This is a genomic window from Pseudocitrobacter sp. 73 (assembly GCF_008369545.1).
In the GTDB taxonomy this organism is placed as follows: Bacteria; Pseudomonadota; Gammaproteobacteria; order Enterobacterales; family Enterobacteriaceae; genus Pseudocitrobacter; species Pseudocitrobacter vendiensis.
On the sequence record NZ_VTZO01000010.1, the window covers coordinates 1 to 57,517 of the forward strand.

Annotated in this window: 53 protein-coding genes, 1 tRNA gene, 1 rRNA gene and 3 pseudogenes; 28 read left to right on the top strand and 30 right to left on the bottom strand. The window is 49.1% G+C overall.

What is annotated here, in order from left to right:
* The first annotated feature begins 82 nt into the window (after nt 1-82).
* From rrf to F0Q32_RS11755, 6 genes are all read left to right on the top strand, one after another.
* Nucleotides 83-198, top strand: a 5S ribosomal RNA gene (gene rrf, locus F0Q32_RS11725).
* Nucleotides 199-1,026: 828 nt separating this feature from the next.
* Nucleotides 1,027-1,995 (top strand): IS5-like element IS903B family transposase, encoded by a 969-nt coding sequence (locus F0Q32_RS11735; protein WP_080339786.1) that lies wholly within the window; start codon nt 1,027-1,029, stop codon nt 1,993-1,995.
* A gap of 187 nt (nt 1,996-2,182) precedes the next feature.
* On the top strand, nt 2,183-2,251 hold the full coding sequence (locus F0Q32_RS26795) for a hypothetical protein (protein ID WP_353653208.1): 69 nt from the start codon (nt 2,183-2,185) through the stop codon (nt 2,249-2,251).
* Entirely contained in the window at nt 2,238-3,167 is a 930-nt protein-coding gene (locus tag F0Q32_RS11745; RefSeq protein ID WP_045896958.1) for a DNA-processing protein DprA, read from the top strand. Before F0Q32_RS26795 ends, F0Q32_RS11745 begins: the two co-directional genes overlap by 14 nt.
* On the top strand, nt 3,164-7,840 hold the full coding sequence (locus F0Q32_RS11750) for a RecQ family ATP-dependent DNA helicase (protein ID WP_096152372.1): 4,677 nt from the start codon (nt 3,164-3,166) through the stop codon (nt 7,838-7,840). The genes F0Q32_RS11745 and F0Q32_RS11750 overlap by 4 nt, the downstream gene beginning before the upstream one ends.
* Nucleotides 7,837-8,325 (top strand): hypothetical protein, encoded by a 489-nt coding sequence (locus tag F0Q32_RS11755; RefSeq protein ID WP_032469931.1) that lies wholly within the window; start codon nt 7,837-7,839, stop codon nt 8,323-8,325. Before F0Q32_RS11750 ends, F0Q32_RS11755 begins: the two co-directional genes overlap by 4 nt.
* A gap of 244 nt (nt 8,326-8,569) precedes the next feature.
* Here the strand turns inward: F0Q32_RS11755 and F0Q32_RS11760 are convergent.
* A pseudogene (locus tag F0Q32_RS11760) lies at nt 8,570-9,690 on the bottom strand (IS3-like element ISKpn34 family transposase).
* Nucleotides 9,691-9,760: 70 nt separating this feature from the next.
* A pseudogene (locus F0Q32_RS11770) lies at nt 9,761-9,904 on the bottom strand (transposase); the annotation flags it as partial.
* A gap of 182 nt (nt 9,905-10,086) precedes the next feature.
* Here F0Q32_RS11770 and F0Q32_RS11775 point away from each other — a divergent pair.
* The gene (locus F0Q32_RS11775; protein ID WP_045269760.1) at nt 10,087-10,455 is read left to right on the top strand and encodes a hypothetical protein; all 369 of its coding nucleotides are present in this window, start codon (nt 10,087-10,089) and stop codon (nt 10,453-10,455) included.
* A 27-nt stretch (nt 10,456-10,482) separates the two neighbouring features.
* On the top strand, nt 10,483-10,767 hold the full coding sequence (locus F0Q32_RS11780; RefSeq protein ID WP_126514695.1) for a hypothetical protein: 285 nt from the start codon (nt 10,483-10,485) through the stop codon (nt 10,765-10,767).
* A 473-nt stretch (nt 10,768-11,240) separates the two neighbouring features.
* Here the strand turns inward: F0Q32_RS11780 and F0Q32_RS11785 are convergent, their stop codons facing one another.
* A complete protein-coding gene (locus tag F0Q32_RS11785; RefSeq protein WP_045269761.1) occupies nt 11,241-11,837 on the bottom strand; it encodes a hypothetical protein in 597 nt (198 codons plus the stop codon).
* Nucleotides 11,838-12,211: 374 nt separating this feature from the next.
* A pseudogene (locus F0Q32_RS26800) lies at nt 12,212-12,313 on the bottom strand (IS1 family transposase); the annotation flags it as partial.
* Nucleotides 12,314-12,479: 166 nt separating this feature from the next.
* Between F0Q32_RS26800 and F0Q32_RS11795 the strand changes: the two are divergent.
* Nucleotides 12,480-13,177, top strand: a protein-coding gene (locus tag F0Q32_RS11795; RefSeq protein WP_223866332.1) for an IS1 family transposase whose coding sequence is annotated in 2 segments (ribosomal slippage) — nt 12,480-12,729 and nt 12,729-13,177 — 699 coding nt in all. Because the reading frame shifts where the segments join, the coding sequence is not laid out codon by codon here.
* Nucleotides 13,178-13,220: 43 nt separating this feature from the next.
* On the opposite strand, the gene F0Q32_RS11800 is transcribed toward F0Q32_RS11795, so the two are convergent.
* The 14 genes from F0Q32_RS11800 to F0Q32_RS11865 all read right to left on the bottom strand — a co-directional run bounded on the left by F0Q32_RS11800 (nt 13,221) and on the right by F0Q32_RS11865 (nt 26,513).
* Nucleotides 13,221-13,559 carry a hypothetical protein gene (locus F0Q32_RS11800; protein ID WP_063844751.1) on the bottom strand — a complete coding sequence of 113 codons (339 nt, stop codon included), beginning with the start codon at nt 13,557-13,559 and terminating at the stop codon, nt 13,221-13,223.
* Between the two features lie 221 nt (nt 13,560-13,780).
* The gene (locus tag F0Q32_RS11805) at nt 13,781-16,897 is read right to left on the bottom strand and encodes an HsdR family type I site-specific deoxyribonuclease (RefSeq protein ID WP_149463220.1); all 3,117 of its coding nucleotides are present in this window, start codon (nt 16,895-16,897) and stop codon (nt 13,781-13,783) included.
* Nucleotides 16,898-17,013: 116 nt separating this feature from the next.
* Nucleotides 17,014-18,282: a restriction endonuclease subunit S gene (locus F0Q32_RS11810; protein ID WP_149463221.1), complete on the bottom strand. Its 1,269-nt coding sequence runs from the start codon at nt 18,280-18,282 to the stop codon at nt 17,014-17,016.
* Nucleotides 18,279-19,835 carry a type I restriction-modification system subunit M gene (locus F0Q32_RS11815; RefSeq protein ID WP_042111447.1) on the bottom strand — a complete coding sequence of 519 codons (1,557 nt, stop codon included), beginning with the start codon at nt 19,833-19,835 and terminating at the stop codon, nt 18,279-18,281. The genes F0Q32_RS11810 and F0Q32_RS11815 overlap by 4 nt, the downstream gene beginning before the upstream one ends.
* Before the next feature lie 203 nt (nt 19,836-20,038).
* Nucleotides 20,039-21,907 carry a DUF262 domain-containing protein gene (locus F0Q32_RS11820; protein ID WP_255475279.1) on the bottom strand — a complete coding sequence of 623 codons (1,869 nt, stop codon included), beginning with the start codon at nt 21,905-21,907 and terminating at the stop codon, nt 20,039-20,041.
* Nucleotides 21,908-21,977: 70 nt separating this feature from the next.
* Nucleotides 21,978-22,289 (bottom strand): hypothetical protein, encoded by a 312-nt coding sequence (locus F0Q32_RS11825; protein ID WP_023337782.1) that lies wholly within the window; start codon nt 22,287-22,289, stop codon nt 21,978-21,980.
* 58 nt (nt 22,290-22,347) lie between these two features.
* Nucleotides 22,348-23,061: a YafY family protein gene (locus F0Q32_RS11830; protein ID WP_023205801.1), complete on the bottom strand. Its 714-nt coding sequence runs from the start codon at nt 23,059-23,061 to the stop codon at nt 22,348-22,350.
* Between the two features lie 102 nt (nt 23,062-23,163).
* Complete coding sequence (locus F0Q32_RS11835; protein WP_000257250.1) at nt 23,164-23,913, bottom strand: DUF3944 domain-containing protein; 750 nt, start codon at nt 23,911-23,913, stop codon at nt 23,164-23,166.
* 144 nt (nt 23,914-24,057) lie between these two features.
* Nucleotides 24,058-24,441 carry a hypothetical protein gene (locus tag F0Q32_RS11840; RefSeq protein ID WP_058657722.1) on the bottom strand — a complete coding sequence of 128 codons (384 nt, stop codon included), beginning with the start codon at nt 24,439-24,441 and terminating at the stop codon, nt 24,058-24,060.
* Between the two features lie 77 nt (nt 24,442-24,518).
* The gene (locus tag F0Q32_RS11845; RefSeq protein ID WP_149463222.1) at nt 24,519-24,758 is read right to left on the bottom strand and encodes a DeoR family transcriptional regulator; all 240 of its coding nucleotides are present in this window, start codon (nt 24,756-24,758) and stop codon (nt 24,519-24,521) included.
* Nucleotides 24,737-25,201: a lecithin retinol acyltransferase family protein gene (locus tag F0Q32_RS11850; protein WP_023337779.1), complete on the bottom strand. Its 465-nt coding sequence runs from the start codon at nt 25,199-25,201 to the stop codon at nt 24,737-24,739. The genes F0Q32_RS11845 and F0Q32_RS11850 overlap by 22 nt, the downstream gene beginning before the upstream one ends.
* A gap of 58 nt (nt 25,202-25,259) precedes the next feature.
* Nucleotides 25,260-25,688: a DUF2787 family protein gene (locus F0Q32_RS11855; protein WP_026080582.1), complete on the bottom strand. Its 429-nt coding sequence runs from the start codon at nt 25,686-25,688 to the stop codon at nt 25,260-25,262.
* 47 nt (nt 25,689-25,735) lie between these two features.
* Nucleotides 25,736-26,167 (bottom strand): hypothetical protein, encoded by a 432-nt coding sequence (locus F0Q32_RS11860; protein WP_149463223.1) that lies wholly within the window; start codon nt 26,165-26,167, stop codon nt 25,736-25,738.
* Nucleotides 26,160-26,513, bottom strand: coding sequence for a hypothetical protein (locus tag F0Q32_RS11865; protein ID WP_033488138.1), 354 nt, complete (start codon nt 26,511-26,513; stop codon nt 26,160-26,162). The genes F0Q32_RS11860 and F0Q32_RS11865 overlap by 8 nt, the downstream gene beginning before the upstream one ends.
* 567 nt (nt 26,514-27,080) lie before the next feature.
* On the opposite strand from F0Q32_RS11865, the gene F0Q32_RS26530 reads away from it, so the two are divergent.
* The 4 genes from F0Q32_RS26530 (at nt 27,081) to F0Q32_RS11880 (ending at nt 30,746) form a co-directional block, all read left to right on the top strand.
* Nucleotides 27,081-27,380 (top strand): hypothetical protein, encoded by a 300-nt coding sequence (locus F0Q32_RS26530; RefSeq protein ID WP_223230162.1) that lies wholly within the window; start codon nt 27,081-27,083, stop codon nt 27,378-27,380.
* A 143-nt stretch (nt 27,381-27,523) separates the two neighbouring features.
* Nucleotides 27,524-28,342 carry a site-specific integrase gene (locus tag F0Q32_RS26535; protein ID WP_255475285.1) on the top strand — a complete coding sequence of 273 codons (819 nt, stop codon included), beginning with the start codon at nt 27,524-27,526 and terminating at the stop codon, nt 28,340-28,342.
* Between the two features lie 84 nt (nt 28,343-28,426).
* Nucleotides 28,427-30,340, top strand: a complete 1,914-nt coding sequence (locus F0Q32_RS11875) for a DUF927 domain-containing protein (protein WP_029403624.1) — start codon at nt 28,427-28,429, stop codon at nt 30,338-30,340.
* Between the two features lie 49 nt (nt 30,341-30,389).
* A complete protein-coding gene (locus F0Q32_RS11880) occupies nt 30,390-30,746 on the top strand; it encodes an Arm DNA-binding domain-containing protein (protein WP_033488140.1) in 357 nt (118 codons plus the stop codon).
* Nucleotides 30,747-30,799: 53 nt separating this feature from the next.
* On the opposite strand, the gene F0Q32_RS11885 is transcribed toward F0Q32_RS11880, so the two are convergent.
* On the bottom strand, nt 30,800-31,987 hold the full coding sequence (locus tag F0Q32_RS11885) for a site-specific integrase (protein WP_149463225.1): 1,188 nt from the start codon (nt 31,985-31,987) through the stop codon (nt 30,800-30,802).
* 541 nt (nt 31,988-32,528) lie between these two features.
* Between F0Q32_RS11885 and F0Q32_RS11895 the strand changes: the two genes are divergently transcribed.
* Complete coding sequence (locus F0Q32_RS11895) at nt 32,529-33,947, top strand: hypothetical protein (protein ID WP_039260992.1); 1,419 nt, start codon at nt 32,529-32,531, stop codon at nt 33,945-33,947.
* A 112-nt stretch (nt 33,948-34,059) separates the two neighbouring features.
* Complete coding sequence (locus tag F0Q32_RS26150) at nt 34,060-34,218, top strand: hypothetical protein (RefSeq protein ID WP_163447338.1); 159 nt, start codon at nt 34,060-34,062, stop codon at nt 34,216-34,218.
* A gap of 324 nt (nt 34,219-34,542) precedes the next feature.
* Here F0Q32_RS26150 and F0Q32_RS11900 read toward each other — a convergent pair.
* Nucleotides 34,543-34,618 (bottom strand) — tRNA-Phe (locus F0Q32_RS11900).
* 104 nt (nt 34,619-34,722) lie between these two features.
* Nucleotides 34,723-35,433 (bottom strand): DUF554 domain-containing protein, encoded by a 711-nt coding sequence (locus F0Q32_RS11905; protein WP_149463226.1) that lies wholly within the window; start codon nt 35,431-35,433, stop codon nt 34,723-34,725.
* A 259-nt stretch (nt 35,434-35,692) separates the two neighbouring features.
* Between F0Q32_RS11905 and F0Q32_RS11910 the strand changes: the two genes are divergently transcribed.
* Nucleotides 35,693-37,828, top strand: coding sequence for an ornithine decarboxylase (locus F0Q32_RS11910; protein ID WP_149463227.1), 2,136 nt, complete (start codon nt 35,693-35,695; stop codon nt 37,826-37,828).
* 124 nt (nt 37,829-37,952) lie between these two features.
* Here F0Q32_RS11910 and F0Q32_RS11915 read toward each other — a convergent pair whose 3' ends face one another.
* Both F0Q32_RS11915 and F0Q32_RS11920 read right to left on the bottom strand, forming a co-directional pair.
* The gene (locus tag F0Q32_RS11915; protein ID WP_149463228.1) at nt 37,953-38,645 is read right to left on the bottom strand and encodes a response regulator; all 693 of its coding nucleotides are present in this window, start codon (nt 38,643-38,645) and stop codon (nt 37,953-37,955) included.
* 2 nt (nt 38,646-38,647) lie between these two features.
* Nucleotides 38,648-40,267 (bottom strand): sensor histidine kinase, encoded by a 1,620-nt coding sequence (locus tag F0Q32_RS11920; protein ID WP_149463229.1) that lies wholly within the window; start codon nt 40,265-40,267, stop codon nt 38,648-38,650.
* Between the two features lie 322 nt (nt 40,268-40,589).
* Here F0Q32_RS11920 and F0Q32_RS11925 point away from each other — a divergent pair, with 322 nt between their 5' ends.
* From F0Q32_RS11925 to citG, 8 genes are read left to right on the top strand one after another with little or no spacing between them, the layout of a single operon-like run.
* Nucleotides 40,590-41,951, top strand: a complete 1,362-nt coding sequence (locus F0Q32_RS11925) for a 2-hydroxycarboxylate transporter family protein (protein WP_149463230.1) — start codon at nt 40,590-40,592, stop codon at nt 41,949-41,951.
* 23 nt (nt 41,952-41,974) lie between these two features.
* Nucleotides 41,975-42,838, top strand: a complete 864-nt coding sequence (locus F0Q32_RS11930; RefSeq protein ID WP_015963045.1) for a fumarylacetoacetate hydrolase family protein — start codon at nt 41,975-41,977, stop codon at nt 42,836-42,838.
* A 15-nt stretch (nt 42,839-42,853) separates the two neighbouring features.
* Nucleotides 42,854-43,876, top strand: a complete 1,023-nt coding sequence (citC, locus tag F0Q32_RS11935) for a [citrate (pro-3S)-lyase] ligase (protein WP_149463231.1) — start codon at nt 42,854-42,856, stop codon at nt 43,874-43,876.
* Between the two features lie 18 nt (nt 43,877-43,894).
* Nucleotides 43,895-44,185 carry a citrate lyase acyl carrier protein gene (gene citD / locus F0Q32_RS11940; RefSeq protein ID WP_149463232.1) on the top strand — a complete coding sequence of 97 codons (291 nt, stop codon included), beginning with the start codon at nt 43,895-43,897 and terminating at the stop codon, nt 44,183-44,185.
* Nucleotides 44,185-45,060, top strand: coding sequence for a citrate (pro-3S)-lyase subunit beta (gene citE, locus F0Q32_RS11945; protein ID WP_149463233.1), 876 nt, complete (start codon nt 44,185-44,187; stop codon nt 45,058-45,060). Before citD ends, citE begins: the two co-directional genes overlap by 1 nt.
* A 10-nt stretch (nt 45,061-45,070) precedes the next feature.
* A complete protein-coding gene (gene citF / locus F0Q32_RS11950) occupies nt 45,071-46,594 on the top strand; it encodes a citrate lyase subunit alpha (protein ID WP_149463234.1) in 1,524 nt (507 codons plus the stop codon).
* Entirely contained in the window at nt 46,594-47,133 is a 540-nt protein-coding gene (gene citX / locus F0Q32_RS11955; RefSeq protein ID WP_149463235.1) for a citrate lyase holo-[acyl-carrier protein] synthase, read from the top strand. Before citF ends, citX begins: the two co-directional genes overlap by 1 nt.
* Entirely contained in the window at nt 47,111-47,959 is an 849-nt protein-coding gene (gene citG, locus F0Q32_RS11960) for a triphosphoribosyl-dephospho-CoA synthase CitG (protein WP_149463236.1), read from the top strand. Before citX ends, citG begins: the two co-directional genes overlap by 23 nt.
* Before the next feature lie 13 nt (nt 47,960-47,972).
* On the opposite strand, the gene mltC is transcribed toward citG, so the two are convergent.
* From mltC to mutY, 3 genes are read right to left on the bottom strand one after another with little or no spacing between them, the layout of a single operon-like run.
* The gene (gene mltC / locus F0Q32_RS11965) at nt 47,973-49,052 is read right to left on the bottom strand and encodes a membrane-bound lytic murein transglycosylase MltC (protein WP_149463451.1); all 1,080 of its coding nucleotides are present in this window, start codon (nt 49,050-49,052) and stop codon (nt 47,973-47,975) included.
* A gap of 46 nt (nt 49,053-49,098) precedes the next feature.
* Nucleotides 49,099-49,374: an oxidative damage protection protein gene (locus tag F0Q32_RS11970; protein WP_015963053.1), complete on the bottom strand. Its 276-nt coding sequence runs from the start codon at nt 49,372-49,374 to the stop codon at nt 49,099-49,101.
* A gap of 26 nt (nt 49,375-49,400) precedes the next feature.
* Entirely contained in the window at nt 49,401-50,459 is a 1,059-nt protein-coding gene (mutY, locus tag F0Q32_RS11975) for an A/G-specific adenine glycosylase (RefSeq protein WP_149463237.1), read from the bottom strand.
* 150 nt (nt 50,460-50,609) lie between these two features.
* On the opposite strand from mutY, the gene trmB reads away from it, so the two are divergent.
* From trmB to F0Q32_RS11990, 3 genes are read left to right on the top strand one after another with little or no spacing between them, the layout of a single operon-like run.
* Nucleotides 50,610-51,329 carry a tRNA (guanosine(46)-N7)-methyltransferase TrmB gene (trmB, locus tag F0Q32_RS11980; protein WP_015963055.1) on the top strand — a complete coding sequence of 240 codons (720 nt, stop codon included), beginning with the start codon at nt 50,610-50,612 and terminating at the stop codon, nt 51,327-51,329.
* Nucleotides 51,329-51,655, top strand: coding sequence for a YggL family protein (locus F0Q32_RS11985; RefSeq protein ID WP_015963056.1), 327 nt, complete (start codon nt 51,329-51,331; stop codon nt 51,653-51,655). The genes trmB and F0Q32_RS11985 overlap by 1 nt, the downstream gene beginning before the upstream one ends.
* Nucleotides 51,656-51,706: 51 nt before the next feature.
* Nucleotides 51,707-52,426 (top strand): DUF2884 domain-containing protein, encoded by a 720-nt coding sequence (locus F0Q32_RS11990; protein ID WP_149463238.1) that lies wholly within the window; start codon nt 51,707-51,709, stop codon nt 52,424-52,426.
* Nucleotides 52,427-52,862: 436 nt separating this feature from the next.
* On the opposite strand, the gene F0Q32_RS11995 is transcribed toward F0Q32_RS11990, so the two are convergent.
* On the bottom strand, nt 52,863-53,249 hold the full coding sequence (locus F0Q32_RS11995) for an endonuclease domain-containing protein (RefSeq protein ID WP_149463239.1): 387 nt from the start codon (nt 53,247-53,249) through the stop codon (nt 52,863-52,865).
* A gap of 150 nt (nt 53,250-53,399) precedes the next feature.
* Between F0Q32_RS11995 and F0Q32_RS12000 the strand changes: the two genes are divergently transcribed.
* On the top strand, nt 53,400-54,404 hold the full coding sequence (locus F0Q32_RS12000) for a DUF1202 family protein (RefSeq protein WP_149463240.1): 1,005 nt from the start codon (nt 53,400-53,402) through the stop codon (nt 54,402-54,404).
* Between the two features lie 78 nt (nt 54,405-54,482).
* On the opposite strand, the gene F0Q32_RS12005 is transcribed toward F0Q32_RS12000, so the two are convergent.
* The 3 genes from F0Q32_RS12005 to F0Q32_RS12015 are packed head-to-tail and all read right to left on the bottom strand — an operon-like array spanning nt 54,483 to nt 57,322.
* On the bottom strand, nt 54,483-55,784 hold the full coding sequence (locus F0Q32_RS12005; protein WP_149463241.1) for a TRAP transporter large permease: 1,302 nt from the start codon (nt 55,782-55,784) through the stop codon (nt 54,483-54,485).
* Nucleotides 55,784-56,287, bottom strand: coding sequence for a TRAP transporter small permease (locus F0Q32_RS12010; protein WP_149463242.1), 504 nt, complete (start codon nt 56,285-56,287; stop codon nt 55,784-55,786). The genes F0Q32_RS12005 and F0Q32_RS12010 overlap by 1 nt, the downstream gene beginning before the upstream one ends.
* A 48-nt stretch (nt 56,288-56,335) precedes the next feature.
* Nucleotides 56,336-57,322: a TRAP transporter substrate-binding protein gene (locus F0Q32_RS12015; protein WP_149463243.1), complete on the bottom strand. Its 987-nt coding sequence runs from the start codon at nt 57,320-57,322 to the stop codon at nt 56,336-56,338.
* Nucleotides 57,323-57,517 lie beyond the last annotated feature (195 nt).

The window sequence follows — 57,517 nt, forward strand, 5'->3', positions numbered from 1 at the left end:
TTTTGGCGAAGAGACATCGACAAGTAAGCTTGATAACAGATTAAATTAACCGGCGATAAGCGGGTTAATACAACAGAATTTGCCTGGCGGCACTAGCGCGGTGGTCCCACCTGACCCCATGCCGAACTCAGAAGTGAAACGCCGTAGCGCCGATGGTAGTGTGGGGCCTCCCCATGCGAGAGTAGGGAACTGCCAGGCATCAAATAAAGCGAAAGGCCCAGTCGAAAGACTGGGCCTTTTGTTTTATCTGTTGCTTGTCGGTGAGCGCTCTCCTGAGCAGGACAAATCCGCCGGGAGCGGATTTGAACGTTGCGAAGCAACGGCCCGAAGGGTGGCGGGCAGGACGCCCGCCATAAACTGCCAGGCATCAAATAAGCAGAAGGCCATCCGGAAGGATGGCCTTTTTGCGCTGGTGCGAAAAAACCTGCCGGATGGCGGCTGCGCCTTATCCGGCCTGCGGGTACGGAGCACACTCTGTAGGCCCGGTAAGCGCAGCGCCACCGGGCAACACAGCGCGCACAACCTCTCCCTGACGACATCTTAACGATACCTGCCCAGAACAATACCCGGCAGATTAAAACGCTTCACGTTGATTACAGCGATGATTTAAAAGCGTAAGGGATGAGAACAGGAAGAGTGGAGTACAAACCCCAGAAAAGCAAAAACCCAGCCATAGGCTGGGTTCTTTAAATAGTGGTGCCCGGACTCGGAATCGAACCAAGGACACGGGGATTTTCAATCCCTTCAAAAAAGACCGAATGCTCTATCAGCACTAACAGTTTTTTACTGGTTTGCCTTGAGAAAAATGTTTAAGTTTTCTGCAATATGATGTAAGCAATGCTTAAATACGGTGTTTCGAAACTACCATAATCCTACCATTAAATTGCCTTGGTTTAAGATGGCCCATCTTCGTATCCCAGTTCTAACAACTATATTGCATTAGGTGAGAGTACTTCATAATGAGCAAGCTAAAGCAATTAGCTCTTCAGAGATAGGCTTTGTTGAATAAATCGAACTTTTGCTGAGTTGAAGGATCAGATCACGCATCTTCCCGACAACGCAGACCGTTCCGTGGCAAAGCAAAAGTTCAAAATCACCAACTGGCCCACCTACAATAAAGCCCTCATCAACCGTGGCTCCATAACTTTCTGGCTGGATGATGAAGCTATTCAGGCCTGGTATGAGTCAGCAACACCTTCTTCACGAGGCAGACCTCAGCGCTATTCTGACCTTGCCATCACGACTGTGCTGGTCATTAAACGCGTATTCAGGCTGACCCTGCGCGCTGCGCAGGGCTTTATTGATTCCATTTTTTCTCTGATGAACGTTCCGCTACGCTGCCCGGATTACAGCTGTGTCAGCAGGCGGGCAAAGTCGGTTAACGTCAGTTTCAAAACGTTCACCCGGGGTGAAATCGCGCATCTGGTGATTGATTCCACCGGGCTGAAGGTCTTTGGTGAAGGCGAGTGGAAAGTCAAAAAGCATGGCCAGGAACGCCGTCGTATATGGCGAAAGTTGCATCTGGCAGTTGACAGCAACACACATGAAATCATCTGTGCAGACCTGTCGCTGAACAATGTGACGGACTCAGAAGCCTTCCCGGGTCGTATCCGGCAGACTCACAGAAAAATCAGGGCAGCATCGGCAGACGGCGCTTACGACACCCGGCTCTGTCACGATGAACTGCGGCGTAAGAAAATCAGCGCGCTTATCCCTCCCCGAAAAGGTGCGGGTTACTGGCCCGGTGAATATGCAGACCGTAACCGTGCAGTGGCTAATCAGCGAATGACCGGGAGTAATGCGCGGTGGAAATGGACAACAGATTACAACCGTCGCTCGATAGCGGAAACGGCGATGTACCGGGTAAAACAGCTGTTCGGGGGTTCACTGACGCTGCGTGACTACGATGGTCAGGTTGCGGAGGCTATGGCCCTGGTACGAGCGCTGAACAAAATGACGAAAGCAGGTATGCCTGAAAGCGTGCGTATTGCCTGAAAACACAACCCGCTACGGGGGAGACTTACCCGAAATCTGATTTATTCAACAAAGCCATCAGGAACTTGTTCGCACCTTCCTTAGTTGACCACAACACTTGCCGTGGGGTATATCTACTTATAGAGATTGACTTTATTGTGTTTTCGGTCGAATACAAGTAAATTTGTGGTTAATGGACTAGAATTTGTTGTGTTTTTGGAGTGGATGTGAACATAGTAGATGCTCTTGTTGTCAAGAGGCTAATGAACGTTGGTGATGAAACTGTTCTGTCCATCTTAAAGTTTTCAGCGTATAGCGGAGTGGCAACACTCGAAGAACTGGCACACCACTCCTCCAATCTAAAAATATCAAACGGTAAATCTCGAGCAACTCTCGAAAGCTTCTTAGATACTGCGAACTTCCAAGCTCTCAGGGTCGAAGTACAAGCTGAGATTGATTCGTTCAAAAATAAAGGTGTTGAGATTGTTCTCTTCGGTACGAAAACCTATCCAATTGCGTTATACGGTCTCCCGAAACCTCCTCCTTTTCTATACTGCAAAGGCAATCTGAACCTCTTAGATAATAGGCTTTCATTAGCGGTTGTAGGCACTCGTGAAAACACCCCCAAGGGGGAAACCATAACGATTAAAACTATTCAAAAGTTTGCGACTTATGGCTTCACGATAGTCAGTGGACTTGCACTGGGTATCGATACAATTGCTCATCGCGCGGCATTAGACGCCAAAACACCAACGATTTCTGTTCTTGTCGATGTGGAGTCTATTTCTCCCGCAAGTAATCGGGAACTCGCTAAGGAAATATTGGACGAGGGCGGACTTCTAGTTGCAGAGAATGCACCAGGAACCAAAGCAATACCTGCGTTCTTTGCTAAGCGAGACAGGATACAAGCAGGTTTATCTACTGCCGTCTTTGCTATTGAAACTTCGATAGATGGTGGGACGATGCACGCAGTCAAATCTGCTATCTCTATGATGCGTCCTGTCTTCGTTCCTGACGCACATAAAGCTAAGTATCCAGATCTTACTATCAAGGCAATTTCAGGAACTCAACAGCTAGTTAACGAAGGGAGGGCGATACCCTACACGAGCGAATCTTATGAAGATATTCGTCTTCAATTAGAAGATATCGCGAGTTCATTTAGGTCGTTGAAAGCAAAAGGTGGCCTGCTGTGATAAAGGTCATCGTCCTCGATCTTGATGACACGCTTATTGATACATCAAGCCTCGAACCACTTCGGTCAGCTGGCCGATGGAGAGACATACCCAGGTACTTTAATGGTTGTGTCATCTATCAGGACGTTGTCGGCCTTGTTACAACGGCTCGGTCGGTTGGAATCAAGGTTGCTATCTTCTCGAATGCGCCTTCGAACTACGTTCAGGGGCTACTCAAACACTTCAGTATCACTGTTGATTATGTAGTAGCCTACCATGATGTAACGCAGCATAAGCCGAGCCCTGAGGGCGTTACTCGTATTCTCGAGTACTTCGGTGTTAGCGCCGACGAGTCAATTTATTTAGGAGATAGTAACCTAGATCGAGACGCTGCTTCCAATGCAGGAGTTGAGTTTTTCTCAGTAGATTGGGGTTCTGCCTCGGAGATCGATTCGTCACATAAGGGAATAAGCGGTCTCACCGAGCTTATTGGAAAAAACTCGACGCGGAGCTCCGCAAGAACTGGACGTTCTGAGTTAATACAATCTGGGAATAAACTTCATCTGGGATTCTATTTAGATGGTATCAAACAGGAAGTTTGGTCTTTCAAAGATAACAAGAATACTTCTGTTCGCCGCTGGGTTAACAAGACTGTTGAGCTAGCTCCTTCATTCCCAGCCATAGATATAGTTGTTCGAGCGTTAGGTCACGCTGAGCTTAGGGTTGAAGATGGCGATAAAGCATTAGATACCTTGGGCAAATCGCTGGCTGTTGCTTTAGGGGCTTCTTACCAACCTAAGATATTAGAGAAAGATCACGTATTAGATAAATCGACTAATTGCACTGCAGCACAAAGACTCCACCAGGTCAGAGGTGCCTATAAAGCCGATTTTGATTCAATAGAAGCTAATTCAAATCCGACATTTCTGATCGTTGACGACGTATTAACTTCGGGGGCTACAACTGATGAGATAACACGCTGTCTATCTCAAGCTTTTCCGAATTCAAGTATTTACATTTTTACGTTGGTTAAAACTCTCTATAGATTGGAGCTAGGCACTGACAGCCAAGAACAACAACACAATAACCAACTGTTTTCAGATTTGTACAACCCAATCATCGACTCGCTGGCGGACGAAAGTGAACTATCTAGACATGTCAGGTCGAAGTCTAGTAGCAGGCTTGTAAGCAAGAAGTTTTCTGCTAACTACGCGAGAACCAACCATAACTTCATTTTCCACAATCTTCTCCAGTATTCTATCTCGTCTGAAACGGCGTCTGGACAGCTATTTGCAGCAATTCAAGTTCTTAAGAATATGCTTCAGAGAGGGAAGCCAACAATAGCCTCGCGGAAACTGAGGAAGGCATTTGGCATTGAACTGGAGAAGAGCGGTCTTAATACATCAGCTCAGGCTCTTGTGTCAGATAAGCCAGTTTTTTGGAATAGATTGATTCGAGGCAACAAGCATTCTGGGTACTACCCAGCGAAAAGGTTTTTTGATGAGCTGATTCCAAAGTATTTCGGTGAGTACATTTTTGTAAAACAACTAATGCTCCCTGAAGTTCAGATTTACGATATGACTCAGGTCTACGTTGAACAATTCCAGAACCAACAGGTAGATTTTTACATTCCTCAAGTTGGTTTAATTATTGAGATAGATGGTCAACAGCACCAAAATTCTCAGCATTTAGATGAGATGAGGGATGCGTTTACTGAAACCTTGGGTCTGAAGACAGTTCGTTTCACTGTTCAAGAAGTGGCATCTGAGAATCAGTCATTTATCAGTAAGATAAATTCGATTATTTCTCAAATTCAGATCGTTGATAGTCTAGAGCGAAATGGTGTCCTAACGCCTCCTAATGGTATTTCTTTATTGAATTACCAAGAGGCTTATGAAAATGGAGTCGATGTTACTGACTCGCGATTGAGGCTGACCTCGGCGTTGCGTTTCCAGATACTGTTATTAGAGCTTCTTGAACGAGGTCAGATCAGACTAGGGGAGTTGAAAAAACTATTCATAGTCAATCGTGATGGAACTGATTTTGCTGAAGCGGCACTGGACGACCTGAACGATTTGTTATCGAATATCTTTCGTCTCATCGGCATTGAAGAAAAGCGAATTGAGGTTGCGCTGATCGAATCAGATGAGCTTCCGAGCGAACGGTCTGGTGAAAATATATTCATCGACTTCAGCTTACTGGAGCGTTATGACGATTCCTTTCAAGTTAACCAAGACGTCATATATTCACGTACGGATTACTTCGATTTCTATCGAAACTTCGAAGATTCTGATGCTGTTTCAATAGAAACCAGTCAATTGATTGACTATGACTTTTTCGAGCTTTCATGTAGTAACCCCATTACCTACAAGCTAGATCTTAGCCCAGGCAGCGAGCAGCGAGAGTCGCTGAGATACTTCCTCAGCAACCTGTTTCTACCATACCTAGAGGATGTAGATTTCAGGGAAGGGCAGGTTGGTATCATAGGATCTGCACTTTCGAAAAACGGCACAATAGGATTGCTGCCTACAGGTTCGGGTAAGTCGATTTGTTACCAGCTGTCTGCGGTCCTGCAACCAGCCGTTAGCTTTGTCGTGTGCCCGATAAAAAGTTTGATGTATGACCAGAAAGCAGATTTGGATAGCATCGGCTTCACTCGAAGCAATTTTATTACAAGTGATTTGAAGGCAGGAGAGAAGGCCAAAGTTCAGAGAGATTTCGGACGTGGTAAGTACTTCTTCGTTTTCATATCGCCTGAGCGATTCCAAACCCATGCGTTTAGAAAAGAGATGTTGGCTATCGGACTAGATCTCTCATTTGCCTACGCGGTGATCGATGAAGCTCACTGTTTGTCTGAGTGGGGACATGATTTCAGGACTTCTTATCTGAACCTGGCAAATACAATCGAACGGTTTGCTCCTAGTGCAAGTTATATAGGCCTAACGGCAACAGCATCAGTTAACGTCTTAAAAGATATTCAAACAGAGTTTGATATCCCCGATGATTTTGTCCGTACCCCAATGGACTTCACTCGCGAGGAACTCTCATTCCACGTTATCGACGATAAAGGCCTTAAAGGTGATGCAGTCGTCAAGCTTGTTTCTGAAATGGAGGGTAAATGGAATTCCGATCGGGAAGACGGCAATAAGGCGGGGATCATATTCACACCTACCGTCAACGGAGCTAAGGGTTGTCATAGCTTAGCGGGCCGAATTTCAACACTCTTGAAGATGGATGTTAGATATTTTTCGGGGTCGGCTCCGAAAATGGGTGGATTGCAGGGAGAGGCTTTCGATAGGTATAAGCGCCAAGTTCAAGACGAATTTAAAGAAAATAAATACCGCCTACTTACTGCCACTAAGGCATTCGGAATGGGCGTGAATAAGGGGAATATTGCCTATACGATTCACTTCGGAATACCTGGGTCGATGGAGGCCTTGTATCAGGAAGCAGGCAGGGCCGGGCGAGATAAAAAACTATTCAAGGAAGTACCCGCAGATTGCTATGTGCTTCTCACAAAAGAGCCCAATTCAGCTATTCTCGACAAGATTTGGGACGCTAGCACGAACGTCAAAGATCTGAAGGAGTACGTGAAGTCATTGAGTCGCGATAGCGACCTGAACACAAATCTATTCCTGATGACAAACGGCTTGGACACAATCAATGATGAGTTCAAGTTGATGGCAAATGTATACGAATTCTTTAAGTACAATCAGGAACACAACACGGTGATCATTACTGCCAGGCAGTTTGGTACGGAAAAGTTTAAATTGGAAAAGGCTATCTACCGTCTTTCTCAATTAGGTATTGTCTCTGACTGGGTAATCGAAGACTTTTTTAATGGAACGCTCTATGTCGAGTTCCAGTGCCTATCGGAAGAAGGCCTGGAAAAGAAAATTGAGCATACCGTCAGAAAGTATGATCCTGAGTTTAAGCTCGCTGATGTGTTCAGTAGTGATAACCAGTACTACAAAATTCTCTGCGACAAGCTGAGAAAAGGGTCTATCGATAAATCGCAATTTATCTTTCTTGTTCTTTTACTTTGGTCCTATGACCATTTTGTCTACAACCGCCGCCAGTCACAGAAGAACGTTTATGAACACTGTAGTTTATTTGCTGAAGGCAGGATGGATGGCAAAGAATTTAAGGAGAAGTTGGAGGGTTATTTCAGACACGACAAGTCGAGCCAACTTTTGCTCTATATGGCTGAGAATTCTGCATCGGCGAAGTTATGGCCATCAGTTTTTTTTGAAACTGATGAAGAAGAGGGCACGGAACATCTAGTAGGCAGCGAGAAGATGACGATCCTACGAGGTCAGATTTCTCGATTCCTAGAGTCATACAAAGATAATGCATTCTTGAACTACTTGAGTGGTGTGCTGCGACTAGCTTCCGATGAGTTTGATGATGCAGATGGAGAGCGAAGAATGGCATCGTCATTTGATCGGTTGATCAGTGATAATAGGGATGAAGCACTAGAGCTGGTCCGAAAAACTATGCAGCTAAAGCCAATGTTCTCTGAAAATGCGCGAAGCCGCTTTGCTCGTTTGGTCCATGAGAAATTTGAAGATTTGGATTTTCTTGAGGAGGTAAATGAAGAGCTAGGAGATCCGTTCTCCTATCACACTTTGTTAGCTCCACTAGCAATTAGACTTGAAAAACTTACCAGCCTATACAAGGGGATTAATTGGTGAATGACATACAGAAACTACACCGGGTAATCGATTCACTCGAAGAGCAATCGACGCAAGTGGCAGAGTTTAATGGCCTGTTGAGCGCCGTCAACGATGCAAGAACTGAGATAGAGGCAGCGAAATCAACGCTCGCAAGTCTAGCTTATGAACAGGCTGAATTGGTTACGAAGAACTCGAATAAATTTGAAGAGTTTGACGGTCGCCTTACGTCACTGAATGATCTTCTAGGCCAGATCAAAGATGAACAGTTGAAACTAAGGCGTGAGGTTGCAGCCTTGAAGTTTGTAACACCTGATCAGTTTGAACAAGGCTGCACAGCAATTGATAGCCGCATTGCTAAACAATTAGCGGAATTGAAAAGCAAGTTAGAGGCAGCGGTGGAGTCTCAGCAAAGATCGATAAGCGGGCTACGAACCATAGTTGTTTTAGGTATCTTGGTGTTGGCTGGAGGTGTCGGATTCTTGGCTATGAATATGGTTCTTTAATTTTTAGATTGTCATTCAGTTTTTAATTGTAATCAATAAGTTGGAATACAGAATCGAGCCAAGCTTTGAACTTTGCTAAGATAGGCAATACTTTTTCTTGTCGAAGTTGGTAGCGTTCATCTGGGGTTAGGTTTTTACTTTTCGCCTATTGTGCCAATGCGTAGAGTTTGCCGATATAACTTTTTGCTATATTCGCTCGGCCTTTAACGCGCTTTTGACCTGCCCCCAGAGTTAGATACAACCTTCAGTTAGTAATGTCGGTTGGTTTTTCTTCATATTTCCCGTTTCGCCAGCCCGCTGCAAATTCAGCCGGCGTCAGGTAATTCAGTGATGAATGTGGTCGACACTCGTTATAATCCAGTCGCCAGTCATTAATGATCTTCCTGGCGTGAACAATATCGCTGAACCAGTGCTCATTCAGGCATTCATCACGAAAGCGTCCGTTAAAACTCTCAATAAATCCGTTCTGCGTTGGCTTGCCGGGCTGGATAAGTCGCAGCTCCACACCATGCTCAAAAGCCCACTGATCGAGTGCGCGGCAGGTAAACTCCGGGCCCTGATCGGTTCTTATCGTAGCCGGATAGCCGCGAAACAGCGCAATGCTGTCCAGAATACGCGTGACCTGCACGCCTGAAATCCCGAAGGCAACAGTGACCGTCAGGCATTCCTTTGTGAAATCATCCACGCAGGTCAGGCACTTGATCCTGCGACCTGTGGCCAGTGCGTCCATGACGAAATCCATTGACCAGGTCAGATTGGGCGCCATCGGGCGGAGCAGCGGCAGACGTTCTGTTGCCAGCCCTTTACGACGTCGTCTGCGTTTTACACTCAGGCCATTAAGTTGATAGATGCGGTAAACCCGCTTGTGGTTAACGCAAAGACCTTCACGTCGCAGAAGCTGCCAGATACGCCGGTAACCAAAACGGCGGCGTTCAAGTGCCAGCTCTGTGATGCGTAGAGACAGCTGCGCGTCAGCAGCCGGACGCTGAGCCGAATATCGGCAGGTTGACAGGGACAGACCTGCCAGCCCGCAGGCACGACGTTGCGACAGACCCTTAGCCTCGCACATGACTTCCACGGCTTCCCGCTTCTGGTCTGTCGTCAGTACTTTCGCCCAAGAGCCACCTGAAGCGCCTCCTTATCCAGCATGGCTTCAGCAAGCAGCTTCTTGAGTCTGGCGTTCTCTTCCTCAAGCGACTTCAGGCGCTTAACCTCAGGCACCTCCATACCGCCATACTTCTTACGCCATGTGTAAAAGGTGGCGTCGGAAATGGCGTGCTTACGGCAGAGCTCACGGGCAGAAACGCCGGCTTCGGCCTAGCGGAGAATACATATGATCTGTTCGTCGGAAAAACGCTTCTTCATGGGGATGTCCTCATGTGGCTTATGAAGACATTACTAACATCACGGTGTATTAATCAACGGGGAGCAGGTCAGAGGCATCCAACCCGCCAAAGCGTGAACGCCACTTGTAGAAACTGGCACTGCTTATGCCATGCACGCGACACAGTTCAGTTACCGGCGTTCCGGCCTCGGCCTGCTTGAGGATGGCCATGATCTGGCTGTCAGTAAAACGTGATTTTTACATAGAGATCTCCCCGGTTCAGATTACGAGAAAATTCTACTTATGAACACGTTGGTTTTTCGCGGGGATTACCTTTGCCGCATCTCAAAAATGATTTATTCATTAACGCCTTGAAAACCTTAAAAAACACGTTAAGATTAATCTGAGGCTTTTGTTTATCTATCAATGGGACTGATATGAAAATAATTCACGCACTAAAAATCGGAATGCTTACACTACTCATTGTAGGTTGCAACGACAACGGTTTTAAATCACGCACAATTACTATTGAAGGTCACAAACTAGAACTATCCGCAAACAAGTTTGCAGGGGGGTTTGAGGATAAAAATAAAACTTGCGATGTAGACACCTACAAATCAGACAGAGAAGGTGATGAAAAAATATGGTCCGAATATATTATATATAAGTGCGGGGAGCACTTGTTTTTCAGATTTGATTTCAAATACCCAGTAACTAGCGCTGAACCAATGCCAATGAGGTTTGGCAGCGCAAATAATCGCTTCCAAGAACCCAAGCTCTTCACATGGAACGATGTGAAAATGTAACTGTTCCAATTATACAAAGTGAAGCATATGATGAAAAAAACATTGATAGTTATAGTCCTGCTCGGATTGAGTGCATCGGCGACAGCTGGGGATGCACATGTTTGTCACTCCCCTGAATATCCCGTATTAGAAAGTCATAATGTTAATGACAGTACTGTTTTTACGTGCGGAAGTGGAATCAAAGCAACGCTGCCTGAACTGGCAAAACAGGGCTGGAAAGTTGTGCAAATGTTCGATGTGAGTGCGTCGACATCTTTGTCTGACCCGAGTAAAAACACAGCCTTTTCGCAGTTGATAATACAGAAAGATTGATAATATAAATAGCATTCTGAATAGCCAAGCCCCGCAAGCTGGACTGCACCCCAAAAGTTGGACACGCAACTGAGTAAGGTGCAGTTTTTTATGGTAAAACCAAAATATCCCCTCGAAACCAGATTAGTAGTAGTTAATCACTACCTTGCAGGAAAAGATGGAACACATCGTAAATCTGAACGCTTTGGTATCGAGAGAAAATCAGTACAACGCAGGGTACGACATCGCTGACGCTAAAAGTCGGGGTATAACCTTTGCGTTACGCCGATACAGCTATCACCACAGCCCTGATGCTCAAGAGCGTCTTCAGCCTCTCGTTGTCAGCGAGCGTATTGCCTTATAGATGGTGACGAGGGCATTGTCGTATCTCAAAACTGATTTATTCAACAACGCCGACCTCACTATAAAAACGAACCATTTTTTAGATAATAAAACATTATTTATCTGATAAGTATAATGGTCTGTTCTCTAACTCAAAGGTTCGGGAACATTTGAAATTGTGACCATAGATCCGCATTGGTCGCAACCAATCCGACTGATACACATGTACAGATAGCGAGAAATCCCAGAGTGGAAACAATCGGTTTTTTTACGTTTTTTCTGAATTTAAAAATGATGCCTGATACAACGGCCATCACTACTGCTTGCGATATATAATGTGTCCCTGGATCATACGGCGAAACGATACCCGCAACCATCATTGGAACGGTGAGTAATGTAAATGCAGCTTTAAAGATAATCCAAATAATTTGACCAACAATGCCTAGAATACCACCATTATAAATTAACATCCCGGCGGAGTTCAGCCCGGGAATGAGAATTAAATAAAAAATCGCGGCCCAAAGAAAGCAAATTAGCATGACGATGCCGATAAATCTACTAATAGCTAGGTTCCCTTCAAACTCTGCCTGCCGACGACTTGGATCACTTTTCAAACGGTGTGTGTCTTCCGAAATGTAAGCATCTGTTATATTGCGATGTGATTCAGTAGGATTTTCCGTTGTTACATAATTACCTTGACGATCTCTATATACACCCATAACAAACCCTTTGATATTTAAGTGTTGCATATGTTTAATTCATTGAATGGAGGAATTAAAGTACTTCCTCAACTCATCTGTTTATTAATATATACTGAGCAAGTTTGATATTAAGACAGCACATGTTTGAAACCAGTTCTCTAATCATTCTTGATTGACTTCTAATTAAAAAGGCTCCAGTTTTCCAGAGTATACGCCAGAGGTAACGATAGTCAATTGACGGGAACCCCGCTGGGCAACATTCGAGGAATAAGGGAAGGGGCAGGCGGTCGGGGTTGTGTAAGGGAATCAAAAGCATAGGCAGAAATCCGGGCAACAAAATAACTGTACATAAATGGGTCTTCCCTTGTTGTGGTGGCTGAATGCATGATAATGGCGTCTTAAATCGCGGTAATGACTCCAACTTACTGATAGTGTTTTATGTTCAGATAATGCCCGATGACCTTGTCATGCAGCTCCACCGATTTTGAGAACGACAGTGACTTCCGTCCCAGCCTTGCCAGATGTTATGATGGCGGCGTTGTTTATTTCATGTTCATAATTCCTCAGGTCAGTGTTAAGTCTTGCTGTTGCATCTACAAGTGTATATTCTTTATCGATAATCATAACTTTCTCACGGTAATGCTGCCAACTTACTGATTTAGTGTATGATGGTGATTTTAAGGTGCTTGCGTGGCTTCCATTTCCATCAGATGTCCTTCCTGCTCCACTACTGAAGGCGTGGTGCGTAACGGCAAAAGCACTGCCGGACATCAGCGCTATCTCTGCTCTCATTGCCGTAAAACATGGCAACTACAGTTCACTTACACCGCCTCTCAGCCCGGTACGCACCAGAAAATCATTGATATGGCCATGAATGGCGTCGGATGTCGCGCCAGTGCACGCATTATGGGCGTTGGCCTCAACACGGTTTTACGTCACTTAAAAAACTCAGGCCGCAGTCGGTAACCTCGCGCATACAACCGGGCAGTGATGTGATTGTCTGCGCTGAAATGGACGAACAGTGGGGCTACGTCGGTGCTAAATCACGTCAGCGCTGGCTGTTTTACGCGTATGACAGGATACGGAGGACGGTTGTGGCGCACGTCTTCGGTGAACGCACTCTGGCCACACTGGAGCGTCTTCTGAGCCTGCTGTCGGCCTTTGAGGTCGTGGTATGGATGACGGATGGCTGGCCGCTGTATGAACCCCGCCTGAAGGGAAAGCTGCACGTTATCAGCAAGCGTTACACTCAGCGCATTGAGCGACATAACCTGAATCTGAGACAACATCTGGCAAGGCTGGGACGGAAGTCACTGTCGTTCTCAAAATCGGTGGAGCTGCATGACAAGGTCATCGGGCATTATCTGAACATAAAACACTATCAGTAAGTTGGAGTCATTACCTAATCTCTGTTGAGATAGGCTCTTAGCCCTAAAATAGCCGAGCAGCAAACGCCAAAACAACAATACTGGCATTACCATTAACTGTCGCGATGGTTCTGAGTCGATCGTCTTTAAGTGTTTTACCATCAAATGTTGCGATGGTGCGGAGTCGATCGTCTTTCAAGGTCTTCCCATCAAATGTTGCGATGGTGCGGAGTCGGTCGTCTTTCAGGCTTTTACCGTCAAAGGTAGCGATGGTGCGGAGTCGGTCGTCTTTTAGGGCTTTACCATCAAACGTCGCGATGGTCCTCAGTCGATCATCTTTCAAGGTCTTGCCATCAAAGGTCGCGATAGTCCTGAGTCGATCGTCTTTTATAGTTACGCTCATAAGTATTCTCCTGAGATACATCCATTCAGCACTTTGCCATCCAAAATCAAGCGCTGGTTTCTGTAAGTTCTGGACGCTAATTGTCTGAATGTGCGTTAAAAATTCATCCAGTTAGCATTAACATTAACCAGCGCTTCATCGATCATAACAGGTCTGACGCAGTTTAAAGGATACAATCTTACCTATAAATTGCGGTGGCGCATTGTTCTTTTATCTGGCAACTAGAGGTGTCCTCCAACCCCTTTAAATTTTTCGATAAACGCCCCAATTTTCTGGAATACAGTCTGCTTTTTCGTTTTGTACTGAGGATTCAACGGACTGAGCTTTGGTAGCGTCTCGTTTAACTCCGTCCCATTTTCGGTAGCATATTCCCGTTTTAGTGATGTGCGGATATAGCGCCTTGCAGCCTCTTCATTGAGGTTTTCTTCCTTAATCAACGCTTCTGCTTCCCGCTGCTGTTCACGCTGAGCATAGGTAAAGAATGCATCAATGATACTGGCTTTGTCGGGCATGTCATCAAGGTTAGTTTGCTGAATAAAGTCAACAATCAGACCTTCTTTGGCACGGTTGCCCAGACTTGAGCGGATTAAGCGTCTGACCTCTTCAGTCAGGGCTTCTTTACCTTTTTTCTCTCTGTTGTGGTCGAAAATCAGGCCAAGAATGTAGTCCAGGTTAATTTCCTGCGACTTCAGCAGGTCAATTTCAAACACCACGTCATCCCAGTCTGTGGTTGATTTATCCCTGTCGTTTGCTGCTTTTTCGCGTCGCTGCCAGTCCCGGATATCATTGTATGCTGAGCGATAGTCCTGAACTTTACGTTCTGCCGGGAGACGAATGGTTTGTAATTCAGCAAATTTTTCATCATCCACATAGTGCTCTGCTTTAAAGGTTTCTACCGCTTCCGGGTCACTAATATCAACCTTCTGCAGGGCTTTCAGCGTGGCAAATTCATCATAGTTTTGAAGGATGTTTTCTGCCCGCAGATATTCACCAAACAGTTTGACGAAGGCTTTTTTCTCTTTTTCACTGTCGATACTGGCAGGGTCAGGGAAGCGCTGCTCCAGCTCCGAAACAACAGCCATAAAACCTCGTTTAGCCTCACCGGTTGCCGCATCGGTAAAGCCCTGCATGTACTCTTCGTAGCTTTTTTCCAGCACCACATTCTTGGTGTTTTTGTCGCCAAAAAGTGTGATGGCATCAATGGTCGGACGCTCCAGGTCCCTGAACGTCACGATATTGCCGAAGGTTTTGGTGGCATCATAGATACGGTTGGTGCGTGAGAATGCCTGCATCAGACCGTGATAACGCAGGTTTTTGTCAACGAACAGAGTATTGAGCGTCGGAGCATCAAAGCCGGTTAAGAACATTCCCACCACGATGAGAAGGTCAATATCCTGATTTTTCACTCGTTGAGCTAAATCGCGGTAGTAGTTCTGGAAACCGTTACTGTCAGTGCTGAAATTGGTTTTAAAGCAGGCGTTATAGTCATCAATGGCTGCATCCAGAAATTCCTTCGCACTACTGTTCATCGCGCTGGTATCAAAGCTTTCGTCAGTAATATCACCAATGGCGCTTTGCTCTTCATTTGCAGCAAAGGAGAAGATGGTTGCCACCCGAAGGCATTTATAGCTGCCAGATTTCTTCTCTGCTTCTTCCTGTAGCATTTTAAACGTCGTGTAATAAGCTTTCGCCGCGTCCACGCTGCTCACTGCTAACATGGCGTTAAAGCCCTTAGCTCCCGGGAAGGTTCGGTGCGTTTTCTGCCGGAAGTTATTGAGAATGTATTGCGTTATTTCCTGGATACGCAGGGGGTGCAAAAATGCCTGTTGGTTTTCAGCCGCGCTGAGTTTTTTCTCGTCTGTTTCCGTTTCAAGGGACTTAAACTGTGGGCGGACATCGTTATAGTCCACCTTAAACTTCAGCACTTTTTCATCACGAATCGCATCAGTAATTACGTAAGAATGTAATTCACGCCCGAAGACGCTGGCGGTGGTTTCTGCCCCCAGTGCGTTTTCCGGGAAAATAGGTGTACCGGTAAAACCAAACTGATAAAAGCGTCTGAATTTCTTTTTGAGGTTTTTCTGGGCCTCACCAAACTGGCTGCGGTGACACTCATCAAAGATAAACACAACCTGCTGCTGATAGACGGGCAGGTCAGCTTCGGCTTTCATCAGGTTATTGAGTTTCTGAATGGTTGTGACGATAATTTTGTTATCGTCCTTATCCAGGTTTCTTCTGAGGCCAGCTGTATTATCCGAACCATTCACACTGTCCGGAGAGAAGCGCTGATACTCCTTCATGGTCTGGTAATCGAGGTCTTTCCTGTCGACCACGAAGAAGACTTTATCAATAAAGTCCAGTTCCGTAGCCAGACGTGCGGCCTTAAAGCTGGTCAGGGTTTTTCCTGACCCTGTGGTATGCCAGATAAACCCGCCGCTTTCGGGTTTTGACCAGTTCTTCGCTTTAAATGAGCTGTTAATTTTCCAGAGGATTCGCTCAGTGGCGGCAATCTGATAGGGGCGCATGACCAGCAGTGTCTGGCTGCTATCAAACACGCTGTAATTAAACAGAACATTCAGCAGGGTATGCTTCTGGAAGAAAGTGGCGGTAAAGTCCTTCAGGTCCTTAATCAGAGTGTTATCCGACTTTGCCCAGTTCATGGTGAAATCAAAGCTATTTTTATCCCGTTTAGTGGTACTGGCAAAGTACCGGGTATCAGTCCCGTTGGAAATCACGAAGAGTTGCAGGTATTTAAACAGGGAGTTGTCGCTGTTAAAGCTTTCCTTGCTGTAACGGTGTATCTGGTTAAAGGCTTCACGAATCGCCACGCCGCGCTTTTTGAGTTCGATTTGCACCAGTGGCAGGCCGTTGACCAGAATCGTAACATCATAACGGTTAGCGTGTGAGCCGGTCTGTTCAAACTGCTGAATGACCTGCACCTTATTGCGCAGCAGGTTCTTTTTATCTATCAGATAGATGTTTTCCAGACGACCATCATCAAACGTAAAATCACAGATATAGTCGATATGGATTTTACGGGTTTTGTCCAGGCTGCTGTCACTGGGGCTGTCCAGATACTGCTCTGTGAAGCGCCGCCATTCACTTTCGTTAAACACCACACCATTAAGACGCTGAAGTTGGTCCCGCACATTCGCCAGCATCGCAGTCGGTGACTTAACGGAGATAAACTCATATCCCTGATTAAGAAGGTCCTGAATCAGCTCCCGCTCAAGGTCCGATTCGCTCTGGTAGCTGTCACCGGTCTCCAGAATTTTGGTGAATTTATCAAGGATGATAAAGTTATTGGATTCAGCAATGGTGTGTGTCTGTTGTGTCATGGTGCATCCTGTGCGTCATCTGGTAAAGCCCGGAAGGGTATCAGAAGCATCTTCCGGTATTCGTAAAGCCTGATACCGGGCGGGTGAGAACAAACCCTGCCGGTATCAGTGGTCCGTCAGTTGCTGGCAGTTTCTGGTCTCGGGAAGCTGAACAATAACTCACGATAGTACTCGTACTGTTTCTGGCGTAGTTCGAGTTCGCGAGGGAGGCCTTCTTCAATCGAATGGGTCAATCTGTCGAACTTATCCAGCAGGGCTACGATGCGGTTCTGTACTTCTAATGGTGGTATCGGTATTTGAAACTTCGAAAACTCTTCTTTCGTAATCGTTTTTAATGTGCTTCCCCTTGCAAATTCCTTTTCCAGGTCAAATTTTGCTTTTAACTGATGAGCAAAATATTTTTTATTTACTGCTGCTTTGTATTTCGTGAATATTGCTAGCGTTCTATCCACATAACAGTCATATTGCGTTAACGCTACGCGACCGATAGTTCCCTGCAGTGACACGATAACGGTCCCCGCTTCAACAAATACACTTTTGGATTGAGCTAACTTCGAAATTTGTTGTTTGGTGCTTCTGTGCAATCTGAATCCAAAATCGGCAACATCCGCAACCTGAACAAAAGGCATGCAGCCTTCACCATTATACCATTCACTATTACCATACGGCTGGGGAAATGAGCCCCGCCTAAAGGAAGCTACCTCGTCGAGAGTTTTCCACTCAACCCCACCCTCTTCAAAACTCAGCAATTTATCACGATAGTAGTTGTACTGTTTTTTACGCATGGTAAGCTCAGCTGTAAGCTCAGCTGTAAGCTCAGCGGTAAGTGCAGTAAATTTATCCAGAATCCGGACGATTTCAGACTGGATGGCCAGAGATTTTTCAGGATTGTCGGGGCAAGGAATTGGGAATTTATACGATGATAATTTTTTTATTCCTATAATGGATAAACCGCCACTTTTGTTAGCGTTTTCCTTGCACCATTCCCCAAAGTGATGGAATCTATGGAATAAATACCTTATATCTATAATTCCTTTAAATCTGCTAGTTAATGAAAAATTGGTAATTTGCTGATTGGTCAAATGTGGTATTTTGACCAAAGCAAACTCTCCTATTGTTGCCGTCGTTGACATAAATATTGAATCTTTAGGAAAAAGGTTGCCTTTAACTCCTGCTTGATTCACATGCATAATAGAATCATTAAGCTCTCTGCCATTAGTTCGTATATCCTCAAGCCTAAACCAAGGGATATTCCCATCTTCCCAAAATTCTTTTTTAGCTTTAGATGGCGTATAGCCATTTTTAATGTTGAAAATCTCAGCGGCAGTCAACCACTCAACCTCAACCCCATCCAGCAACTTTTCCAGATAACTTAGCTTGTTCATTTCTGCACCTCGCAGCCTTCAATTTCAGCCACAATCGCATCAATATCTTTGCGCAACTGGTCTATTTTGCTGACCGTGGTTTTCAGCTCTGCATTCAACTCAGCAATATTGATTATTTCGCGGTTATCTTTCGCTTCCACATAGCTGCTCACTGACAGGTTATAGTCATTCGCTACAATGGTTTCAAACGCGACAGATTTTGCCAGATGAGCAACATCTTCCTTGCTGGCAAATATCTGCATAATCTGGTCGATATGGGCATCGGTCAGGATATTGTTGTTAGTCTCTTTTTTGAACAGTTCGCTGGCATCAATAAACTGAACGCGGGTATCTGTTTTGTGCTTTGACATCACCAGAATGTTAACGGCAATAGTGGTGCCGAAGAACAGATTAGGTGCCAGAGAAATCACCGTTTCAACATAGTTGTTGTCGACCAGGTATTTACGAATTTTCTGCTCTGCGCCACCACGGTAGAAAATGCCCGGAAAGCAGACAATCGCAGCGCGCCCTTTAGCTGACAGGTAGTTTAGCGCATGTAGCACAAACGCAAAGTCAGCTTTTGATTTCGGGGCCAGTACGCCAGCCGGGGCAAAACGCTCATCGTTAATCAGCGTCGGGTCATCGCTGCCAATCCATTTCACCGAATACGGCGGGTTAGAAACGATGGCATCAAACGGTTTTTCATCTCTGAAGTGCGGCTCAGTCAGTGTATTACCCAGCTTGATATCAAACTTGTCGTAGTTGATGTTGTGCAAAAACATGTTCATACGCGCCAGGTTATAGGTCGTATGGTTGATTTCCTGACCAAAAAAACCTTCTTCGATGATATGGTCATCAAACTGTTTTTTAGCCTGCAACAACAGCGAACCGGAACCCGCTGCCGGGTCGTAGATTTTGTTAACGTGGGTCTGACCGTGCATTGCCAGTTGTGCAATCAGCTTAGAGACGTGCTGTGGTGTAAAGAACTCGCCGCCGGACTTACCAGCATTCGCCGCATAGTTAGAAATCAGGAACTCATAGGCATCGCCGAATAGGTCAATCTGGTGCTCGTTAAAATTCCCCAGGTTAAGCCCTTCAACGCCTTTCAGAACCGCGGCAAGACGGCTGTTTTTGTCTTTAACTGTGTTACCCAGTCGATTGCTGGTCGTATCGAAATCGGCAAAGAGACCTTTGATGTCGGCCTCAGACGGATAGCCGTAGGCAGAGCTTTCAATAGCGACGAAGATACTGTTTAAATCAGCATTCAGCCTGTCGTTGGTGTTAGCTTTAGCTGCAACGTTGCAGAACAGCTGGCTCGGGTAGATGAAATAGCCTTTAGTCCTGATGGCATCGTCTTTGATGTCATCGGTAATGATGCTGTCATCAAGTGCAGCATAATGTATGCTCTCATCCCCTGCTTCCATGTAGCTGGAAAAATTCTCACTAATGAAGCGATAGAAAAGTGCACCGAGTACATACTGTTTAAAATCCCATCCATCCACTGAGCCTCTGACATCATTGGCAATGGCCCAGATTTGACGGTGTAACTCTGCACGTTGCTGAAGGCTTGTCATCTTGTATCCTGTTGTATGATTCTTATGTACTGTTATTGGCCCGATTTTATCGCAATTTCATATTGATGACAGGTTTTGTATGTCATGCGTTGCACTGAGAGTTCGTTTGCCCGGTTGTGTAGCCAACGTTCTTTCAGTCAGGCCAGTAGAAACGTTGCGCTGACGATAAATACTGAAGCCCCGATACTATCGGGGCTGAACGTTCAGTCGGTGAGAATTTCTTCATCCGTATCTATTGTGGATGGTGATGAATCTATTTTTGTTGTAAGAAATACCCGATTCAGTAGTCTTTGCTTTAGGGCGTTTCTTCGCTCATTGTAGAATTCCTGGAAGCGACTGAACTCAATATTTTCATCTGAAACTAACAGCATTGATGGAGTATAGTTGTTTGATGAGTGAGATAGCCATTGTTTCAGGGATGTATCCTGTTTACTTATATTCTGAGAGTGATTCAGTAAATGAAGATTAGGTATGGTGTCCCAGTGTTCCGGATTTTCGTAAAAGTTGAGTTTCTCCGGTGAATTCGCAATATAATCTAATTTTTCAAGATATTTATTTGAAAAATGATTTCTTGGATGAAGGTGATCAATATGAAACACCTCGGTCGGATTCATTTCAGGGAACAGAAGATGCAATAGTGCGCGGCAGCGACCTTCGCCATATCTGATATTGAGAAGGCTTTCGATGTATTCGTCGTCAAATCTGAGGTCCTTATTCGAGCCTTTGTACTTATTAATAATCTTCTCAAGAGGAAAATGAACATCTGAAAGACTATTCTTCATTACGTCTCTGATGCTCGTGAGTAGCGCATCTGCCTGGCTTCCAAAGATCCCTTTCAGAAGTACCATGTAAAACCACTGGCTAATTACTGAGCGTTCATTGTGGTTTTTATTCAGGAGGTTAATCGTTGTATATAATGGATGTCCACTGGTTTGCTTTTTGTAAAGCCAGTAGACCACAGGAATGACTGCATTTTTAGATATCAAAGACTGTGGATTGATGCCGAATCGCCTGATAAGAATAAAGGTCTCCTTGATACAGGATTTTATTTCAGACCATTGTTGTTGTATCTTACCGACCTCCTCTGAAGTGAAGTTTTTTACTTTGAACCGGACGTCAGAGTCAATAAGCATCAGGCTGGTTTTTAAGAACCAGTCTCTTTCAATATAAAAACCCATTTCATTATTCTGATAAATGTTTTTTGTCAGTTCATCCAGTTCTTTTCTGAAATCACCCTGCCAGTGCGCTACCGCTATTGACATCAGTAAGTCGGAGAACTCAAGTTTTGTCCCCCCGCTGTTCGTGCGGATGAAAACATCCAGCACATGATCAATGTCCTGACTGCTCTCATTGAAGTAGTGGATAAGATTCTCAGTTCTTATCTTGGTATAAAGTTTAAGCAGAGTTTTTCTGGAAAATTCACTGGAAATGAGTCCTCTTTTTTCGAGTTCTGGTACGACAACGTTAAATAAAATATCATCAGGGGAATCATACTGCTCGTATTTGAATATTTCGTGCAGGCAGAACCAGTGATGTTTGTTGTCTGTAAGTGAATCAGTGTATTGCTTGTCGGTCAGGAACCTGAAGTTATACTTCATCATGAGCTCATCGTCTGAATTAAGTGGCGCTGTTAAATCGACGTAAAGCTTTCTTGGCGGCAGGATGCGATCATCCTGTGCCGAAGGCCACCACACCCGGGGCTGTTTATACGCATACGTTCCACACAATCCAATATATAATGATGTGAGACGCTGCTGACCATCAATCACCGCCTTGAAATCATGAAATCCAGCATTTGTTGCTACGCAGGGGTTTTCTTCATTAAATCGCTGACAGTATTCTTTCAGGAATTCATAGAATTTGTAATCGTTTTTAATACTGGCACTACGGATATCCCACATCATGAAAGAGTTTATCGGGTAGTCTCGCATGATGGAATCAAACAGCAGACATATCTGACTGCTGCTCCAGACGAACTTCCTCTGAATTGCAGGCAGAAGATAGTGGCGTAAATTAATTGAATCTATCGCTTGTTTTATCGTTATTGCTTTTTCATACTGGCCAGCCATCATAAACCTCATATGTTATATTAGCTGGCCTATTTTAATTTATTGCGTGTCGGTAGTACAGTCTTTGCACAAACTAATTTATGCAATGGAAAAGCTGACGGCTCGGTTTGTGTTTTTCATTCGGGTAGACTCGCATTGCGGATGCACAAAGTGATGAAACCTGTCTTGCTATATTTTTACCGAAGTTAACAAGTAGGCCGTGCTTTATTTTTTCACCCTCTGCCCTGATGCTGATGACAAAGCTGAACTGATATACGATTACCTCAATGAGGTCATTGCCAAATGTTATGATGGCGGCGTTGTTTATTTCATATTCATAATCCCTCAGGTCAGTGTTAAGTCTTGCTGTTGCATCTACAAGTGCGTATTCTTTATCGATAATCATAACTTTCTCACTCATCATGTTAATGTGACTTAATCATCACTAATAATATGTTGTGATTTTAATTACGATTATTCGTCTGTTTACTCCCGTAATGCATTATCTGATGAATAATGTTCATGTGGGGTAAGGCTTCCATAAAGTCAGACTGTTCAATCAGCGAAATGAGTGTGTTATCGATCTCAAACGTTGTATCCGGTAATACCTCAACCAGCCTGATTCGGGACAGGGAAATAACGAACACGCCCGATGACGTACATCCGGCAAGAAACCACTCCGCATGGCTGCAAAGCAGACGATAGGGATGAACGGTATGGCTGACGTTTTCGTCGGTTCTGATACGCACCTGGGTCTGGTTGAGTATGGCGAGCGTCAGTCTGCTGAAATCACCAAAGAGCGTGGGTTTCTGGCGCGGCTCCGGGAGCATAATCCGGTAGGGTGAAGGGTGCTCCCCGTCAAGCAGAAGGCTCAGCAGTTTGGCGTCCATCGCGGGTAACAGACGGTCAAGATGCAGCAACCTCGCCAGTATCTTCATATCCCGTTCCGTGCGGCGACGAAAGTAATGCGAAGCGAGCTGATATACGCCGTTGTTCTGTTCAATATCAAGATAGGTGAGGCGGACGTTAAAATCCCGCCGCAGCGTGCGCGTCGTCACCCCAAATTCTTCTGCCAGCGTCCCGATATGCAGCTTTTCACCCTGAAACAAACGGCTCAGGATGATGGAAAGGCGGGTTGCCAGTCTGTCATGTTCGTTTTCTTGTGTTATCAGCGTCATACATCATTTCCGAATTTAGCCGGGAAATAATGCCAGCAGTAGCGGACAGGATTTGTCCGCCCTCTGAAGTTTTTTAAAGTCTGAATACCTTAAATGTAAGTGCTAAACGTCAGTATTCTCAGGTGAATAAAGATGCTTCTGGCGCATGTAGGCAATAAAAATGCAGGATGGTAGCGTCACCCGGTATGCGGGACCGGCTAAATCTATCAGTAGCCAGAGAGAACTGAGCACCCAGCCCACGGGACCGGCAAAAGCGCCCATGGTACGCGTCAGCATGGCATTTCCTGCAACGGTCAGCCCTCTGCCTAACAGGGCTTTCGCCACACCATTTGTGACAACAAGTGCCATCTGATAGGCCGCAAACCCGGATGTTTTTATCCCCGCCTGGATTGCCATGGTCAGCAACTCCGGCGTGGGGTTGCTGTAGCCTGTCTGCAATTCTTCCGCCACGGTCTTTAGCTGATCGGGCGTCATCTTCTCAAGACTTTTCTCCAGGATCTTCATCAGCAGATTCATTTCAATGGTTTCAACACTGGATTTGTTGTTGTAGTTCACCTTCATTTTATCGCAGGCATCGGTAAGAATTTCCCGGTACAGCACCCCTTTACCCCAGCGGAGCAGCGTGGCAAAGCTGTTCGCCCCAAACGTCTGAACCTCGGCGGCAATGGCATCCCAGTAGCGCGGGTGGTTGGGCTTGTGTTTTTTATACTGAGGATCATAGGTCAGCGTTTCCGTGATGCGTGCCAGTCCGTCTTTCGGATCGCAGATAAGCACAGAAACCAGTAAATCCAGATCGTCACGATGACAGTGGCGCAGAAACTCAAGGTCGGGGTCGTGTCGGTAGGTAGCCATATTTCACCTCATTGCAGATATTGGACCTGACAGTTTAAGGAAGCCCCCGGACAGGGTTTGTCCGCCTGAAAAACAAAAAAGTAAAAAAAAAACCTGCCCGAAAGCAGGTTTCTGTTCACCGGATGGAGGTATAACGCGTCGGGATTACTTTCCGCGCCATTCCTTTTCCACTTTATCCGCAAAGGCATCGCACTGCCGGGCATATTCCGGGTTATAGAGCAGCTCCGACTGCGAAAGCTGCATGGCGGTCATGCTGCCGTTACGGGCGTTCGATTCGAGCCAGGTTCTGCCATAGGTTTGGTTCATCACCTGAAGTACCCTGTTGAATACCGGTCCGTTGAAGCGGGCATTGAGATTAACGCCTTTTACCTGAAGGCCGCTGTCACTGGTCTGGGTCAGGCGGGTGGAGTACATCGCGCAGAAGGTCGAGTTGGTTATCATCTGAGCGTCAGCCTGCTCGTCGGCGAACGCGCTGTGGCTGAAGGCTGAAAGCAAAATTGTGGCGGTTAACAGTTTAAAAATTTTCATCATGTTCCCTTATGGATTGAAAAGCGGAGACAGCCTGCCATACGGAGTGGTCAGGAGATGTCCGGCAGAGAAAAAAGTCAGGGTTTCAGCGAGGGAGCCAGTCGCCAGCGGTGAGGTCCAGCGGATTCGAGCACAAAGGCCAGATGGGTGAGGTCCCGTCTTGCGGTACGGGGAGATACGTCAAACTGCCGGATGATGTAGCGAACAGATATTGTCTGACCGTAAAGCAGCGCCATGGTCAGCCGGATAAGCCGTTCTCCCTGTCCGGTGACACGTTGCCTGCAACGGCTGGCTTTCATCGTTGCCATACGCGCCATCGGTCCCCTTTCTGAAAAGAATCGAGGTGTCTGGCAAGCCAGATATCAGGGCACGAATCGCCGGTAACGCAGCGGGCAGTAAACCGGTGGCAGTTAAAGTCGAGCAGGCTATAAGGATAGCGCTGACCCACTGCCGCCTTTGCCCGTTCAGCGGCCCGCGCACAACCCTGAGGCGTCAAATCCATACAGTCGGTATACACCGAGATAGCGGAGTTCCAGCCATCGAGCCGGTCAAGAAAACCTTTAGCCTTACTTTTGATAACGGTTCCATCGCCATCAAGATGAACAATATCGCCGTTACCCACATAGATACCGCTGTGTGCGGCAAGGCCAAAAAGCAGTTCGCACTGCACGATACCGCCGTAAGCCGGTTCATCGACGCAGGAGAGAATGCAGTTATCGATAAATGAATCCACGAAGTTCAGCAGCAGAAGCCGGTACATAACATTCAGTTCCTTACTATGGGGGAGAGGGGGGATGCGGGGGAAACGTAGTGAACACTCAGCTTTCCCACAACGTACGGACCGTGAAAACCCCCATATCGTGGTAAGCCATAAAGTTACTTTCCCATAGCGACCAGAACTCACGGGCGTCGACATGAGAGATATCGCCACAACGGGAAAGCCACGTGTATTGTTGCGTCCAGCTCACATCGACATCTTTTTCAAGCTCAGGCCATGGATGTCCTGCATAGTGAAAATCGGTGACGTAATCGAGCTGCCAGTCTTCTCCGGCAGGGATGAGGCGTATTTCGACCGGATGCCAGCCGCCCTTTTCCGGTGAGTATTCAGGGTCACGGAAGTTAATGGTTAATCCGGTGATGGGGTGACGATGAGGCGGTTTTTGCGCAACGATACCCAGAAGCAGTTGAGTGAACGACCGGGAGAGCGGCAGCACATAGCCGCCCTGCAATATAGCGGGTGATGACATAGTGAATTTCCTTTTTAAGGGGTATGGAACACAGAAAAAGCGGGGGATTAGTCCTGGCTGATTGCGGCAAGCTGCGTCAGACGGTGCTGCCAGTCGGCGTAGCAGCGGTGCATAAAAAGTCTGCTGCTGTCCGCTTCGATAAGGCAGATATCCGGACTTCTGAGCACAGCAGCAAGAAAACCTGCGTTATTGGTGCTGCCCTGACCAAACAGCGGGCGAAATACACGGGATGGAAAGCTGTCTGGCTGCTGTTCCAGAATGGCGTGAATCGCATCAAGCGCTATCCATTCACGGGAGAACAGGCCCCCTTCGCCATTGGCGGTTAAACGCAGGGCAAGGCTCCCGGTATCACCCTCCTTACCCAGCTCATACGTCAGCAGACCCTTACTGTGGGGACTGATTTTCTCGGCGTCCCCACTGTAGAACACGGTATAGCTTTCGGTGACGGCGGCTTCGGTAGCGATTTTTTTCTTACTCATGGTTCAGCGCCTCAATCAGGTTCTGGAGTTGAGTGATAACGGTTGTGTCCGGGAACACCAGATAGATACCCTGTCCGCTATCGCAGACGATGCCGAGCAGGAGATACCAGCCATCATCAAGCGCGGTGACGTATTCAGGGTTAGCCAGTGCCACTGCCAGCAGCGGGTCTTCGGGGAGTGTGTCATCGTGGTTGAGATGCCAGAGCAGGGTTCCCGTTTCGTTCCAGAAGGCGGTAAACAGGTCGATATCATCGACAGGGCCAAGGATTTCATTGCTGAGGGCCACCAGTGCGGAGGCGGGCAGGTTGAGAATGGGAAGACTGGTGGGAGTCGTGAGTTTGAACATGATTATCTCCATAAGTAATTGATTCATATTGATAATATGTTTTCAAATGACTTTTAGTTACATTTTTTTTACGTTGTTTGCTTATTTTGGATTATGCCCTTAAATTTAGTGGTGGGCTGGCGTTAAATCCCGTTTTTTTCCGATTTGCAGCATTTTGTAAGCAAATTAGCATGAGCTGTTTTAACTGAAAATGAGAGAACGCTTGCGCACAATTGCTATTGATTTTCTTACTTATTTTCTCAATCACAAAACGCCTTAAATAGTTCAAAAAACAAGCAACACCCCATAATCGATATTATTTATGGAGAGAAACGACGTTCAGGCCTGAAAGTGGGGGAGTGGCACTTTCAGGAGATTAAGGGGGCAAACAGGCCTCTTTAACGCGTGTTTTTCTCACCAAAATGTCAGAGCCGGTGATTTGCACTTCAGTATTTCTGCCAATACTATTCGCTTCATGTGCTGGCCAGCATCTAACTCAATACCCTTAATTTGTATTAATTGAGCGAGATGTATGCATTATGAAACCCGATAGTTCTTTAAACCTAATAACGCTGACAATGAAACAGAATGAAGTTGATTCTGTGGATGGTCGCTTTTGTAAGTCAGCGCAAAACATCAAAACCAGCGTTGACGTTGATGATTGCTGTGTTGAACCAATGGCCCGACATCGCAGCCCAAAGAATCAAAGAGAGGCATTCACTAAAGCTTTTTTTGATGAGTGTAAAACCCGTGCAATACAAACTGGCCGGACTATCGAAGCCAGCGATACAAAATGTACCGGGCTTAAGGCTATATTCCACTCATCCGGACGCATTAAGTTTATTGTCCGCAAAAGTATTCGCGGAAAGAATGTTTACGTTGCAGTAGGAAGTTACCCTGAATTTTCCATTAATAACGCAAGGGAACATGCCTTTAAAATAATTCAGGAGCTTAAGGCTTCCGTTGAGACTTATGGTGAGCGTTTTCTTACGCACAGCAAAATAACGTTTAATGAACTTGTGGAACAGTATGTGAAATTCGTACTCAGCACGGGCGTTAAGCGTTCAGCTAACACCGACCTTTCTAAGATCCGTAAATACCTGCGCCCTCTTCTCGGTGACAAAAAGCTGGCAGGTATGACGGAGGCAGATATTCTGAGCTATCTGCATAATCTCGATCTCAAGCCTGCCACCCGCAACCGCCATCTGGCGCTCATTAAAGCGGTGTTTACCTGGGCTATACGCATGGGATACATCAGCCGTTCTCCGGCGCTTTATATCAAAGCGCTGCCTGAAGTGACGTCAGATCGCCGCGCCATGGATGACTCCCAGCTTCAGCGCTGGATGGAAGTCTGTGAGTGCTGGCGTAATGGTAAACCCGATCATGAAGCCCTTACTCTTCTCATGTTCCTTGCCCTGACGGGGCTGCGTCTGGGGGAAACCCGTCACCTTCGTCTTGAAGATGTGGACTGGAGCCGCAAGGTTATCACCCTTCGCCATACCAAAAACGGCAAACTACGCCGTGTACCGGTATGTGATAAGGCTTTCGTTCTTCTGACAGAACAGCGTCAGCATCTGGGTGATGAAGGCTGGGTATTTCCGGGCAAGGGAACCGACAATCCGGTTGCTGAGCCACGTCGCCTGCAAAAACGACTTTGTGAGGCTGCGGGTATTCCACCGTTCACCATCCATGAGATGCGTCATACCTTTGCGACAAAGCTCATTGAGAGCGGGGCCGACATTCACACCATCAAAGATTTATTGGGTCACAGCACTATCAAAGTAACCGAAATATATGTGCACAGTTCGCCCGCGCGTTACCACGAAGTCGTTAACCGGGCGATGGGGTAACAACCTTCACTCAACGGTATGGTTTTTAACTATGGTTCTGATGCACCCGTTTTCTGACGGTGGCGTAATTTGATGGTAATACACATGAATAAAAAAGTGACAACTAATGTTCCTAAGGTTTCCGGGATTAAGCGTATTCGCGTTTTTGCTGACCGCGATAAAAATTTCACCAAAATGTCGGAGGCAATTATCAGGCGTGCTGAAAAGACTGAAGTCGGTGAAGATGATATCGCTTCACTCGGTATTAGTGATGGGCTGCCACGGCATTATGTGAATACGGCTGATGGCCTTTTCTACATCGGTGGACAGAAACCTGTGCTGGTTTGCGGTACGCCAGTTGTGCCTGTCGCCCTGTTTTGCGGGAAAGATAAGGAGTCCAGTCTTGGGATTCGCCTGATGACCGGTAACGGGCTGGGTAAGTATGTTAAGGCCCTGGTGCGCTTTGAGGATATTGTTCAGAGCGGTGCTCAGGTAGTAGGCAAACTGGCAGATCGTGGATTTTGTGTTGGCTCCTCTCCACAGCAGTTTGCCCTTTTTGACCGTTTTCTTCAGCGCTGCCGGAGTTTACCGCTGCCTGTCTATCTGATGGCAGATGCGATGGGATTCGTTTCGGAGGATATGGCCTTTTTACATGGTCATGAGCCCGTTGTGACCTCTCTGACCGGGTTTGATTATCTGCTGCCGGGATTCCGCGTGCGTCCCGGACTGCACAAAGGTGGGGCTCTGGAGGAGTGGATTAACCTCATCCGGGAAAATGTCCATGGCTGGGCGCAGACCTTTGCGCTGAGTGCGTCCTTTGCTTCGATGCTTCTGGTTCCTGCCGGTATGGATGTGGGCATGTTTCATTTTCACGGCGTATCCACCACCGGTAAAACGCTTCTCCTGATGCTGGCTGCATCGGTCCATGGTGATGGCAGCGAGCCGGGTAGTGGGGGGAATGTAAATATTATTCGCTGGAATACCACGCCTAACGCGATGGAGCGCCTTCTCGCTGACTATTCCGGTCTGGTCGCCTGCGTCGATGAACTGGGTGCGAGTAATCATAAGCAACTTTCCTCACTGCTTTACAACATTACGTCAGGTACGGCAAAAGAGCGCCTGAACCGTGGCCTGACGGCAGATGAGCCGTTTAAATGGCGCATGTTTATTCTCTCCACCGGTGAGATGTCAATCTCCGAAAAGCTGGCTGAACAGAAAGCCGTGTTACAGGGAGGGCAGGAGCACAGGGCCATCAGTATGGAACTGTTGCCTGAGGATGCTCAAAAACCGGATGAACCGGTATCAGAAACACGTGCCCGTGCAGATGCACTGAAGACGGGGCTGGCAGAGGCTTATGGTCATGCCGGGCCTGCATTTATCGGCAAACTGTTATCCGGGAAAAATACGGCTGGCGGTCTTCGCACCTACGCAGAGTTTTCATCCTGGCTCCAGGAACAGACAGATGATTGCTGTAACGCTCTGGAAGAGGCCCTGAGGGATGAGGGGCGTGATATTACCCGCGTTCAGCGGCGCGGACTGAAAAGATTTGCGCTGGTATGGCTGGCAGGAGAGAAGGCGCTGAAATATGGCCTTTTACCTTTCGAAAGCGATGCGGTGGCTGAATCCGTTATGTCCGCTGCACGACGCTGGCTGGATGATAACCAGAATCAGTATAACCCGGTGCGTAACATGCTGGAGGAGCTTCAGCTGACGCTGGTGACAAAAAGCAGCAGGCACTTTATCACCCTGCGTGACGAACATGCCCGATGCCCGGGAGATATGTGGGGATTCGTCCATTACAAAACCGGCGACTTCCTGATTTATGAATCGGTGTTTGAAAAGCTCTGTTCTGAAAAGGGACTTAAGACCGTTGATGTGGCCAGACCGTTAGAGCGTTCCGGTTATCTGCTTGGCGAAAGTGCCGGACACTATAAAAAAAGAGCGCTGAAGACGATGGCGCAGTCTTACTACCAGGTCAAAAAAGCGTTTCTGAAATGCAATGTGATGACCGAATTTTAACCCTGAATAAAACCATTTTGACTGAATAACAACGAATAGAAGGTGATGTATGATTTTTGAATCAGACCAGTACTATGACGGTTTTCCTCACGCTATCAGCAGCGAAAATGAAGAAAAAACCTCATTCAATGATTACGCTCTGGTTAACACACTGGCGGAGTGCCTGTATCACGACATTTCTCGTGAAATCTTCGATGGCAGTGAGCCGGCGCTCCGGGCCGTCATTGCCAACGGTGAGATTAAATTCCTGGCTCGTTATACGCTTAGAGGGGCCTGCTATTATGAACCCCTCGGCAGGTTCCCTCGTATGTCTATTAAAGACGCGCGCGAGTGTGCTCGTGAACTCTATAACAGATTTGATGATAACCGGGGGCCGGATGAAGATTATGAGCATATCCCGTTCTGACTGATAGCTGAACAGTAAATAAAAAGCAGGGGCATTTGCCTCTGCTTTTTTTGTTATCGCAAGGAAGGTAACTGAGCGGTGATTCGCTCCGCCAGAAGCTGACTGGTGTTTTGTAAGCGCCGAGGGTGAAGATGCGCATAACGTTGTGAAGACTGACTGCTGCGGTGCCCCAGTTGAGCCTGAACGTCATACAGTGTTCCGCCGTAGGACACTATGAGGGCGGCAACCGAATGGCGGCAGGTATGAATACACACTTCTTTGTCGAAAATTCCCGCCCGACGAACGATACGCTGAAAGGCTTTAACGGGGTTATTCAGCGGCATTCCTTGTTTTTTACCGATAAACAACCACGGATTTCCACGCTGTGTTGGCAGTGTTCTGATTACGTCCATCGCCAGTGAATTAAGATGAACAATCCGTCCATAGCCATTCTTGGTTTCCGGGAGCCATAGGGTGCGTTTAACCGGGTCAACATGCTCCCACTTAGCCAGACGCAGTTCATCACGACGAAGGCCGGTCAGTAACAGCAGTTTGACATAGCGGGCAGCTACGGGGCTGGTATCGTTATCGGCGGAGAGAAAAATACGACGAATTTCGTCCTCGGTGAAATAGCGCTGTCGGGCGTTGTTCTCCCTGAGAAGCTGTACCACTCTTGCCGGATGGACAGAGGTGATGCTTTGCCTTCCGGCCCAGGTAAATACCGCTTTAATCAGTACGATGACACGATTACAGGTTGCTGCTGATAATGAAGTGCTTAACGTCTGCTGGAGGCGGAGAATGCTGGCAGGTGTGATATCGCTAAGCAGCATCTGACCAATGGCGGGACGGATATGATCCCGGTAGCGCTGGAAATCCTTACCCCAGCTACGTTTAGCAGACTTTGCCCAAACCAGATAATGCTGGTTAAAGAGTTCATCAAATGTCATCTCTTGTCTCTTGTTTTCGCGTTCCTGCTTAGGGTCAGTTCCGGTGGCAAGTGAGCGTTTATGTTCCATGGCAATCTTACGGGCTAAGGTGACATCCACCTCAGGCCAGCGACCAATAGCGATGGCACGTTTTCTTCCATGGTAGAGGTAGCGGAGCAAAAACTTTTTACGTCCTTCTCCTTTGCTGACCAGACATTTCAGGCCAGAAATCTCGGTGTCGCTGTATTCGGCATCGGTGCTGCGTGAATCTGATGTGTTAGGGGGCAGGGATTTAATGAGCTGGTTAGTAAAACGGAAGCGTTTCGGACTGGACATATTACCTCCTGTGACTGGTGTAAAGAACGTCAGGGTTGACCCATCCCCGGCACGGCGTTGTAAATGGCTAAGTTGATTTTCTGGTGTGGCGAAGGGGATGCTGGTGTTACTTGAGATGATTGAAGGCGAGAAATGCCGCAAAAATAGGTGTTACGGTCTGTTTCTGGTCTTAATGGAAAAAATACCGGTGGGGGATGTATTCAAAAAAATAATATGTGCTTTGGTTGATTTTAATTACATATATGGGCGACATTATCCAGAAATACCTTATTGGAGAGTATGTGCTTATTTTGAGAGCATGCTTCTGCATTAATGATTAATCATTAATTTAGTAGGTGTTGTTTTTTATAGGGCTACATTTTTTAATTTTGGGGTTGTAGGTTTATTTCATGATCATGTGGAATACATCGTCTTTGTTCTGACCCCCCTATCTCAGTTGATATAGTTGTTTTTTTTGGGGGAAGGGAGGGCTTGTGGGTTGATTTTAAATTTAATTTTCATTATCTTCTTAAGGTAACCTCATATCAAAAGGAAAATGTCAATGAAGTTTTTCTCCACTGGTTTCTATGTTTCGAATGATGTTTTATTTGACGATGTATTCAATGAGTGCTTTTCTTGGATTCATGAATCACCACACACAAACTTTATACCTGCACAATTGGCGTGTGACTATCTTAGTGAAGATTTTTATGTAGAGTCAAGTAATGAAAGGATTGATGTAATTACTCATGGCAACCAAGATGTTCAGTTAGGTTGCTTCAGATATTCTAAAATTTCCGAACCACACAAATGGGTAACTGATATATCTATAAATAAGAACTTAATAAATAATACGGTATGGATCCAAGTTGAATCAAGTGTGGTTAGTCAGGAGGCTGCGTATTTAGCACCTCAACCTAAAAAACCTTTGATAGTAATTAGGTTGATAGATAAATTTTCTGGTGGTTTGGATGATGCCTTCAAAACATCAATAGAACCTGATTACCTTTCGAATTCTGAAGAGCATTTAAAGTTGGCGGCAAAAGTTATCAATGGAGAAACTGAAAACAGGCTGCCAATAATCTATGTCAGTTCGAAATATTTTTACAATGAACATCCTCATAACATTATTCCTGAGCGATTAGCAAGAAAGGTGTGTGGCATAGCTCATGTTCTAATTGAACCTCGTGAGAAAATGTTTTCAATAAAACTAAAAAATGAGACAAATTCTAAAAATGCTTACGCAGGTGCAGTCGGAATTTACTGGCCGCGAGGACAAAATATCTCCTTTTACCGTCGGGGTGAGAAAACAGCGAAGGAGTTTGAAGATGAATTATTTGATGATGTCGTAAAAGCCACATCTACAATGGCTCCCGTCTCTGAGGGGGGATGGAGTGAAATACAAAAAAGAAGAACTAAGGATTCTATTAATACACTTAAGATTAGAGGTGAATACACAAGTGAATTGATGGGTTTGTATGAGGCCGATAATGTTGCAAAAGATGAAACAATAGAAGAACTCAAAAGTAATATATTATCTTTAGAATATCGTGTTCGAATGCTTCAATCACAAGCTTCAGCTCAAGGAAGTATAGTAATGAATGCAGGGGAAGAAACTGACTTTTTCAATGGTGAGATCAAAGATGTAATAATAGAAGCTCTGAAGGTTGCTATTGTGAATACGAAAGAGGGCAGTCGAAGTAATCATATATTATCTTCTTTAATTTCCAACAACCCTCAAACCATGGAAGCAAATTCGCGTCAAACTCATTTGAAAAGAGCACTTAATGGCTACAGGAGTATGGATAAGGCAACGTCAAGGCAGCTTAAGGAACTTGGGTTTGAGTTGTCTGAGGAAGGTAAGCATTGGAAGTTAGTATATAATGGTGATTCCAGATACTCTTACATTCTTCCTAAAACAGGGAGCGACTATAGAGGATCTTTGAATGCTATTTCTGATATAAGTAATATTATTTTCTAACAAAATCTAGCCCCTTATAAAGGGGCTGGGTTATGGCTATTTTAAATCGGTAATACACATTGTTTAATGTAAGTATTACAGTTCAAAGTTTATGTTCAGGTAAGGAATTCCTATGGGGCTGAGTCATTTTTTAATGACGTGGAAAGCGGGGGATTTTGCTGATGCGAAGAATCATAAGGTGAAAAACAGGAATATTACAGGTGGAGTAGATGGTGGAAACACCCGACTGACAAGGGGAGTTGATAACGCTGAGTTCTTCCCCCTTGCCTGAAGAGGAGTCTCCCCGGTCTTCCCCCGGGGGTAATGGAAGGTAATTTGTTGTTAAATAAAGTAAATTATGAAATCCCCCATTTCCCCCGTATTCTCTGCTTCATTATGAATAATCTTAGAGAAAGGAACCGTAGAGGACCGTAGAAAGACCGTAGCAGTGGGGTAAGGAAGAGACACATCAGAGGGTGTTGAGGTGTGTAAAAGTAACGAACATCTGCGAAAATGGCGAGAAATCCAGCAAACAAATAACGAGTTGCAACGACCAGAAATCTACCGTAGCTAAGAAAGGAAAAAGCCCCGCTTTGCAGCGAGGCCTTATGAATAGTGGTGCCCGGACTCGGAATCGAACCAAGGACACGGGGATTTTCAATCCCCTGCTCTACCGACTGAGCTATCCGGGCAACGACGCGCATTAAACCTTATTCACCTCTCCGCGTCAACGGAATTTATAAAATTTGATGCGAATTGCGCAATATATCATCACCTTGCTGCATTTGCACGCGACTCAGGCAAAAAAGGCGGTCCACAAGATAGAAACAGGCATCGCCAGTATCAGGGCCGGTAGCATATTTACCACAGCAAACATTTTGATACCGCAAATCCGCAACCCGGTCGCCAGTAGCAGCATACCGCCGACGGCGGTGAAGTCTGCCATCATCATCGGTGTGGTGAGCGGCAGCAATAGCGAGGCGCTCATGGCCAATGCAATCTGAATCACCAGCATCGGCACGGCGATTGCCGAAACGGCTATGCCCAACGTGCAGGCGAATATCGTCGCTGTAAAGAAGTCGAGAAACGCTTTAGCGATAAGAATCGATGCGTCCCCGGTCATCCCTTCCCGCATTGCGCCGAAGATCCCCGTACCGCTGGCGCAAAACAGTACGATAATGGCGACATAGCTCTGAATGAATGTCTCATGATTGTTGTTGCTCTTACTCTTGCGCGACAGCAGTTTCTTGAGCTTGCTTACGCCATTGTTGATGCCTTTCTCGAGCAGACAGAATTCACCGATGAGCGTTCCCAGCAATGTCGCTAACACCATAACCGGCAGGTTCTCGCACTTCACCACCAGTAAGATACCAATCCCAAGCGATACCAGACCAAATATTGAGGTCATGGCGCTACGAATACGTTCCGGTAAACGCTGACTAAGAAGTGCGCCGAGGACACCGCCTGTTAAAACAGCCCCGGCATTAATAAATGGCCCAATAACCACAATGACTCCTGTAAATTGATTCCTTGTTAATGACGCTATTATGGCCTGGTTAATCGGTTCAGTGGGGCATAAATCGACATTTGTAGGGATCCGGTTTTCATCTTGCCCCTCAGGAGGAAAGGTGCCATGATTGCGCGATTTTTCTCCAGCCACGCCATCGCTGTCGAGGCTGGAACTCCTTTGGACCCCTGATGTTTCGCGGGACAAGGCTGACTGTCTTGTCCTGGTTTTTACTTTTCCGAAATGGGTTGTTGCGCCGATGAAATCACTGCATATTGCCGCCAGCGCGGAGCTGGTCTCTCAACTCTCCACTCACCGTCGCGTGGTGGCGCTGGACAGTACTGACTTTACCGACGTTGCGGCCGTCGTCATTACCGTGGCGGACAGCCGCAGCGGCATTCTGGCGCTGCTTAAGCGCACCGGGTTTAATCTGCCGGTCTTTTTGCTCGCGATGGAGGGAGTCGATGCCCCTGCGGGCGTGGATGCAGTGATCACTGGCAAAGCACAGGAGTGGCTGGAGCTGGAATCCGCCGCCTGTCGCTATGAAGAAAATCTGCTGCCGCCGTTTTTCGATACATTGAGCCAGTATGTCGAAATGGGCCACAGCACGTTCGCCTGTCCGGGCCATCAGCACGGCGAGTTTTTCAAAAAGCACCCGGCGGGCCGCCAGTTTTACGATTTCTTCGGTGAGAACGTCTTTCGTGCCGATATGTGCAACGCCGATGTCAAACTGGGGGATTTACTGATCCACGAAGGCTCCGCGAAAGATGCGCAGAAATTCGCGGCAAAAGTATTCCACGCCGACAAAACCTATTTTGTGCTTAATGGCACGTCGGCCGCGAATAAAGTCGTCACTAACGCATTACTGACGCGCGGCGACCTGGTGCTGTTTGACCGTAACAATCATAAATCTAACCATCATGGTGCGCTGATTCAGGCCGGGGCGACGCCGGTCTATCTGGAAGCCGCACGTAACCCGTTCGGCTTTATCGGCGGTATTGATGAACACTGCTTCAACGATAGCTACCTGCGTGAGCTCATCCGCGACGTTGCGCCGGAAAAAGCGGAGGACGCGCGTCCCTTCCGCCTGGCAGTGATCCAGCTCGGCACCTACGATGGCACTATCTATAATGCGCGTCAGGTGGTGGATAAAATCGGCCATCTCTGCGACTACATCCTGTTTGATTCAGCGTGGGTCGGCTACGAGCAGTTTATCGATATGATGGCCGATACCTCTCCACTGCTGCTGGAACTTAACGAGAACGATCCGGGGATTTTCGTTACTCAATCGGTGCATAAGCAGCAGGCTGGTTTCTCACAGACCTCGCAGATCCATAAAAAAGATAACCATATTCGCGGTCAGGCGCGTTTCTGCCCGCACAAGCGGCTGAACAATGCCTTCATGCTTCACGCCTCAACCAGCCCCTTCTATCCGCTGTTTGCGGCGCTGGATATCAACGCCAAAATTCATGAAGGTGAAAGCGGACGTCGTTTGTGGGCAGAATGCGTTGAGCTGGGGATCGATGCGCGTAAAGCGATCATTGCTAACTGTAAGATGATCCAGCCGTTCGTGCCGCCAGAGGTGGATGGCCGCCCATGGCAGAGTTTTTCGACCCCAACGCTTGCCAGCGATCGTAAGTTCTTTAGTTTTGCGCCAGGCGCGCGCTGGCACGGGTTTGAAGGTTACGCGCAGGATCAGTACTTTGTTGATCCCTGCAAACTGCTGCTCACCACGCCGGGGATCGACGCCACGACCGGTGAATATACGGAATTCGGGATCCCGGCGACGATTCTGGCGCACTACCTGCGTGAGAACGGCATCGTGCCGGAGAAGTGCGATCTCAATTCCATTTTATTCCTGCTGACGCCTGCCGAGAGCCGCGAGAAGCTGGCGCAACTGGTGGCGATGCTGGCCCAGTTTGAACAGCACATCGAAGACGACACGCCGCTGGCTGACGTACTGCCGACGATCTTCAGCAAGTATCCGGTGCGTTATCGCGATTACACCCTTCGCGAACTGTGCCAGGAGATGCACAATCTTTATGTCAGCTTTGCAGTGAAAGATCTGCAAAAGGCGATGTTCCGCAAAGAGAGCCTGCCGCAGGTGGTGATGAACCCGCAGGATGCCAATCGTGAGTTCATTCGTGGCAACGTGGAGCTGGTACGTATCAGTGAAGCGGAAGGGCGGATTGCTGCGGAAGGCGCGCTACCGTACCCGCCAGGCGTCCTCTGTGTGGTGCCTGGCGAAGTATGGGGGGGGGCGGTCCAGCGTTACTTCCTGGCGCTGGAAGAGGGCGTAAACCTGCTGCCGGGCTTCTCACCTGAGTTGCAGGGGGTTTACAGCGAAACCGATGCCGATGGAATCGAGCGTTTGTTTGGCTATGTGTTGCAGTGATTTTTTTGCTTCCCCTCACCCCGGCCCTCTCCCACAGGGAGAGGGAGAAAACCAGAGCAGATCTTTCAGTTCTGCACAGTCAGTCCCCTCTCCCTTTGGGAGAGGGTTAGGGTGAGGGGGCCCTTCAGGCCGCACTCCGCTTATACATTCTGCGCGGATGCCCAATCTTGCCGTACCGCATCTCAACGCTCAGAAAACCGTTATCCACGCCGTGTTCCAGGTAGCGGCGTGCGGTGGTCTTACTCAAACCGGTCTCGCTCACCACCTCATCAACCGAGAAGCAGTACGCCGGTTGGTCATTAAACAGTTTTTGTACCCGCGCCAGCGTATTCTCTTCAATGCCCTTACTGCCGCCGTCCTGGCGATAATTTTTCGCCTGCAACTGATAGAGCGAGTCAACGTTTTGCTGGTCGACTATCTTCCACACGCGTTGTTGCTCATTAAACTGTACAAAACGCTCCAGCGACTGGCTCAACCGCTTCCACGACACCGGCTTGAGAATATAGTCGAACGCCCCGTTGCGAATGGCCTGGCTACAGGTATCCATATCGCTGGCGGCAGTAATGAAAATCACCGAACAGTTAGCCAGCATCACCAGGGGATTATTGATAAGCGTGATGCCTTTACCATCCGGCAAATAGTTATCCAGCAAAACCAGCTGCGGTTGCTTTTCAGCTAGCTGCATCTGCGCCTCGGCGAGCGATCCGGCGATCCCCACCAGGCGCAATCGCGGGTGCTTGCTAATCAGTTCCGCATGAAGCTGGGCCAGTTCATTTTCATCTTCAACGATCAGTACATCGATAAGTTCATGTTGCATAATCAGTCTCTTCCTGCGCTGGCGTGTCGTGCCTCTCCCCCTGCGGGGATAAAAAGAGAAAAAATGGCGCCGCGCGGCGTGTTATCCGCCACTTCTATCGCACCGCCTGCCTGAGTGACATAGCTTTCTATCAGGTAGAGGCCAATGCCATGGTCGCCGTGAGTTTTGGTGGTAATTCCGCGTTCAAAAATGCGTTCGCGTAGTTCAGGGGCGATGCCGACGCCCTGATCCGCTACTTCAATAATCAATTCATGTTCAGTGAGTTTAATCAGTACTTCAACGGGCGCGTGCGGTAGTGCCGAGCGTTGCGTTGCTTCAATGGCGTTGTCCAGCAGGTTCCCGATAATGGAAATCAGCTCCGTCTCACTCAGCGTGGTGAAGGGCTTATCCATTAGACAGGCAGGATCAAACGCCAGTTCGACGCCTTTCTCACGTGCGCGTGCGGCTTTACCCAGCAGCAGTCCGCACAGGGTCGGCGAAGCAAAGCGTGAGGAGATAAAATCAAGCAGCTCCTGCGCGTGTTCAGACTGCGCCTGGATATAGCCAATCGCCTCTTCGTAGCGGCCCATATGCAGCATCCCAGATAAGGTGGTCATACGGTTAAGCTGTTCATGGCGCATGATGCGCAGGTTATCGACATAGCGCTTCACCTGGCTGAGCTGCGCGCTCAACGAGTCAATATCGTTGCGATCGCGGAAGGTGATCACCCAGCCCTGAAGCTCGTTCTCAAGCATGATGCGCACCCGACTGGCGATAACCATCGACTGATTAAAGTGGCAGATTTCGTCATGTGTATCGCGGGCGAGCATGGTTTCAGGGGCAAAAAACGGCACGGGCGAGATAACCTCGCTAATAAGCTGCCCGCGCAGATGGCGCGTCGGCTGACTCAACGAAAGCAATTTACGTGCGGCCTGGTTAATCACTTCAATTCGGCAGTTTTTATCGATGGCGATGACCCCTTCATAGATGGATTCCATCATCGCCTTTTGCTGGCGCACCAGCAGGCCAATCTCGCGCGGCTCCAGGGAGAAAATCTGCTTCTTAATGCTGCGGGTGAAGAACCATGAAAATATAAACAGGGCGATCAGCAGCAGAACGGCGGCCAGCAGAATATTGACGACTTTGTTCACGGTGATCGCATCGAGATAGCTGGTGAGATACCCCACCGAAACAATGCCAACCACCTGACCGGCGTCATTTAAAATAGGCGCTTTGCTGCGCAGTGAGATCCCAAGCCCACCTTTGCGAATGGTAGTGGTACTTTTACCGGCCAGCACCTCGGTGTTATCGCCGCCCACCAGTTCTTTTCCCACGCGGTCTTCAAACACTGAATGAAACAGATGCATTCCCTTATTATCCCCAATCACAATAAAACTGGCATCGCTATGCGCGGCCAGTTTCTGCATATACGTTCTAATTGCTGCAATATCTTTTTCAGCGACTTCCTGACGCAGTGAAGGAATTAGCGCAATCTCTTCTGCTTGTATTCTCGCGCGCCCGCTCATTTCCTGATAAAGCTGTCTTTCCATATCGACATAATAATAGCCGCCCAGTAATGCAAACAGCACCGAGAAAAAGGCAACCAGCGATATAAACAGTTTTATCTGAAATGACAACTTCATGACTATCACGCACGTTAGCAACGGGAAGGCCTAATGTATCACTTTTTGTGCGAGTGGCTTCTGTTTTTACGGAAAGTTGTGAGCCTTTGCACATCACCTTGAACCGCCGCGGAAATAATTCCTACAAGAAAGTATTTATTCGCAATTTAATAAAAGAAACCATAAAAACCACGCTAATAAATAAGCGGTAAGTCACACAAAATAAAAGAAACCTTAAAAACCATAGATGCCATTAAAACTCTGGTTTTAATATGCATTCCCTCACATAAAGTATGCCTTCGTAGCCCTAAGCTGAACGTGAAAAATAACCAAGGGGCTTATTATGAGCACAACTGATGATTCTTTCTCTGTACCTCACGACCCAATAGATATGCAGCGCCCGGCGTTGAAAGAGCGCTGGTGGCACATTATGGATACGTGGAAAGTGGGTATTATCCCGCTGCCGCTGTTCTTACTGGCAGGTGTACTGATTGCCATCGACTGTTTAGGCGGCAAGCTGCCGAGCGATATTGTGGTGATGGTTGCCACCCTGGCGTTCTTTGGTTTTGCCTGTGGTGAATTTGGTAAACGCCTGCCTATCGTCGGCAAGCTGGGTGCGGCGGCGATTTGCGCCACCTTTATTCCGTCGGCGATGGTCTACTACGGGCTGCTGCCGGATGTCGTGGTGGAGTCCACCACCAAATTCTACAAATCGACCAACATCCTCTATCTCTATATCTGCTGCATTATCGTTGGCAGCATTATGAGTATGAACCGCACGGTGCTGATTCAGGGGTTCCTGCGCATCTTCTTCCCGATGCTGTGCGGTGAAATCGTCGGCATGATTGTGGGGATGGGTGTCGGTCTGGCGCTGGGGATGGAACCGTTCCAGATCTTCTTCTTTATCATTCTGCCGATTATGGCGGGCGGCGTCGGGGAAGGGGCGATCCCGCTTTCCATCGGCTATGCCACGCTGCTGCATATGGACCAGGGCGTCGCGCTGGGACGTGTTCTGCCGATGGTTATGCTCGGCGGCCTGACGGCGATTATTATCTCCGGTTGCCTTAACCAACTGGGTAAACGCTACCCGCATCTGACCGGTGAAGGGCAGTTGATGCCGAATCACGCAAATGCAGATACCACCTCTTCACAGCCTGTTGTCTCAGGCAAAACGGATGTCACCACCATTGCATCTGGCGCATTGCTGGCGGTGCTGCTTTATATGATTGGAATGCTCGGTCACAAACTGATTGGTCTGCCTGCACCGGTTGGCATGCTGTTTGTCGCGGTGCTGGTCAAACTGTGCAACGGGGCGTCTCCGCGCCTGCTGGAAGGCTCACAGGTGGTATACAAATTCTTCCAGACTTCCGTTACGTATCCGATTCTCTTCGCCGTGGGCGTCGCGATCACCCCATGGCAGGAACTGGTGAATGCGTTCACCCTCAACAACCTGCTGGTAATCGTCAGCACCGTCTCTGCGCTTGTGGCAACCGGTTTCTTCGTCGGCAAAAAAATCGGTATGCACCCCATTGATGTCGCCATCGTCTCCTGTTGCCAGAGCGGCCAGGGCGGCACAGGCGATGTCGCGATTCTGACCGCAGGCAACCGAATGAGCCTGATGCCATTCGCCCAGATTGCCACGCGTATCGGCGGCGCGATTAACGTCTCCGTCTCGCTGCTGGTACTCGGCAACTTCCTTGTTTAATTGATGTACGCAGGAACAGAACAATGAAACTCGCAAGCTTTACATATCAGGGTAATCGCAGCTACGGCATCGTCAATGCCGAAGGTGTGGTGGATTTAGGTCGCCGTCTTGGCGACCGCTACAGCGACCTCAAGGCGCTGTTACAGGGCGATGGTTTAACTCAGGCCCGCCTGTTCGCCAATGAACCGGCAGATCTGAACATGGAGGCCATCACTTTCTTACCGGTGATTGAGCATCCGGAAAAGATCCTCTGTGTGGGCATGAACTACGCCGAAAAACGCAAGGAGTTTGACCAGCACAACCCGGCGCCAACGCTGTTTGTGCGTTTCCCGGACTCGCAAACCGGTCACAACTCGCCGGTACTGAAACCGCGCAGCTCTAATGAGTTCGATTACGAAGGTGAGCTGGCGGTCATCATCGGCAAAGGCGGCGAAAATATTACCCGTGATGATGCCCTGAACCACGTGGCAGGCTACAGCTGCTATATGGACGGTTCCGCCCGCGACTGGCAGCACACCTGGTTCACCGCCGGGAAAAACTGGCGTCAGACCGGGGCCTTTGGCCCGTGGATGGCAACGGCGGATGAAATCCCCGATCCGCACCAACTGGCGATTCGCACCTGGCTCAATGGCCGCATGGTACAGGAAGACAACACCAGCAGCATGATCCACAAAGTGGCCGAATTGATTGAGTACATCAGCACCTTCACCCGTTTAAGCCCGGGCGACGTGATCATCACCGGTTCCCCAGGCGGCGTCGGTAAAAAGCGCAATCCGCCGCTGTTTATGCACGAAGGCGATCGCATTGAAGTCGAGATCGAACATATCGGTCATCTCAGCAATGTGATTATGGAAGCGCCAGCGCAGACGCTGACGGCAGCACACTAACCGGCAGGTGACAGGATGCAGTCGCAACCCGCAATCGACTTCAGGGTGACGGAAGTCGCTAAACACCCGGCACGTCTGATTCAGATCCGCCAGCTTCTGGCGGACAGCGGCCTGGGAATGGATGCCGACATCACGTTGTTTGTTGAAGCCTGGTCCGATTCGCAGCTGGTGGGCTGCGCGGGCCTCGCCGACAACGTTATCAAATGCGTAGCGGTGGATAAGCAACTCCGTGGCGAAAATCTCAGCGCCAGGCTGCTGGCGGAAGTGGAAAACGTGGCCGTGGATCGCGGTCACTTTCACCTCTTCCTCTGCACCCGCCCCTGTAATGCAGAGCGCTTTCAGCGCAGCGGTTTCTGGCCAATTGCGCAAAGCGGCAGTAATGCTGTGTTGATGGAAAACACACCGCAGGGGATCGCCCGCTACTGCCGCTCGCTGCGACGTTATCGCCATGAAGGCGCGCGCACTGGCGCCATCGTCATGAACGCTAACCCGTTCACGCTGGGGCATCGCCATCTGGTTGAACTGGCGGCCTCGCGCTGTGACTGGCTGCATCTCTTTGTGGTGCGCGAAGACGCGTCATTCTTCCCGTTTAGCGTCCGGCTGGCGATGGTGCGCGCGGGCGTTGCCCATCTGCCGAATGTCACGGTGCATGAAGGTTCGCAGTACATCATCTCGCGCGCCACTTTCCCGGCCTACTTTTTGAAAGAAACTGGCAAGGTGCAGCGTGCCTGGAGCGAAATCGATGCGCTGATTTTTCGCGACCACATCGCCCCGGCGTTAGGCATTATCCACCGTTTTATCGGCTCGGAACCGTTTTGCGACGTCACGCGGCAGTACAACGAAACGCTGCATCAGTTGCTGGCGGGCCGCATCGAGGTGGTAGAGGTGCCACGTATTCGGGCGACCGGCAGCGCAATATCCGCATCTGAAGTGCGCCGATTATTAAAAACAGAACAGTTTTCCCGCATTCGGGAAATCGTACCAGAAACCACTTTTGCCCACCTGGAAGCGCATTATGGCGCGGCGGAAGTGGCGTAAACATTCAGGGAATACATCATGAAAATAGTAAGGGAGGCGCTGGCCGGTACGCAGGAGTCCAGCGACCTGATGGTGAAAATCGCCCCCGCCGACGGCGAGCTGGAGATTGTCATTCACAGTGAAGTGATTAAACAGTTTGGCGAGCAGATCCGCCGGGTGGTTGACGAGACGCTACAGCGCATGGGCGTGGTGCAGGGGCTCATTATCATCGAAGACAAAGGCGCGCTGGATTGTGTTATCCGCGCCCGTTTACAGAGTGCGCTGCTGCGCGCCGCCGATGAAAAAGCCATCGCCTGGGAGGTTCTCTGATGAACAAACTTCGCCGCAGTATGCTGTTTTTACCCGGCGCGAACGCCGCCATGCTCTCAACCGCATTCATCTACCGCCCCGACTCCATCATGTTCGACCTGGAAGACGCCGTGGCGCTGCGTGAGAAAGACACCGCGCGCCTGCTGGTCTTCCATGCTTTGCAGCACCCTATGTACCAGGATATCGAAACCGTGGTGCGTATTAACCCACTGAGCACGCCGTTTGGTCTGGCGGATCTCGAAGCGGTGGTGCGTGCGGGCGTTGATGTGATTCGCCTGCCAAAAACCGATACCCCGGAAGATATCTTCGAACTCGAAGGCCACCTTGAGCGAATTGAGCGTGAATGCGGGCGCGACGTGGGCTCCACGGGCGTGATGGCGGCGATTGAATCTGCTGTGGGCGTGATTAATGCCGTGGCGATTGCCCGCAGCTCCCCGCGTCTGATTGGTATCGCTCTGGCGGCGTTTGACTACGTGATGGATATGCAAACCGAGCGCAGCGACGGCACCGAGTTGTTCTACGCGCGTTGCGCCGTTTTGCATGCGGCACGTGCCGCAGGGATCGATGCGTTCGACGTGGTGTGGTCAGACGTCAATGACGAAGCCGGTTTCCTGCGCGAAGTTGAGCTGATCCGCAAAATGGGCTTTAACGGCAAATCGCTGATTAACCCACGCCAGATTGACCTGCTGCATAACGCCTATGCGCCAACGCAGCAGGAAGTGGACCACGCGCAGCGCGTTATTGAAGCGGCGGAAGAGGGCGAACGTAACGGCCTGGGCGTCGTGTCGCTCAACGGAAAAATGGTCGATGCACCGATTATTAACCACGCGCAGCGAGTGCTGGAACGCGCCGCCGCGTCCGGCGTGCGTCGTTAAGGACAGAAAAATGAATCAGACAGAACTTCTTCACGTGAATTTCCCGCACCTGCGGGCGTTAAAACCTTTTGATACCGCACACAGCGCCACGCCGTGGCTGGATAATCTGGAAACGAAACACCAGCGTAAACTCTGCGACTCGCTGGAACAGGCGATTGAACGTAGCGGCCTGCGTGACGGTATGACCATCTCCTTCCACCATGCGTTTCGCGAAGGCGACCGGGTGATTAACACCGTGGTCGCCCTGCTGGCGAAAATGGGGTTTAAAAACCTGACGCTGGCCTCCAGTTCGCTGATGACCTGTAACGACGTGCTGATTGAGCACATCGAGCGCGGTGTGATTACGCGGATTTATACGTCCGGCATGCGCGGCAAACTGGCGGACGCCATTTCACACGGTCTGATGGATGAGCCAGTACAAATTCACTCTCACGGGGGGCGCGTGAAGCTGCTTCAGGACGGCGAGCTGAATATTGATGTAGCGTTTCTTGGTGTGCCGTGCAGCGATGAATTCGGTAACGCCAATGGTACGCAGGGGAAATCATGCTGCGGTTCGCTGGGCTATGCGATGGTGGATGCGCAGTTTGCCCGCAACGTGGTGCTGCTGACCGAAGAACTGGTGCCGTTCCCCAATATGCCGGCAAGCCTGGTGCAGGATCAGGTGGACTACATCGTGAAGGTTGAGAGCGTTGGCGACCCGGCGAAAATCAGCGTCGGGGCGGCGCGTGTGACCAGCAACCCGCGCGAACTGATGATTGCGCGTTATGCGGCGGATGTGATTGAGCACTCCGGCTACTTCCGCGACGGTTTCTCGATGCAAACCGGTTCCGGCGCGGCGGCTACCGCCTGCACGCGCTTTATGGAAGAGAAAATGGAGCGCAGCGGGGTTAAAGCCAGTTTCGCGCTCGGCGGGATTACCGGCAGCCTGGTCGATCTTCACGAGAAAGGGCTGATTGGCAAACTGCTTGATACCCAGTGCTTCGACGGCCAGGCTGCAGCGTCGCTGGCGCGAAATCCGAATCACGTCGAAATCTCCACGAACGTTTACGCCAACCCAGGCAGTAAAGCCGCCTGCTGTGACCAGCTGGATGTGGTTATCCTGAGCGCGCTGGAGATCGACGTCAATTTTAACGTCAACGTGATAACCGGTTCGGACGGCGTAATGCGCGGCGCATCCGGCGGTCACTGCGATGTGGCGGCAGCAGCCAACCTCACCATCGTCGTTGCGCCGCTTCTGCGCAGCCGCATTCCAACCGTGGTGAAACGCGTAACGACCCGCTTAACGCCCGGCGAAAGCATCGATGTACTGGTCACCGACCACGGCATCGCGGTGAATCCGGCTCGCCCGGAAATTCGCCAGCGTCTGCTGGCGGCGGGGCTAAAAGTGGTGGATATCGACGACCTTTATCAACGCGCAATTTCCCTGACCGGTAACCCGAAACCGATTGAATTTACCGACAAAATTGTCGGTGTGATCCGCTATCGCGACGGCAGTGTGATTGACGTCGTCCGTCAGGTGAAGGAGTACGAATAATGGAAATGATGACGCCCGATATTGAGGGCGTCAGTCTTGATGCGCTGTTGACGGCAAAGGAGCGCCGCGCCGCGCGTCAGGCTGACTGGCTGGAACATTATCAACAATCGCTGATTTCGCTGACGCTGGTGACGCCAGGCGCGGTAAAAGACAGCATTCGCTATCGCAATACGATGGGCGTGGCGCTGCAGGCCTGCGACCAGATGCTGTGGGGCAATGGCTGGAAGGTGCTAGACCGCCAGGTGCTGTGGCTGCCCACGGGCCCGGAAGCGCTGTGGTGCGTGGGGCATCAGGCGCCGGAAATCAAAGCGCACTGTGCGGCGCTGGAACAAACCCACCCGCTGGGGCGGTTGTGGGATCTGGATGTTATTTGTCCGCAGAATGGGCATGTCGGGCGCTTATCGTTAGGCACGCATATGCGCCGTTGCCTGATTTGTGACGAAGCCGCGCACGCCTGCGCCCGCTCGCGCGCCCATCCGGTTGAAGAGGTGGTCGCCCGCGTGGAGGGCCTGATTGATGGCTGGTTTGCTCGCGATTAAACCCCGCGTCATCAACGTGGCGGCGCTGGCTGAAGAGGCGCTGTGGCAGGAGCTTGAACTGACGCCGAAGCCGGGGCTGGTGGATAAAAGCAATAACGGTTCACACCGCGATATGGACCATGCGTTGTTCGTGCGAAGTATTCAGGCCATCTCGCCGTGGTTTTCGCGTTTTGAAGAGGCGGGGCGTGCATTTTCCCGGCGTGCCAAAAGTGAACAGCTTTCACTGCTGCGGCCAATGGGTATTGCCTGCGAACAGGCGATGCTGCGCGCAACCCACGGCGTGAATACGCATAAAGGCGGGGTTTTTGCCCTCGGGCTGCTCTGTTTTGCTGCCGGGCGTCTGGCAGAGAACGGAGAACAGATTAATGCCTTGTCGCTTTCCTCACAGGTAAGTGGGTTATGCCAGGGAATGGTGCAAAGAGAACTGGCCAGTCGCACGAGTATGGCGACGGCGGGAGAGCGTCAGTTTCACCAGTTTGGGCTGACCGGCGCACGTGGCGAGGCCGAAAGCGGGTTTGCCACGGTGATGCGCTATGTCTTGCCGTACTGGAACCCGCGCGCAATGCACGAAATGCTGCTGCGCCTGATGGCCGTAAATCCAGACAGCAATCTGGTATCGCGCGGGGGGATCGTCGGATTACGCGATGTTCAAATGTATGCGCAACAGCTACTGTCGCGCGGATGGGAGTATGACGACCTGGTCAGGATGGATAAGCAACTGATTGAGCGGAACCTCAGCCCTGGTGGCAGCGCGGATTTGCTGTCAGTGGCATGGGTGCTGGGTGAATGTAAACATTACCCCCTTCCGTCAAAAGGAAGAGGGTAATGATGCACTAACGTTATTTGCGCCGGTAGCTCTTCTGCGCAGTGTTCACTTTATAGAGATAGCGACGCGATTCCGCAGACGGATGACGCGTGGTCAGGGTGGTATACACATCGCCCGGCGCCATGCTGTTAATGATTTGCGCGGCCTGAATCTTATCGTTCGAGAAGACCCGCAGCACGCTGCCCGCGCCGCCGTTATAGGCGGTAATCACCGCATAGCGTCGTGATGTTGGGTTATCGATACCGGAAAGGTACACATTGCCCAGCATCGCCAGATACGCGGTACCGGTATCGATGTTGCTGGCCGGGTCGAACAGGAAGCTGCGGCTCGGCGTGCCTGATTTCCCCTGCGAACGGAACACATCTTTCCCGGCGCTGTGCTGCACCACCTGCATCAGCCCAAGCGCATCGGAACGGCTGACGGCGTACGGGTTGAAAGAGGATTCGGTCTGCATAATCGCCAGGATCAGCGACTCATCCACCCCATATTTACGCGACGCCTGACGTACCATGTTGATGTACTTATGCGCACGCTTGTCCAGGTGGTTCGGCACCAGGTTAATGGTGATGCTGTAGATCATCCGAATGCCGTTGCTGCGGCTTTTCATCCGCGTTTGCAGCAGATAATCAGCAAACCGCGCGGCGCGCCACTCCCAGCGGATCGCCTCGCCGGTGTTATCGACCACCTGACCGTAAAGGAACGGCTCTTTTGAGATCTGGATATCGTTGGCGTCGGAGTACAGGTCGATTGAACCCGGATCGTCGCCCATCAGCAGCGTCTGGATAATCGCCTGACGCAGATGTGCCGCCGGTTCTGTGCCTGAAATGGTCTCGACGGTTATCGTACCTTCGTCGAAGTTGATGTGGCTACGGGTCTGGTAGCCGTCGGTGTATTTAACGTAGTCCTTCGGGCCCGCGATAAGAACTTCGTTAAATCCCCAAATGTTTTCAATGTTATGGGCAAATTGCCCCATCAGAATATCAAAACCGTTGGTGTCCTTAACCCAGGCTTCATTATAGGTATCACCTTTTTTGGAGCCTGAGCAGGAGATGAGCAACGGCGCAATCAGAGCCAGTGCAAATAATTTTTTCATCATTCCGGGAGCGCGTGTTGTGTTGGGCTAAAGGGCCAGAGGGCCCTTACTGTTTTTCTGGCGGAGTGTAGCCTTCGATGTGCACATCTTTACCTTCAAACAGGAAATTCACCATTTCCTCTTCCAGAAGTTTGCGATGTTCCGGGTTCATCATGCTCAGTTTTTTCTCGTTGATGAGCATGGTTTGCTTGTGCTGCCACTGCTTCCACGCCTCTTTGGAGATCTCGTTATAAATGCGCTTACCCAGCTCGCCTGGATAGAGCTGAAAATCCTGACCTTCAGCGTCACGCTGCAGGAAAGTACAAAAAATCGTTCTGCTCATGATAAATCCTCTTTGTTCACTGACGCTTACGCTAATGCGCCAGCGCGTAACTGCTGCAACAACCGCTCCACGGGCGCCGCCAGTCCAACGGACGGTGGCTGGGCTAAGTTATACCAGAGAGCGCTGCCTTCATCCATGCAAGAGGTGAAGGAGGACACGGGAAGCCACATTGGCACAATATCCAGATGGAAATGGCTAAATGTGTGGCGAAACGCGGTGAGTTGCGTGAGATTTTCAGCGGGTATCTGTCGGGCATCCAGCCACTCGCGAAGGGCTGCTTCATCTGCAAACTGCGGAAAACAGTACAGCCCGCCCCATAAACCGCTCGGTGGACGCTGCGCCAGCATCACCTCGTCACCCTGCTGCATCATCAGGAAATAACCGGTGCGTTCAGGTAACGTCTGCTTCGGTTTTTTACCCGGATATTGCGCCCAGCTATGATGCGCGTACGCCACGCAACCTGTGTTCAGCGGGCAAAGCTCGCACTTCGGTTTCGAGCGCGTACAGACCATCGCGCCCAAATCCATCATCGCCTGATTAAACCGCTCCACGCCATTCGCGGGCGTGACTTGCTCGCTGATCTCCCACAGTTTTTTCTCCACCTCTTTCTTACCAGGCCAGCCGCTTACAGCATAGCAGCGCGCCAGCACGCGTTTAACGTTTCCATCAAGAATAGGAAAATGCTGTCCTAACGAAAGAGAAAGAATCGCCCCTGCCGTTGAGCGTCCAACGCCTGGCAGGGCGGCAACGTCCTCGAAGGTTTCGGGGAAGCGCCCGTTGTGCAGCGTCGCCACCTGTTGTGCGGCTTTATGCAGATTACGTGCACGGGCGTAATAACCAAGGCCGGTCCACAAATGCAGCACTTCATCCAGTGGTGCATTGGCCAGGTCGGTTATCGTGGGAAAACGCGCCATAAAGCGTTCAAAATAGGGGATGACGGTGGCAACCTGAGTTTGTTGCAACATCACTTCTGAGAGCCATACTTTGTAGGGCGTCTTGTTGAGTTGCCAGGGCAGCGTTTTACGCCCGTATTTGTCATACCACTCCAGCACCTGGGCCGAAAATTGAGACGCTTGTAAGGTCAAAGCAGGGTTTCCGATATCGCACTATTTGGGTGGCAGATTGCAGCACAGCGGCACTATGGTGTAAACAGGAACTTTCCGGTGCTTGCATCCGGCAACTTACTTTGGATAATGCCCGTTTCCCGAACACTCTCACAAGCAGACAATACTTTTATGAAGAACGACGTCATTTCACCGGAATTTGATGAAAACGGCCGCCCGCTGCGCCGAATTCGCAGCTTTGTACGTCGCCAGGGGCGACTGACTAAAGGGCAGGAACACGCATTAGAAAACTACTGGCCGGTGATGGGCGTTGAATTCAGCGAAGATCCTGTCGACTTTGCCACGCTGTTTGGCCGCGAAGCGCCAACTACGCTGGAAATCGGTTTTGGCATGGGCGCATCACTGGTGGCGATGGCGAAAGCGAATCCGCATCAGAACTTCCTCGGTATTGAAGTTCATTCGCCGGGCGTTGGCGCTTGCCTGGCGACCGCGCATGAAGAGGGTGTAGAAAACCTGCGTGTGATGTGCCATGACGCGGTGGAAGTGCTGCACAAAATGATCCCTGACAATTCTTTAACCATGGTTCAGCTCTTTTTCCCTGACCCGTGGCACAAAGCGCGTCATAATAAACGCCGTATCGTTCAGGTACCGTTTGCTGAACTGGTGAAGAGCAAGCTCAAACTGGGCGGTGTTTTCCATATGGCAACCGACTGGGAAGCCTACGCGGAACATATGCTGGAAGTGATGTCTTCCATTGAAGGGTATAAAAACCGCTCAGAAACCAACGACTATGTACCGCGTCCGGAATCACGTCCGGTAACCAAATTTGAACAACGTGGCCATCGTCTTGGTCACGGAGTATGGGACTTAATGTTCGAGAGGGTGAAATAATGGCAAAGAATCGTAGCCGTCGTTTGCGTAAAAAAATGCACATCGATGAGTTTCAGGAAATTGGCTTCTCTGTTGCGTGGCGTTTCCCGGAAGGCACCAGCGAAGAGCAGATCGACCAGACGGTTGATAAGTTCATTGAAGAAGTGATCGAGCCGAATAAGCTGGCATTTGACGGCAGCGGCTATCTGGCCTGGGAAGGTCTGATTTGCACCCAGGAAATCGGCAAATGCACCGAAGACCATCAGGCTCAGGTGCGTAAATGGCTTGAAGACCACAAATTCGAAGAGGTCCGCACCAGCGAACTTTTCGACGTTTGGTGGGACTAAATTACCATCGGGGCCAGCATACGCTGGCCCGTTTTCTATCGAGGGATTTGTATGATGCGTCAAACGCTGCTGGCGGCGGCACTTTCGTTAACGGCATTATCCGCCCATGCGGATTATCAGTGCAGCGTCACCCCGCGTGATGATGTGATCCTGAGCCCGCAAACGGTGCAGGTCAAAGGCGAGAATGGCAATCTGGTCATCACCCCCGACGGTGGCGTGACCTTTAACGGCAAACAGTATTCCCTGAATGCGGCACAGCGCGAACAGGCAAAAGATTATCAAACCGAACTGCGTAGCGCGCTGCCGTGGATCGATGAAGGTGCGAGAACGCGCGTTGAAAAGGGCCGCGTTGCGCTGGATAAAATCATCGCCAAAGAAGTGGGCGAGAGCAGCAACATGCGCAGTCGTCTGACCAAGCTGGATGCCCAGCTTAAAGCGCAGATGAACCGTATTATCGAGCATCGTACTGATGGCCTGACGTTCCATTACAAAGCTATCGATGAAGTCCGCGCTGACGGTCAGAACCTGGTGAACCAGGCAATGGGCGGCATCTTGCAGGACAGTATTAACGAAATGGGCGCGAAAGCTGTGCTGAAAGGCGGCGGTAACCCGTTACAGGGCGTGCTGGGTAGCCTGGGCGGCCTGCAAACTTCCATTCAGAACGAATGGAAAAACCAGGAAGCGGATTTCAAAGCATTCGGCAAAGATGTCTGCGGGCGTGTGATTGCGCTTGAGGACAGCCGTAAGGCGCTGGTGGGGACGCTGAAGTAGAGCGCTGGCCCCTCACCCTAACCCTCTCCCACAGGGAGAGGGGACCGATAGTGCAAATACGTAGTGTTGTCACCGACCTTCTCCTTCTCCCTGTGGGAGAGTTCCGGGATGAGGGGAAGCAACAGCACAATTGTTTGAGCTCAGCTCCGACCTTCTCCCTCTCCCTGTGGGAGAGGGCCGGGGTGAGGGGAAGCAACAGCACAATTGTTTGAGCTCAGCTCCGACCTTCTCCCTCTCTCTGTGGGAGAATTCCGGGGTGAGGGGAAGCAACAGCACAATTGTTTGAGCTCAGCTCCGACCTTCTCCCTCTCTCTGTGGGAGAGTTCCGGGGTGAGGGGAAGCAACAGCACAATTGTTTGAGCTCAGCTCCGACCTTCTCCCTCTCTCTGTGGGAGAGTTCCGGGGTGAGGGGAAGCAACAGCACAATTGTTTGAGCTCAGCTCCGACCTTCTCCCTCTCCCTGTGGGAGAGGGCCGGGGTGAGGGGCGCGGGTTTGCAGATGTCTTAAAATTGTCAGCAGAACCCCCTCTTCATTATTTCTAAAGTCATTATTCCAGAAACGTAAAACCAGCCATCCCTGACGTTCCAGGAAGCCAGTACGCATCTCATCATATTCAACACATTCAGCATGCTGTCCCCCGTCCAGTTCGATAATCAGAGCCGCTTTGTAGCAGGCAAAATCAACAATGTAATTCCCAATTGGCATTTGCCGACGGAACTTAAAACCATAAAACCGTCGCCCCCTCAACAAATACCACAGCCGCAGTTCTTCCTTCGTTTGCTGGCGCCGTAGCGTCTTTGCATATTCCCGTCGTTTCTCCATCCCTTCATGTTGCCACCGCGTTCAACCGTCGTCAGATCTCATAATCAATACTGGAATCCGTCTTCCAGCGTACTTTCAGATTCTGTTTATCCTTCCTTCGTGGGCGAGTTTCGTATGATGACGTCCTTACTCACTAAAAGGATTTAAACCATGAAACTCGCCTGGAAATCTGCGGCACTCCTGTTGTGCTGCTTCGCGGCTCATGTCCTGGCTGATGACAACACTCCAACCGATGACGTCATAAAACAACAATTTGCAAAACAGTCTGACGGACTGATACGCATGGGAGATATCACGCTGCAACAGATTGAGAAGGTGGGGAACCGGGCTACCTATACCATCGAAGGGGATATTATCGCGACCGATAATCTTTATGCTGTTGTCGGCATAGCCGGAGACTATACGTTTTACGAAAGAACCTGGACAAAAGATCAACCCGTGAAATTTTCAGCGATGATGACTGCGGTAGGCACGAAGGCTTCGAGCTGGAGTACCGAGTTTTACTCCATGCAAGCAGCGGCAAAACGTATAGGCAGGCCATTCAGTAAGAATGAAAATTTAAGTAAGTCACTGATTGTAAACGATAGCGGCTTTATGGCGCAATTCGCGAAACTGGATGCGCAATTTGCTGATAGTAAGGCGAGCGTAGAAAAACAGCAGAAGCAGTATAAAGCGCTCAGTCAACAAATTGAGGCGCTGGACGAGCAGATCAACAAAGCCTGGGGAACGGATAGCAATGGTAAGCCCCTTGGGCGTGATGCTGTGCTAAGAGCAAAGCAGGCTGAGGTATACGACGTTGATAGCAAAAACGACATGAATAAGTTTATCAATCAGTATTACATCAAGGTGTATGAACCCGCGCTGATTGCCTGTCAGAAAAAAGGCAATTGCGATACCACATCGATTAATGCCGCCCGCGATAAAGCCTATGAAGCGAAGAGTGCAGAATATGCGCGTCAGCATGATGCGATAAGTACGAAGGTAAAAGCTGAAATCGAGGCTCTTGAGAAAAAAGTTGAACCACTAACGAAAAAACGCGAAGCGCTGCGCGGGCAGATGGTGGTCCTGGAGTCGAGTAATTATGAATTAACGAGCGATGCGAAATTATGGGCGGAAGGTGTAGAACGGCTGCGCAAAGAGGGGGTTATCCGCTAAATACCTGAGCCTGACAATGTGGAGTGACAGGCCCGATATAAACCCGGCGTCGTGCAGCCCGCCGGGTCGTAGCAAATCTTACATCAGCCCTAAAAGCTGCGGCACAAACAGTGAGATCTGCGGAATGTAGGCGATCATGAGTAAGGCTATCAACAGCGCGGCATAGAACGGCAGTAACGGCTTGATCAACTGCTGGATCTTAACGCCTGAAATTGAACAGCCGACAAACAATGCACTGCCAACGGGCGGCGTTAACAGACCTATGCACAGGTTAGCGACCATCATAATTCCGAAATGCACCGGGTCCATGCCCAGATCCTGCGCAATGGGCAGGAAGATTGGCGTGAAAATCAGAACCGCAGGCGTCATATCCATGAAAATCCCGACGATCAACAAAACGATGTTGATAAGCAGCAGGATCACAATCGGGTTTTCAGAGATCCCCATCAGCGTATCGCTGATCATGTAGGGAATATCCGCATTGGTCATCGCCCACGACATCCCGACGGAAAAACCGATCAGCAACAGGACGATAGAGGTTGTCACTACCGACTCCAGAATCAGCTTCGGCAGGTCACGCCATTTCACCTCACGATAGATAATCACTGACAGAATAAAGGTGTATACCACCGCAATGGCCGAAGCCTCAGTCGCCGTGAAAATCCCACCGAGAATACCGCCCATGACAATAATCACCAGCAGCAGGCTTGGTAGCGCATCAAGGAACGCTTTTGCCGCCTGGGCACAAGTGGGGCGTTCAGACACGGGATAACCGCGTCGTTTGGCAATAATCGCGCAAACGACCATAATCGACAGGCCCATCAGAATACCCGGCAAATAGCCCGCCATAAACAGTGATGCTACCGAGACGCCGCCTGCGGTAAGAGAGAAAACAATCAGTACGTTAGAAGGCGGAATCAACAGCCCGGTGATGCATGATGAGACGTTCACTGCCGTCGAGAATGCCGGATCGTAGCCTTTTTGGGTCTGAATAGGATGTAACGTTCCTCCCACGGCGGCTGCGGCGGCCACCGCAGAACCAGAGATAGAACCAAACATCATATTAGCGAGTACGTTTACATGGCCGAGCGAGCCCGGAACGCGGCCCACCATCACCTGCGCGAGGTTTATCAGGCGTATCGCAATACCACCGCTGTTCATGAGTGTCCCCGCAAATATAAAGAAGGGGATCGCCAGCAAAGCAAAGTTGTCCAGACCGTTCGCCAGACGTTGGGAAACGGTAATAACCGTGATATCCCATGGAAACATCAGCAGCATTGACGCGACGGTAGCAATGCCAATTGAAAACGAAATCGGAACACCGATAAACACCAGTACAAAGAAGGCGCCAAACAGTGTGAGTGCAATATAACCGTCCATTAGCATGCTCCTTCTGTAGACTGTTTCAGGCGAACCAGGCCATTAGCGATAAACCACAAGGCGTAGAACATCATGATGAGGCCAGATAGCGGTAAGATCAGATAGACGTAGCCCATGGGGATTTGCATTGCAGCAGAAACCTGTGCGGTCGCCAGCGTTTTGGCGATTAACTTCAAACCGCCCGTGACGATGACTGAGCCGGAAAAAAGGAAAATGAGCAGGTTAATCAACACGCTCAGCAGCATTTGCTTACGCGGTTTTAGCATCATTGCTAACAGATCAATCGCCAGATGACGCTGTGCACCCACGGTGTAGGCAGCCCCAAGCAAACCTACCCAAATCATCAGGAAGCGCGCCAGCTCGTCGGTAAGGGTGCTGGGCTGATTTAACACGTAGCGGCTGAATACTTGCCAGACTACACAGACGACAAGCGCGACCATAACGGCGACGGAAAACGCGGCGATCGCGCGGTCCACCGCGTGTTTCGTGCGGATAAATATCATTGTTTATCATCCTGGTGAATGCGGGCCAGTAGCCGGCCCGCCTAAACATTATTCTGCGGCGGCTTCGAACTTAGCCAGCAATGCGGCTTGTTTTGGATCTTTATTGAAATCATCGAACAGCGGCTGGACGGCTGCGCGGAACGGGGCTTTATCGACTTTGACAATCTCAGCACCCATCGCTTTTGCCTGCGCACGGGTATCAGCGTCAATTTTATCCCACAGCTTTTGCTGATAGGCCTCAGAGTCCCTGGCCGCTTTCGTCAGAATCTCCTGCTGTTCTGGGGTGAGTTTGTTCCAGGTTTTTGTCGAAATGACCAGGAAGTCGGGAATAGAAGCATGCTCATCTTCTGAAAAGACTTTGGCGATTTCAATATGGCGAGTTTGTACCCAGGAAGGGACGTTATTCTCCGCTCCGTCCACGACGCCCTGTTGCATAGCGGTATAGACTTCACCAAAAGAAATAGGTGTAGGCGAGCCCCCCATTAATTCAATCATCTTAATTGTTGTTGGGCTGGGTTGAACGCGAATTTTCAGCCCTTTTAAATCGTCTGGTTTTGTAATCGGCTTTTTCGCGTAAAAGCTACGCGTACCTGCTACGTAGGCGGAAAGAGCAAAGAACCCTTTATCTTTTGTAGACTGCATAATTTCGTGGCCGACATCGCCAAATACGACTTTATTAAAGTGGGACTGATCTTTAAATAAAAAAGGAAGGTTATAGATAGCGTAAACGTTGTCGAAAGATTCAAGATCGCTCGCCGAGCCTTTTGTCATATCTAACGCACCGTTTTGTAAAAGCTCCATGGCTTCGCGGGCGTTACCCATCTGGCTACTGGGATAGATGCGAATCGTCATTTTGCCGTCGGAGAGTTGCTTAACCTCTTTGGCCATTTCCTCAAAGGTCTGATGAACAACGTGGCTACGTTCAAGGTTATGCGCCAGTTTTAATGTCACTTTTTCTGCCGCATTCACCCCAGTGGAGAGTAAAGCGAAAAGCGATGCGCAGACCAGCGATTGGCGAAAAGAGAGAGTTTTCATTAATAGGCTCCATGCACTTTCATTTTTGGTGGTTTATATCTGTCGGAACAGTCTTGTTTGCTGTATGACATATTATCCTGGTTGTCCGACAACTTTTCGCTACCGCTCTCACACTTTTACTTTATCTACGCATTAAATGCTTTTTTTGTGCGCTGTATTATATTTATTTTGTATTTGATGCTTTGGTTTTATTAT

Excerpts from the sequence above, each read along its gene's own strand:
- F0Q32_RS11915 (WP_149463228.1), bottom strand. The coding sequence starts at position 38,645 with ATGCAACATGAACTTATCGATGTACTGATCGTTGAAGATGAAAATGAA.
- citC (WP_149463231.1), top strand. The coding sequence starts at position 42,854 with ATGCAGTCGCAACCCGCAATCGACTTCAGGGTGACGGAAGTCGCTAAA.
- F0Q32_RS11840 (WP_058657722.1), bottom strand. The coding sequence starts at position 24,441 with ATGAAAATTTTTAAACTGTTAACCGCCACAATTTTGCTTTCAGCCTTC.
- F0Q32_RS11775 (WP_045269760.1), top strand. The coding sequence starts at position 10,087 with ATGAAAATAATTCACGCACTAAAAATCGGAATGCTTACACTACTCATT.
- F0Q32_RS11850 (WP_023337779.1), bottom strand. The coding sequence starts at position 25,201 with ATGTACCGGCTTCTGCTGCTGAACTTCGTGGATTCATTTATCGATAAC.
- F0Q32_RS11845 (WP_149463222.1), bottom strand. The coding sequence starts at position 24,758 with ATGGCGCGTATGGCAACGATGAAAGCCAGCCGTTGCAGGCAACGTGTC.
- F0Q32_RS11835 (WP_000257250.1), bottom strand. The coding sequence starts at position 23,913 with ATGGCTACCTACCGACACGACCCCGACCTTGAGTTTCTGCGCCACTGT.
- citE (WP_149463233.1), top strand. The coding sequence starts at position 44,185 with ATGAACAAACTTCGCCGCAGTATGCTGTTTTTACCCGGCGCGAACGCC.
- F0Q32_RS26530 (WP_223230162.1), top strand. The coding sequence starts at position 27,081 with ATGAAGTTGATTCTGTGGATGGTCGCTTTTGTAAGTCAGCGCAAAACA.
- F0Q32_RS11985 (WP_015963056.1), top strand. The coding sequence starts at position 51,329 with ATGGCAAAGAATCGTAGCCGTCGTTTGCGTAAAAAAATGCACATCGAT.
- F0Q32_RS11860 (WP_149463223.1), bottom strand. The coding sequence starts at position 26,167 with ATGAGTAAGAAAAAAATCGCTACCGAAGCCGCCGTCACCGAAAGCTAT.
- citD (WP_149463232.1), top strand. The coding sequence starts at position 43,895 with ATGAAAATAGTAAGGGAGGCGCTGGCCGGTACGCAGGAGTCCAGCGAC.
- F0Q32_RS11920 (WP_149463229.1), bottom strand. The coding sequence starts at position 40,267 with ATGAAGTTGTCATTTCAGATAAAACTGTTTATATCGCTGGTTGCCTTT.
- F0Q32_RS11805 (WP_149463220.1), bottom strand. The coding sequence starts at position 16,897 with ATGACACAACAGACACACACCATTGCTGAATCCAATAACTTTATCATC.
- citF (WP_149463234.1), top strand. The coding sequence starts at position 45,071 with ATGAATCAGACAGAACTTCTTCACGTGAATTTCCCGCACCTGCGGGCG.
- mltC (WP_149463451.1), bottom strand. The coding sequence starts at position 49,052 with ATGAAAAAATTATTTGCACTGGCTCTGATTGCGCCGTTGCTCATCTCC.
- F0Q32_RS11885 (WP_149463225.1), bottom strand. The coding sequence starts at position 31,987 with ATGTCCAGTCCGAAACGCTTCCGTTTTACTAACCAGCTCATTAAATCC.
- F0Q32_RS26150 (WP_163447338.1), top strand. The coding sequence starts at position 34,060 with ATGGGGCTGAGTCATTTTTTAATGACGTGGAAAGCGGGGGATTTTGCT.
- F0Q32_RS12005 (WP_149463241.1), bottom strand. The coding sequence starts at position 55,784 with ATGGACGGTTATATTGCACTCACACTGTTTGGCGCCTTCTTTGTACTG.
- trmB (WP_015963055.1), top strand. The coding sequence starts at position 50,610 with ATGAAGAACGACGTCATTTCACCGGAATTTGATGAAAACGGCCGCCCG.
- F0Q32_RS11815 (WP_042111447.1), bottom strand. The coding sequence starts at position 19,835 with ATGACAAGCCTTCAGCAACGTGCAGAGTTACACCGTCAAATCTGGGCC.
- F0Q32_RS11930 (WP_015963045.1), top strand. The coding sequence starts at position 41,975 with ATGAAACTCGCAAGCTTTACATATCAGGGTAATCGCAGCTACGGCATC.
- F0Q32_RS11880 (WP_033488140.1), top strand. The coding sequence starts at position 30,390 with ATGATTTTTGAATCAGACCAGTACTATGACGGTTTTCCTCACGCTATC.
- F0Q32_RS11825 (WP_023337782.1), bottom strand. The coding sequence starts at position 22,289 with ATGATTATCGATAAAGAATACGCACTTGTAGATGCAACAGCAAGACTT.
- F0Q32_RS11910 (WP_149463227.1), top strand. The coding sequence starts at position 35,693 with ATGAAATCACTGCATATTGCCGCCAGCGCGGAGCTGGTCTCTCAACTC.
- F0Q32_RS11810 (WP_149463221.1), bottom strand. The coding sequence starts at position 18,282 with ATGAACAAGCTAAGTTATCTGGAAAAGTTGCTGGATGGGGTTGAGGTT.
- F0Q32_RS11925 (WP_149463230.1), top strand. The coding sequence starts at position 40,590 with ATGAGCACAACTGATGATTCTTTCTCTGTACCTCACGACCCAATAGAT.
- F0Q32_RS11830 (WP_023205801.1), bottom strand. The coding sequence starts at position 23,061 with ATGACGCTGATAACACAAGAAAACGAACATGACAGACTGGCAACCCGC.
- F0Q32_RS11780 (WP_126514695.1), top strand. The coding sequence starts at position 10,483 with ATGATGAAAAAAACATTGATAGTTATAGTCCTGCTCGGATTGAGTGCA.
- F0Q32_RS11895 (WP_039260992.1), top strand. The coding sequence starts at position 32,529 with ATGAAGTTTTTCTCCACTGGTTTCTATGTTTCGAATGATGTTTTATTT.
- F0Q32_RS12015 (WP_149463243.1), bottom strand. The coding sequence starts at position 57,322 with ATGAAAACTCTCTCTTTTCGCCAATCGCTGGTCTGCGCATCGCTTTTC.
- citG (WP_149463236.1), top strand. The coding sequence starts at position 47,111 with ATGGCTGGTTTGCTCGCGATTAAACCCCGCGTCATCAACGTGGCGGCG.
- F0Q32_RS11970 (WP_015963053.1), bottom strand. The coding sequence starts at position 49,374 with ATGAGCAGAACGATTTTTTGTACTTTCCTGCAGCGTGACGCTGAAGGT.
- F0Q32_RS11875 (WP_029403624.1), top strand. The coding sequence starts at position 28,427 with ATGAATAAAAAAGTGACAACTAATGTTCCTAAGGTTTCCGGGATTAAG.
- F0Q32_RS11745 (WP_045896958.1), top strand. The coding sequence starts at position 2,238 with ATGAACGTTGGTGATGAAACTGTTCTGTCCATCTTAAAGTTTTCAGCG.
- F0Q32_RS11855 (WP_026080582.1), bottom strand. The coding sequence starts at position 25,688 with ATGTCATCACCCGCTATATTGCAGGGCGGCTATGTGCTGCCGCTCTCC.
- F0Q32_RS11990 (WP_149463238.1), top strand. The coding sequence starts at position 51,707 with ATGATGCGTCAAACGCTGCTGGCGGCGGCACTTTCGTTAACGGCATTA.
- F0Q32_RS11785 (WP_045269761.1), bottom strand. The coding sequence starts at position 11,837 with ATGCAACACTTAAATATCAAAGGGTTTGTTATGGGTGTATATAGAGAT.
- F0Q32_RS11865 (WP_033488138.1), bottom strand. The coding sequence starts at position 26,513 with ATGTTCAAACTCACGACTCCCACCAGTCTTCCCATTCTCAACCTGCCC.
- F0Q32_RS11800 (WP_063844751.1), bottom strand. The coding sequence starts at position 13,559 with ATGAGCGTAACTATAAAAGACGATCGACTCAGGACTATCGCGACCTTT.
- F0Q32_RS12010 (WP_149463242.1), bottom strand. The coding sequence starts at position 56,287 with ATGATATTTATCCGCACGAAACACGCGGTGGACCGCGCGATCGCCGCG.
- citX (WP_149463235.1), top strand. The coding sequence starts at position 46,594 with ATGGAAATGATGACGCCCGATATTGAGGGCGTCAGTCTTGATGCGCTG.
- F0Q32_RS11995 (WP_149463239.1), bottom strand. The coding sequence starts at position 53,249 with ATGGAGAAACGACGGGAATATGCAAAGACGCTACGGCGCCAGCAAACG.
- F0Q32_RS11820 (WP_255475279.1), bottom strand. The coding sequence starts at position 21,907 with ATGATGGCTGGCCAGTATGAAAAAGCAATAACGATAAAACAAGCGATA.
- F0Q32_RS12000 (WP_149463240.1), top strand. The coding sequence starts at position 53,400 with ATGAAACTCGCCTGGAAATCTGCGGCACTCCTGTTGTGCTGCTTCGCG.